The sequence below is a fragment of the Aeromicrobium sp. Leaf291 genome (assembly GCF_001423365.1).
Taxonomy (GTDB): Bacteria; Actinomycetota; Actinomycetes; order Propionibacteriales; family Nocardioidaceae; genus Aeromicrobium.
This window is the reverse complement of record NZ_LMNM01000002.1, coordinates 282022-338479: the sequence shown is the minus strand read 5'-3', so window position 1 is coordinate 338479 and position 56458 is coordinate 282022. Positions and strand designations below refer to the sequence as shown.

The following is a 56458-nucleotide window of genomic DNA, read 5'->3' as shown; positions in this document are numbered from 1 at the left end:
CTTGAAGAAGCCGTTGACGCGACCCTCGGTGATCTTCTCGATCGCCTGCTCGGGCTTGCCCTCCTCGCGGGCCGTGGCCTCGGCGATCTCGCGCTCCTTGGCGACGATGTCGGCGGGCACGTCCTCACGGGTGAGGTAGCGCGGGCGCATGGCCGCGATCTGCATGGCGGCGCCGCGGGCGGCGTCGAGGTCGTCGCCGGTGTACTCGACGAGCACGCCGACGGCCGGCGGGAGGTCGCTGGCACGACGGTGGAGGTAGACGGCGACCTGGCCGTCGAACGCGGCCACGCGGCCGAGCTCGATCTTCTCGCCGATGACGGCGGCGAGGGCGCTGACGGTCTCCTCGACGGTCTTGCCGTCGTCGAGGGTCGTCTTGGCGAAGGCCTCGGCGCTCTCGGGCTTGCTGGCGTCGGCCGCGGCGGCCAGGCGCTCGGCGAGCTCGATGAACTGCTCGTTCTTGGCGACGAAGTCGGTCTCGGAGTTGAGCTCGACGATGGCGGTGCCGGTGTTGGCGACGAGGCCGGACGAGGCCTCGCGCTCGGCGCCGCGCTTGGCGGCCTTGGCCGCACCGGAGATCCGCAGGATCTCGACGGCCTTGTCGAAGTCGCCGTCGGCCTCGGTGAGGGCCTTCTTGGCGTCCATCATCCCGGCGCCCGTGGCGTCGCGGAGCTTCTTCACGTCTGCGGCAGCAATGGCCATGTGCGTGGTCTCTTCCCTGATCGTGGTGGTGGCAGGTGGTGGGGTCGGGTGCCGGGGATGGCCCGGCACCCGACCAGGGATCACTTGTCGGCGGGAGCCTCGGTGGCCTCGGCAGCGGGGGCCTCGGCAGCCGGAGCCTCGGTCGTCTCGGCAGCCGGAGCCTCGGCGGCGGGCGCCTCGGTGGACTCGGCAGCCGGGGCCTCGGCGGCGGGGGCAGCGGACTCGTCCTTCTTCTCGAGCAGCTCGCGCTCCCACTCGGCCAGGGGCTCGTCGCCACCGAGCTCGGCGCCGGCCTCCTCGTTGCCCGTCTTGGCGCCGCCGCGCTGCAGCAGGCCCTCGGCGACGGCGTCGGCGACCACGCGGGTCAGCACGCTGACCGAGCGGATGGCGTCGTCGTTGCCCGGGATCGGGTAGTTGACGTCGTCGGGGTCGCAGTTGGTGTCGAGGATCGCGACGATCGGGATGCCGAGCTTCTTGCACTCGTCGACCGCGAGGTGCTCCTTCTTGGTGTCGACGATCCAGACCGCGGACGGGGTGCGGGCCATGTCGCGGACGCCGCCGAGGGTGCGGTTCAGCTTGTCGTACTCGCGACGCATCTGGAGGAGCTCCTTCTTCGTGCGACCCGAACCGGCCACGTCGTCGAAGTCGATCTCCTCGAGCTCCTTCATGCGCTGGAGCCGCTGGTGCATCGTCTGGAAGTTGGTGAGCATGCCGCCGAGCCAGCGCTGGTTGACGAAGGGCATGCCGACGCGCTTGGCCTGCTCCTCGACCGGCTCCTGCGCCTGGCGCTTGGTGCCGACGAACAGGATCGTGCCGCCGCGGGCGACGGTGTTCTTGACGAACTCGTAGCCGGCATCGATGTAGGCCAGCGACTGCTGCAGGTCGATGATGTAGATGCCGTTGCGCTCGGTGAAGATGAAGCGCTTCATCTTCGGGTTCCAACGACGGGTCTGGTGCCCGAAGTGGACGCCGCTCTCGAGCAGCTCTCGCATGGTGACGACCGCCATGGTCGATTCCTCCTCTGGACGCACCGGCCCTGCGGCGGGTGGTCCGTTCCTGGTTGATGCACCGCCGGTCGGCGGTGCCCTGACTCCCGTGCCACGCGAACCAACCTGCGAGCAGGACCAGGATCGCGCCCGGCGTTCGGTCGACGAGCGACGTCACGACGGAGACGGGCGTGCGAATTTCACGTCCGAGGACGTGATGGGGTCAGTCTAGGACACCGGGCGGGAGAACGAGAAATCCACAGACCCGGCGCCGTGGGCACCTGCGGACGTCCCGTGTCCACAGGTCGCGACGAGGGCCTGCCGCGACGAGCGCCGACGGGGTTCGCTCGAGTCATGCCGGCCCGCTCCCCCCACCCTCGCCTCCTCCTCGCCCTCGGCGCTGCCGCCGCGATCCTGCTGTCGACGGCGACCGGTGTGGCGCGGGCCTCGGACGACGGCCCGTCGTGGTCGTGGCCGCTCGGCCAGCGGGTGGTGGGCACCGACTTCGACCCGCCCGACACCCCCTACGGCGCAGGGCATCGCGGGATCGACCTGCCCGGCTCCCCGGGCGAGCCCGTGCGTGCCGTGGCGGCCGGCCGGGTCAGCTTCTCGGGGACGGTGGCCGGCGTGGGCGTGGTGACCGTCGACCACGGGGGCGAGCGCTCCACCTACCAACCGGTGGAGCGGCGCACGGTCGAGCGTGGCGACGCGGTCGAGCCCGGCGAGGTCCTGGGTCGACTCGCGCCGGGTGGGACGCACTGCGCGAGCGCGTGCCTGCACCTCGGGCGACTGCAGGGCGAGCGCTACCTCGACCCGCGCGATCGGCTCACCGGCGAGTCGCGGTTCGTGCTCGTGGACCCTGACGCCCGACTCCCCCGGCCCCCGGCCGGCGCCCTCGGCTCGCTCGGCGACCTCGCCCGGCCCGTCGGTGGGCCGGTCACGTCGGCGTTCGGGATGCGTGTCCACCCGGTGACCGGCATCCGCAAGCTGCACGACGGCGTCGACCTCGGCGCCTCCTGCGGCACGCCCGTCCGAGCGGCGAAGGCCGGTACCGTCCGGTCCGCGGGGCGCGACGGTGCCTATGGACTCCGGGTCGTGCTGGACCACGGCGGCGGCGTGCGCACCGCCTACGCCCACCTGTCCTCGGCCTCGGTCTCGCGCGGCGACCGGGTCGATCCGCGCACCGTCGTCGGCCGCGTGGGCTCGACCGGGATGTCGACCGGCTGTCACCTGCACTTCATGGTGGTGCGGGGCGGGAAGCCGGTCGATCCGATGGGGTGAGGGGCTCTGCGGCTGCGTCGCTGTGGGTGGGTCTTCTCCTGTGGCTGCGCTCCCGCGGGTGGGTCTTCTCCTGCGGCTGCGTCGCTGTGGGTGCGAGTCGACCTGCTCTCCGATAGGGCCTCGACCGGCGGACGGGGCCGGGCTCGGGTGGGCTCTCGGAGCGCGACCCCGGGGGACGCAAGATTCTGCGTTCGTGCGTGAGGGGGCGAAGGATGCTGCGTTCGCTACGGGATCCCGTCACCAACGCAGCATCGTTGGGGCTTCCGCACGCGAAGGCAGAATCCTGCGTCCGCCGGGGCCTCTCTCCCGCCGGGCGGCGGAGATTCTTCCTTTGCGCGGGACGGTCCACGAGAAGGGAGAATCCCTGCCCGTACGGACCCCTTTTCGTCGCCACGATGCTTCCTTCGCGTGGCACGGTCCACGCGAAGGAAGAAACGTGGCCGCGCCCCGCAGACCCAGCCGAGCGCAGACCCCCTGCTCCGGTCGAGGCCTTTCGGAGACCACGCCCACTCGAAGCCACAGCGACGCAGCCGCACGCGAGTACCCAGCTGCACCCCGCAGACCCACCCGAGCCCAGACCCCCTGCTCCGGTCGAGGCCCTTTCGGAGACCGACCCGCCTGGGAGCCACAGCGACGCAGCCGCAGGTCGACGGCCGGAGGCGACGAGGCGGCCGCAGGACGCGTCGTCCTTCGCCCGCGTCCTACGCCCGTGGGTGCGCCAACCGGTATGCGGCGCGCAGCCGCTCGGTGCTCACGTGGGTGTAGATCTGGGTGGTGCCGAGGGAGGCGTGGCCCAGCACCTCCTGCACGCTGCGCAGGTCGGCGCCGCCCTCGAGCAGGTGAGTGGCGGCGGTGTGCCGCAGGCCGTGGGGGCCGAGGTCGGGGGCGCCCTCGACCACTGCGAGCCGGTCGTGCACGATCTTGCGGGCCGCGCGAGGGTCGAGTCGACCGCCGCGGACGCCCAGCAGGAGCGCCGGCCCGCTCTCCGGGCCGACCAGCGTCGGCCGCCCGATGGTGACCCAGGCGTCGACCGCATCGGCTGCCGGAAGCCCGTAGGGCACCGAGCGCTCCTTGCGACCCTTGCCGAGGACGCGCAGCAGGCGACGGCCGCGGTCGATGTCGTCGATGTCGAGACCGCACAGCTCACCCACCCGCACGCCGGTCGCGTAGAGCAGCTCGAGGATGGCCAGGTCCCGCAGGCCCACGGGACCATCGGTCTCGATCGCGGCCGACGTGGCGTCGAGGAGCGCTCGGACCTCGGTCTGGCTGAGCACGTCGGGCAGGGCGCGCTGCGAGCGAGGACTGGCGAGCAGTGCTCCGGGATCGTTCGTCGCGCGGCCGGTGCGCACCAGCCAGGCCGTGAACGAGCGGATCGACGTCGCGCGCCGGGCCAGCGTGGCCCGCGACCGGCCGAGGGTCTGCTGGTTGGCCAGGAAGCTGCGCAGCGCCCGCGTGGTGAGCCCCGACGGCTCGCCCGCCCCGAGGGCCCGGGCGTGGTCGGCCAGGTGGCCGAGGTCGACGAGGTAGCCGCGGACGGAGTGCTCGGAGAGGTCGCGCTCGTGGCGCAGGTGCTCGGTGAACGCCTCGAGCGCGTCGTCCCAGGCTCCACTCATGGTCCCAGCGTGACGGGTCGGCGGGCCGCGATCGAGGCACCACGCGGGAGCACCAGCCACCGGTCCCCCACGCGGGCGCACCATCCCTGCCGCTCGAGACCCGCCAGCAGGTCCGCCACGTCGGCCCTGCTGCCTCGCGCGGCGACCGCGACGTCGGCGGTGCTGCGCGCCTCGGTGAAGGAGAGGGCGTCGAGCACCCGCCGAGCCAGCCCGCCCAACCGGTCGTGGTCGGTGTCGGACGGCCGGACCGGCTCGGGCACGTCGGCCGACACGCCGGCCACGGCGTCGAGGACCTCGCGGCCGTTCGTCACCAGGACCGCCCGCCCGTCGCGCAGCGCCTGGTGCACCCCGGCGGACTGCTGCGACGTGACCGGACCGGGCACGGCCATCGTCACCCGCCCCAGGGCGTCGGCCCAGTTCAACGTGTTGAGCGATCCGCTGCGGCGGGCCGCCTCGACGACCACCGTGCCCACCGTGAGCCCGGCGATGATGCGGTTGCGGGTGAGGAAGCGTGACCGCATCGCGACCTGCCCGGGGGCCTGCTCGGAGACCACGAGACCGTCCTGGGCGATGCGCTGCAGCAGCGCGGCGTGGGTGCGTGGGTACTCGACGTCGGCACCGCAGGCGAGCACCGCCACGGTCGGTCGGTCCTGCACGAGGGCGCCGCGGTGGGCCGCGGCGTCGATGCCGAACGCCGCCCCACTCACGACCGTGCCGCCCTGGTCGGCCACGTCGGCCGCGATCTCGGAGGCGCAGTCGCTCCCGTAGGCCGTGCACGAGCGGGCGCCCACCACGGCGATGCCGTGCTCCACGAGCGACGCGAGGTCGCCGGGGCCGCGCACCCACAGCCCGAGCGGCGCACCGGTGCTCCCGCCGAGGGGCTCCACGTGGTCGAGGTCGTCGAGCGCCGCGGGCCAGGCCGCGTCGCCGGGCACGACCCAGCGGAGTCCGTGCGCCTCGGACCTCGCGCGCGCACTGCTCACGGCTCGGTCCAGACGCGCGGCCCCCTCCAGCCAGGCGTGCGGGACCTCCAGCCGGGAGCGTCGGGAGCCATCACGGACCACCTCGAGGAGGCCCGCCGGGTCGTGCTCGCGCACCCACTGCACGAGGCGCGGGTCGCCGGGCTCGACGAGCAGACTCAACGCCATCCGCGCATCGGCGTCCGTGGCGTGCGTGCCCCGCCGTGCGGGACGGTTCGCGGAGGTCATGGCGCCACCACCACGTCCCGCAGCAGGGGTCCGAGCGGGGTACCTCGGCGCAGGGCGAGCGCCAGCTCGACCTCCTCGACGTCGGGCCGCTCCCCCTCGCGCAGGTCGCAGACGCTCCAGGCGACGCGGAGCACCCGGTCCGCGGAACGGGCGGAGAGTCGTTGACCGCGCAGCTGGGAGTCCACGAGCCGCCTGGCCGCGTCCGTCGCCGGCCAGTGCTTGCGCAGGTCGACGCCGGGCACGTCCGCGTTGACCTGCCAGGGCGTGCCGGCCAGCCGTTCGGCCTGGCGGGACCGGGCCCGCGCGACGAGCGGCGCGAGGTCCCGCGTCGACCGGGCGTCTGAGACGCCGTGGACGAGCTCCGGCCGGGTCGGCGCGACGAGGGTGCGATGGATGTCGATGCGGTCGCGCACCGGTCCGGAGATCCGGTCGCGGTAGCGCCGCTGCATCAGCGGGGTGCACTCGCAGGGCTCGCTCACCGACCCGCCCTGTCCGCACGGACACGGGTTGGCCGCCAGGAGCAGCTGGAAGCGGGCCGGGAACGTCGCGGTCTGGGCGGACCGCGAGACCACCACGTGCCCGCTCTCCAAGGGCTGGCGCAGCGCGTCGAGCACGTTCGAGGCGAACTCCGGCGCCTCGTCGAGGAACAGCACCCCGCGGTGAGCGAGCGACAGCGCACCGGGCCGGATGACCCGTTGGCCTCCACCGACGATCGCGACGGCGCTCGCCGTGTGGTGCGGGTCGACGAACGGAGGACGCCGCACGAGGGGGACGTCGGACGGCAGGACGCCCGCCAGGGAGTGCACCGCGCTGACCTCCAGCGCCTGGGGGCGGGTGAGGTCCGGCAGGAGACCAGGCAGCCGCTGGGCGAGCATGGTCTTGCCGATGCCCGGCGGACCCGTCATCAGCACGTGGTGGCCACCGGCCGCAGCGACCACCACCGCCGTGCGGGTGTCCTCCTGCCCGGCCACGTCGGCGAGGTCGAGACCGGCCACGCGGTCGCTGTAGGCGTGGCCGAGACCGTCGCCACCGTCCAGCGGAGGGACCGGCGGGTCGTCGGGCTCCTCCTGCCCGGTCAGCATGGCCACCACCTGGCGCAACGACCGCACACCGACCACGCCGATGCCGTCGACCAGCTCGGCCTCGCCGACGTTGGACTCGGGCACGAGCACGCGCTCGAACCCGGCCTCGGCGGCGGCGACCGTGGCCGGCAGGACGCCCCGCACCGCGCGGAGGCGACCGTCGAGCGCGAGCTCCCCGATGAACACCGTCCCGACGGTGGCCGCGAGCGGCACGATCTTCTTCTCGACGAACATCGCGAGGGCGATGGCGAGGTCGTAGTGGGACCCGGTCTTCGGCAGCGTGGACGGGGCGAGGTTGATCGTGACCCGCTGGTCGGGCCAGGACGCGCCGGAGTTGACCACCGCCGCGCGCACCCGGTCGCGAGCCTCGTTGACGATCGCGTCGGCAAGACCCACGACGACGGTCGACGGGAAGCCGTTGGCGATGTCGACCTCCACCTCGATCGCGCGCCCGGTGAGGCCGTCCAGGGTCACCGAGTGCAGGGCCGCCATCAGGCCACCCCGCTCACGCGCTCGACGACCGGCCCGCCACGGCGTGGGATGCGCACGGACACGACGTCGATCCGCACGCCCAGCGGCTCTAGCCCGTGCGCCTGCAGCCAGGCCGACGCCGCGCGACGCAGCCGCTGCGCCTTGCGGCTCGAGACCGCCTCGAAGCCCGTGCCGTGCCGCTGGCTGGTGCGGGTCTTGACCTCGCAGAAGACGATCGTCGCACCGTCACGGGCGACGATGTCGAGCTCGCCCCACCGGCACGTCCAGCGGCGGTCGAGGATCGTCATGCCGTGGGACTCCAGGTGTCGCGCAGCCACCTGCTCGCCGTACTGCCCGACGGCGTCGTTGCGTGCGTAGGTCATGCCTCCAGCGTCGGCGGGACGACGGACCGGCGACAGGCCACGGGCGCAGGCTGTGGACGACGGTGCTCGAGCGTGCGACGTCCTGTGGACGGACCGCGAGCGCCGGCTCGGCTCAGCTCGACGGAACCTTGACGTCGGAGTCGGCCAGCTCCTCGACGTTGACGTCCTTGAAGGTGAGCACCTTGACGTTCTTGGCGAACCGCGCCGGACGGTAGATGTCCCACACCCAGGCGTCGTTCATGGAGACCTCGAAGTAGGCGTCGCCCGTCTCGGAGCGCACCTTCACGTCGACGGCGTTGCAGAGGTAGAAGCGCCGATCGGTCTCCACCACGTACTTGAAGATCTTCACGACGTCGCGGTACTCGCGGTACAGCGCGAGCTCGGCCTCGGTCTCGTACCGCTCGAGGTCCTCTGCGCTCATCTGCTCCCCATCGCCTCGTCGCTCGCCCGGACGGCACCGGACTCGATGACCGGAACACTACCGGCCGCCGGCACGCTGCCCGGCAGGCTCCACGAGCGGCGGTGGTGGTGGCTGGGCCCGTGGGTGCGCAGGGCCTCCACGTGCGCCGGCGCCGCGTAGCCCTTGTTCTCGTGCCAGCCGTACTCCGGGTGCTCTCGCGCCAGCTCGACCATGAGTGCATCACGTTCGGTCTTGGCGAGGATGCTCGCCGCGGCCACCGCCGCGCAGCGCAGGTCGGCCTTGATCGCCGTGACCACCGGCGGCAGCGGCACCTCCGCGACGTCGAAGAGCGAGGCCTGGTCCGGGACGCTCAGGTAGTCGTGGTTGCCGTCGAGCAGGACCAGGTCGGGCGGGGTCCCGACCTGCTCCAGCGCTCGTCGCGCGGCCAGGCGCATGGCCGCCATGATGCCGACGTCGTCGATCTCCGCGGGTGACGCGTGGCCGACGCCGTACCCGGCCCCGTGGGTGGCGGCCCAGCGCCGGATGCGGGGCGCGAGTCGGACGCGCGCGTCAGGGGTCAGCAGCTTGCTGTCGCGCACCCCCTGGGGTGCGGTGCGCGTGCTCGCGGTGATGGCCACGACGCCGACGCTCACCGGACCGCTCAGGGCGCCGCGGCCGACCTCGTCGGCGCACGCCAGCACGGTGCAGCGCTCGCGCAGGAGGCTGCGCTCGAGTCGGAGGGTGGGCCGACCGGTCACTGCGACGACGCGGGCTCGGACGGGACCTCGGCGAAGGCCTCGCTGCCCCGGATGAGACCGATCCGCTTCCACGGCCACACGCGGACCCACGCCTTGCCGACGACCGAGTCGACGGGGATGAAGCCGCCACCGGGGTCGCCCTGGTGCACGCGGGAGTCCGCGGAGTTGCCCCGGTTGTCGCCCTGCACCCAGAGGTGGTCCTTGGGCACCACGACGTCGAAGCGCGACTCGGCGTTGGCGCTCGGGTCCCTCAGGTACGGCTCGTCGATCGACACGCCGTTGACCGTCAGACGACCCTCGTCGTCGCAGCACGCCACGCGGTCCCCGCCGACGCCCACGACACGCTTGATGAGGTGGCCGCCCGTGGGGAACAGCCCGATGACCTCGAGCGCCTTCTGCGCCGGGTTGCTGGCACGGGCGGACTCGCTCTGGTCGAGCCATCCACCGGGATCGTCGAAGACGACGATGTCGCCACGCTGCGGATCCCCGGTCCAGTAGGAGACCTTCTGGACGAGGATCTTGTCGTTGACGAGCATCGTCGGCTCCATGGACTCCGACGGGATGTAGAAGGCCTGGAGGAAGAACGCCTTGACCACGACGGCCATCACCATGGCGGTGACGACGAGGAGGATGGACTCCTGCCAGACGGGGAGCTGGCGCTTCGTGGTCTCACTCACGACGTGAGCCTAGACGCAGCATCCTGGGCGGGCTCGACGGCCACGCGGGAGGACGCTCAGTCCTCGCGCTTCTCCTTGATCTTCGCGGCCTTGCCGCGCAGCGAGCGGAGGTAGTAGAGCTTGGCCCGACGGACGTCGCCGCGGGTGGCGACCTCGATCTTCTCGATGACCGGGGTGTGGAGCGGGAACGTGCGCTCGACACCGACGCCGAAGCTGACCTTGCGGACCGTGAAGGTGCGTCCGATGCCCGAGCCCTGCACCTTGATGCAGACGCCCTGGAACACCTGGACGCGCGAGCGGTTGCCCTCGACGACCTTGACGTGGACCTTGAGGGTGTCGCCGGCGCGGAACGCGGGGATGTCGTCGCGTCGCGACTCGGCTGCGACCTGGTCGACCAAGTTGGTCATGTCTACTCCTCGCCGGTGCCACAGGTCACCCACGGAAACGATGGTGAGAAAAGTCTTGGTGTCGTACCGGTGCTCGTCGACGGCTCCCCTGTGGCAGAACCGCGGTGCACCAAGGGACGATTCTGCCACAGCGGCCCGGCCCGAACGAAACTGGCCCCGACGAAGCCGGCCCAGCCGAGACCGGCCCCGACGAAGCCGGCCGGCCGAGACCGGCCCTCGGTGGCCCGGGGGAACCGTGGCGCCCGGGATCGGCCCCCGGACGCCACGAAGGGCCCCTGCCCGAGCAGGAGCCCTCCGTGGGGTTCGGGTGACGACTCAGTCGAGCGCGTAGCCTTCCGAGCCGTGCAGCGCGGTGTCGATGCCGGCGACCTCGTCCTCCTCCGTCACGCGGAAGCCGATCGTCTTCTCGATGCCGAAGCCGATGGCGAAGGCCACGACGAACGAGAACACGATGATCGTGAGCGACGAGAGGATCTGGGCGAACAGCAGGTCGGTCTCGCCACCGAAGAACAGGCTGCCACCGGTCAGGGCCTCCGAGCCGAACAGACCGATGTAGACGCAGCCGATGAAGCCGGCGACGAGGTGGATGCCCACGACGTCGAGCGTGTCGTCGTAGCCGAGCTTGAACTTCAGGTCGACAGCCAGGGCGCAGGCGACACCCGACACGATGCCGAGCACGATCGCCCAGAGGGGCGTGACGAAGGCGCAGGCCGGCGTGATGGCGACGAGCCCGGTCACGATGCCGGACGCCGCACCCACCGCGGTGGCCTTGCCGTCACGGAAGGTCTCGACGACGATCCAGCCGATCAGCGCGGCCGCCGGGGTGATGAGCGTGTTGAAGAAGATCAGCGACGTCTGGCCCTCGTCGGCGCCGTAGACACCGGTGTTGAAGCCGAACCAGCCGAACCACAGGATCGAGGCGCCCAGGAGCACCAGCGGCACGTTGTGCGGCTGGGACTCCTCCTTGGAGAACCCGAGCTTGCGCTTGCCGAGAACGAGGGCGAGAGCGAGGGCCGCAGCACCGGCGGACTGGTGGATGATCGTGCCGCCGGCCCAGTCGAGCGCCGCACCGAAGCCGAAGACGTCGTTGGCCAGCCAGCCGTAGAAGTTGCCGTCGGCGTCCACCCCGAAGAGCCAGCGGAACGTCGGGAAGACGACGAAGGTCGTGAACAGCCCGGCGAAGAGCATCCACGGCCAGAAGCGTGCCCGGTCGGCGACCGCGCCCGAGACGAGGGCGACCGTGATGATGCAGAAGGCGACGAGGAACGCGTGACCGCCGAAGGCGTTGGCCGCGTCACCGCCACCGACCCCCGACATCAGGTCCGACATGCCGAAGTCCTCGAACGGGTTGCCGAAGAGCTTGCTGCCGCCGCTCGTGCCGTTGCCGGCGATGCCCGTGCCGCCGTAGAGGACGTAGAGCACCGTGACCAGGGCGAGCGAGCCGAAGCTCAGCATCATCATCGAGATCGCGGACTTGGACTTGACCAGACCGCCGTAGAAGAACGCAAGACCCGGCGTCATGAAGATGACGAGTGCCGTGCACAGCAGCTGCCATGAAAGATCGACTGACATACCCACCTCGTTGTAGCTGGTTGAGTGAACATCGGCGTCCCACAGCCACGCTGCTGTTCTTGGAGGAGCCGCGTTCATCATGGGGCGGCAAGGTTTCCTCAACCACGCCCGGAATGTTTCACCTGCATGACGCCGGTGGCCCCCGTGTTAAATCCGGCGCACAGGGCCTCGTCGGTGGGTGTTCGACGTCGTCAGTCGGTCAGGAGATCGGGCCGACGTTCCCGCGTGCGGGCGACCGCCTGCTCGTGCCGCCAGGCCGCGATGGCCCCGTGGTGGCCGGACAGCAGCACGTCGGGCACGTCGAGACCGCGCCACGACGCGGGCTTGGTGTAGACCGGGTACTCGAGCAGCCCGTCGTCCCCGTGGGACTCCTCGGCGAGGGAGGCGGGGTTGCCCATGAAGCCGGGGACGAGCCGCACGACGGCCTCGATGACGGCGAGCGCGGCGACCTCTCCCCCGTTGAGCACGAAGTCCCCGAGGGAGACCTCCTCGACGCGCCAGCGCCCGCGGGCGTGGTCGATGACCCGCTGGTCGATTCCCTCGTAGCGGCCACAGGCGAAGACGAGGTGTCGTTCGCGACTCAGGTCGTGGGCGAGGGACTGCCGGAAAGGCGTGCCCGAGGGCGTGGGCACCAGGACGACGGCCTCGTCGCTGGTGACGGCGTCGAGGGCCTCGCCCCAGGGCTCGGGGCGCATCACCATGCCGGCGCCGCCTCCGTAGGGCGTGTCATCGACGGTGCGGTGGCGGTCGTGGGTGAAGTCGCGCAGGTCGTGGGTGCGGATCTCGAGCAGCCCGCTCGCGCGGGCCCGGCCGGCGAGCGAGAGGTCGAGGGCGTCGAGGTAGGCGGGGAAGATCGAGACGACGTCGATGCGCATCGTCGGGGCGACGTGGTCGCCCGGTCCCCCGCTCACGTCCCGTCGCCCACGTCCGGGGTGGCGACGGCCTGGGCGTCGCGGTCCAGCAGGCCCGGGACGTCGGCCAGCGCGACGTGACCGGCGGCGAGGTCGACCTCGGGCACGAGAGCCGTGACGAAGGGGACGAGGACGCCGCGGGCGCCGTCGTCGAGATCGACGGAGAGCAGGTCCTGCTCGGGCAGGTGCAGCACCTCGGTCACGATGCCGACGTCGACTCCGTGGTGGTCGTGCACGCGCAGGCCCACGAGCTGGTGGTCGTAGTAGGCGTCGTCCTCGTCGGGCTCGTCGGCCGGATCGATGTCGACCTCCAGCACACGACCGTGCAGCGCCTCGGCCGCCGTGCGGTCGGCGACCCCCTCCAGACGCAGCAGCAGCCGCCCGGAGTGGTTCCGGGCGGCTGCCACGACGACGGTGCGGTCGCCGGCCACGAGCGCCGTGCCCGGGGCGAACCTTCGCTCGGGCTCGTCGGTGCGGACGTCGACCGTCAGCTCACCCTTGATCCCGTGAGCCCGGCCGATCCGACCGACCACGACGCGCATGGTCAGGACCTCAGCGCTGGCGGTCGACGTCCACGAAGTCGATGCGGGCACCCTTGGTGCCGGCGACCGCTCCGCTGACGGTGCGGATCGCCGACGCGGTGCGACCCTGACGGCCGATCACCTTGCCGAGGTCGGCCGGGTTGACGCGCACCTCGAAGAGGTCGCCGCGCCGCGTCTGCTTCTCGCTCACGTCGACCTCGTCGGGGTGGTCCACGATGCCCGACACGAGGTGCTCGATGACCTCCTGCGTGCGACCGGCCATGCTCAGGCCTCGGTGCTCTCGGCGGCGTCGTCGGCCTTGGGCTCCTCGGCCTTCGGCTCCTCAGCCTTCTCGGCCTTGGGCTCCTCAGCCTTCTCGGCGTCGTCGGCCTTGGCCTCGTCGGCCTTCGGCGCAGCCTTCTTGGCGGCCTTCTTCTTGGTGGTCGCCTCGGTCTTCGGCTCGGCGTGCAGCTCCTTGAGAGCGGCGTCGAACAGCGCAGCCTTGTCGGCCTTCGGCTCCGGCGTCTTGAGGGTGCTGGTGCCACCGATGTCACCGGTGATCTTGAGGATCGCGGCGACGGCCTCGGTCGGCTGGGCGCCGACGCCGAGCCAGTACTGGGCGCGCTCGGACACGACGTGGATCGTGGACGGCTCGGTCTTGGGGTTGTACGTGCCGATCTCCTCGATCACGCGACCGTCGCGCTTGGTGCGCGAGTCGGCGACGACGATGCGGTAGAACGGGGTGCGGATCTTGCCCATCCGCTTCAGGCGAATCTTGACGGCCACGAGTGTGGTGTCTCCTCAGGTCTCTGTGGTGTGGTGACGCGCCGGACCGGGTGGGGTCACGATCCGGGCACGAAGCTGGTGGGCCCATGCGGCCGGGCTGAGAGGGTCCCGTCCGCGTCGGACACAAGCCGACATTCTGCCAGACGGGACCCGGATCGACCACATCGCCTCGCGAGTCGACCGGTCAGGCTCACGGCGGAGTCGTCGGATCGTCGAACGACCCGTGCCGTCCCGCCCCCGAGACGAAGCGCTCGGCACCCGCGACGGCCTCGGAGGCCACCACGGGCAGGCCGCCCGCCCCCTCGGCGCGCAGGGCCTCGCGCAGCGGCAGGTCCCACTGGGCGATCGCCGACGCTCGATCGACGCGCAGGCACTCCTGCGGGAAGCGGGCGAGCTGCTCGGCCAGCTCGTGGGCGACGTCGAGGGCGCGCCCCGCGGGCACGACGCGGTTCACGAGCCCCATCTGCAGCGCCTCGTGCGCCTCGACGGCACGTCCGGTGAGGATGAGGTCCATCGCGCGGCCGTGCCCCACCACACGCGGGAGCCGCACCGTGCCGCCGTCGATCAGGGGAACACCCCAGCGCCGGCAGAACACGCCCAGCACGGCGTCCTCCGCGGCGACCCGCAGGTCCGCCAGCAGCGCCAGCTCGAGCCCGCCGGCCACGGCGTGTCCCTCGATCGCGGCCACCAGCGGCTTGGTGAGCGCCATCCGCGTGGGCCCCATGGGACCAGGACCGTCCGGGTCGAGCACGTGACGACGGTCGGGGTCGCCGACGGACGTCAGGTCGGCTCCGGCGCAGAAGCTGCCGCCCTCGCCGTGCAGCACCGCCACGGCCAGCGCGTCGTCGGCCTCGAACGCCTCGAACGCCGCCAGGAGCTCGGCGGCCATGGGGCCGTCGACGGCGTTGCGCACGTCGGGTCGGTCCAGGGTGATGGTGCAGACGTCGTCGTCGACGTCGAAGCGGACGGCAGCGGAGGACATGGCCCCACGCTAGCGATCCGTCGAGGTCGGCAGGAGGACCTGCGTGGCTAGGCTGCTCGCATGGCCGACGTCACGATCCTGCACAACCCCGCCTGCTCCACCTCGCGGCACGCGCTCGAGTCGGCCGCGGCGGCCGGGGTCGACGTCGAGGAGGTGCGCTACCTCAAGGAGCCGCTCGACCGGGCCGCCCTGCTCGACCTGCTGGACCGCCTCGAGGACGAGCCGTCCGCCCTGGTGCGCAAGGACTCGTTCTTCAAGGACCAGGAGCTCGACCCCGCCGCCTACGTCGTGCCCGAGCAGGTCGCGGACCTGCTCGTGGAGCACCCCCGGCTCATGGAGCGCCCCGTGCTGGTCCGCGGCGACCGGGCGATCATCGGTCGGCCGAAGAGCCGCGCCGAAGCCTTCCTCCGCGAGGGCTGAGTCGTCCCCTAGAGCGGTGTGCCGGCGAACTGCGCCGCGTAGAGCCGCTCGTAGGGTCCGCCGGCGCCCACGAGCGAGTCGTGCGTGCCCTGCTCGACGATGCGACCCGACTCCATCACCACGATGTGGTCGGCGTCGCGGATCGTCGAGAGCCGGTGCGCGATGACGAAGGACGTGCGGCCCGCCCGCAGCTGCTCCATGGCCTTCTGCACCAACGCCTCGGTGCGGGTGTCCACGCTGCTGGTCGCCTCGTCGAGCACCAGGATGGCCGGGTCGGCGAGGAAGGCCCGGGCGATGGTGAGGAGCTGGCGCTGGCCGGCGCTGACGCCGCCGCCCTCGTCCTCGATGACCGTGTCGTAGCCGGCGGGCAGCGTGCGCACGAAGTGGTCGACGTAGGCCGCCTCGGCCGCGGCCTGCACCTGCTCCTCGGTGGCACGGTGCGCACCGTAGGAGATGTTGTCGCGGATGCTCCCCTGGAAGAGCCACGCGTCCTGCAGCACCACGCCGAACGCCTCGCGGAGCCGAGCGCGCTCCATGGCGGCGACGTCGACGTCGTCGAGCGTGATGCGTCCGCCGTCGAGGTCGTAGAAGCGGAGCAGCAGGTTCGTGAGCGTCGTCTTGCCGGCCCCCGTGGGCCCGACGATGGCCACGGTCTGCCCCGGCTCCGCCACCAGGTCGAGGTGCTCGATGAGGGGATCGTCGCCGTAGGAGAAGCTGACGTCCTCGAAGACCACCCGGCCACGCAGCGGGTCCGGGAACGGCGCGTCGGGCGCGTCGGGGGCCTCGTGCGGCTCGTCGAGCAGCGCCAGCACCCGTTCGGCCGAGGCCATGCCGGACTGCAGGAGGTTGATCATGGAGGCCACCTGCGTCAGCGGCTGCGTGAACTGGCGTGAGTACTGGATGAAGGCCTGCACCTCGCCGATGGAGAGCGTCCCCGAGGCGACGCGGAACGCTCCGATCACGGCCACGAGCACGTAGTTCAGGTTCGACACGAACATCATCACCGGCGCGATCACCCCGGAGATGAACTGTGCCTTGAAGGCGGCTCCGAACAGGGCGTCGTTGCGGGAGTCGAACTCCTCGCGCGCCTGCTGCTGCCGGCCGTAGACCTTGACGATCTCGTGGCCGGTGAAGACCTCCTCGATGTGGCCGTTGAGCGCACCGGTCGCCGCCCACTGGGCCACGAACTGGGGCTGGGAGCGCTTCATGATGGCGCGGGTGAGGACCACGGCCACCGGGACCGTCAGCACGGCGACGAGAGCGAGCAGCGGCGAGATCCACAGCATCATGGCCAACGTCCCGACGACCGTCAGGACCGAGGTCAGCAGCTGGCTGATGGTCTGCTGCAGCGACTGCGCGATGTTGTCGATGTCGTTGGTCGTCCGCGACATCAGCTCACCACGCTCGTGGGCGTCGACACTGGCCAGCGGGAGACGGTTGAGGGTGTCCTCGACCTCGCCGCGCAGACCGGCCACCGTGCGCTGCACGACGACGGTCGTGAGGCGTCCCTGCCACCACATGAACACCGATGCCACGACGTAGAGCACCAGCGCGCCGGCCAGGACCCAGGCCAGGGAGGTGAAGTCGATGCCTTCACCCGGTCGGAGGTCCGTGCCGCGCACGAGGTCGGCCATCCGGTCGTCGCCCTGGGCCTCGAGCCCCGCGACCACCTCGGCCTTGTCGGCGCCCGCCGGGAACTGGTCGGACAGGTAGCCGCTGAAGACGATGTCGGTGGCGTGGCCGAGGATCCGCGGTCCGACGACCGAGAGCGCGGTGGCCACCAGGCCGAGCAGCCCGATGGCCTGCACCAGACGACGGTGGAACAGCAGCCGCTGGACCATGCGCCCGAGGGTGCCGCGGAAGTCGCTGGCCTTCTCGTGGTTCATGGCTCCGCCCCACGCGGGACCGCGCCCGCTCACGCGGCCTCCTCCTCGGTCAGCTGCGAGAGGACGATCTCGCGGTACACGTCGCAGTCGGCCATGAGCTCGGCGTGCGTGCCGGTGGACACCACCGTGCCCTGGTCGAGCACCACGATGCGGTCGGCGTCGCGGATGGTGCTGACGCGCTGGGCCACGGTGATGACGGCGGACTCGCGCGTGATGGCACGCAACGCCCGGCGGAGCGCGGCGTCCGTGGCGTAGTCCAGCGCCGAGAACGAGTCGTCGAAGAGGTAGACCAGCGGTCGCTTGACCACGGCACGGGCGATGGCCAGCCGCTGCCGCTGCCCACCGGACACGTTGGTGCCGCCCTGGGTGACCGGGGCCTGCAGCCCGCCGGGCATCGCCTCGACGAACTCACGGGCCTGCGCCACCTCCAGCGCCTGCCAGAGCTCCTCGTCGGTGGCGTCGTCACGGCCGTAGCGCAAGTTGGACGCGACGGTGCCGGAGAACAGGAACGCACGCTGCGGCACCAGCCCGATGGCGGCCCAGACGGCCTGCGGCTCGAGGTCGCGCACGTCGTGACCGTCCAGGAGCACCGCTCCCCCGGTCACGTCGAACAGACGCGGCACGAGACTCATGAGCGTGGTCTTGCCGCTGCCGGTGGAGCCGATGATCGCGGTGGTCTCGCCGGGCCGGGCCACGAGGTCCACGTCGTGCAGGACGTCGACCTCGGCACCGGGATAGGCGTAGGAGGCGCCTCGCAGCTCGACCTCGCCGCGGACGACGTGCGCGGGCGTGGCGTCTGGGTCGACCACGATGCTGGGCTCGGTCTCGAGCACCTCGGTGATGCGCTCGGCCGACACCTCCGCACGCGGCCACAGCATGAGCATGAAGGTGGCCATCATGACCGCCATGAGGATCTGGATCAGGTAGTTCTGGAACGCCGTGAGGGTGCCGACCTGCAGGTCGCCCGAGGCGATCCGGTAGCCGCCGAACCACGTGGCCAGCACCACCGAGACGTTCATGATCAGCATGACGGTGGGGAACATCAGCGACATGAGCCGACCGGTGGCCACGGCGACGTCGAGGTAGGCCTGGTTGGCGTCGTCGAACCGCTGCGTCTCGTGCTTCTCCTTGACGAACGCCCGGATGACGCGGATGCCCTGGATCTGCTCGCGCATGACGCCGTTGAGGCCGTCGACGCGGTCCTGCATCTGGCGGAAGAGCGGCCGCATCCGACGGATGATCAGGCCCACGCTGATCAGCAGCGCCGGCAGCGCCACGAGGAGGAGTGCCGAGAGCTCGACGTCCTGGCGCAGCGCCATGACCACGCCCCCGACGGCCATGATCGGCGCGGTCACCAGCAACGTCAGGCCCATGAAGGCCAGCATCTGCACCTGCTGGACGTCGTTCGTGCTCCGCGTGATCAGGGTCGGCGCGCCGAGCTGGGCCATCTCGCGCGCGGCGAAGGTCTCGACGCGGTCGAAGACGGCGGCGCGCAGGTCTCGACCGAGGGCCATCGCCACCCGCGCTCCGACGTAGACCGCCACCACCGTCGCGCCGACCTGGAGGACCGTGACCAGCAGCATCGTGGCGCCCGTGCGCCAGATGAAGGGCACGTCCCCGGTGACGATGCCGCGGTCGATGATGTCGGCGTTCAGACCGGGGAGGTAGAGGTTGGCCACGGTCTGTGCCAGCTGGAAGACGAGCACGACCGCGATCGCTCCCCGGTAGGGCGCCAGGTACCGGCGCAGCAGGGGGATCAGCACCGTTGCAGGCTACAACCAGCCTCCACGTCCCCGAGCGTCGTGACGCGGGCGGCCAGCATGGGCCAGACTGTGGCTCCACGACGACCCCGGGGGGAACGATGAGGCGCACCACCGTCATGGTCCTGACCGCCCTGGTCGCGCTCGCAGGCTGCGGTCCCAGCCAGGAGGAGCAGGCCGAGGAACGCCGCGCCGCCGCCGAGAAGGCCGAGACGAAGCGGTTGCAGACCGACCTGGCCACCGCCGTGGACGCCGTGGCGAAGGACAAGGACGCCAAGGGGCGCATGCCGCTCCCCGACGCGGTCGCCGCCCTCGAGGCGAAGGGCTACACGGCAGGATCGGTGCCGAGCCGGCCACTCGCGGGCACACCCGCGTACTGCGTCTGGCTCGTGGACCCCGACAGTGGTCGGTCGTTCGTCCACCAGAGCGCCGACGACGCCAGCGCCGAGGTGGACGAGGAGCCGACGTACTGCGAGCCGACGGTCTACCCGACCGAGGAGGCGCCCGCACCGACCTTCGGCAGCTCCCCCGCCGACCAGGAGGCGAAGCTGAGGAGCGAGCAGATCGGCGACTTCCTGCGAACGAATGCGACCGCCATCGCCGACCTGGTGGACGCGGTCTACATCGACGGGCCCGTCGGCGACGGCGCCGTCACCGCGGAGCAGAAGAAGGTCAGGAAGAAGAAGCTCGACGCGGTCGTCGAGGGGCTGGAGGACTTCGAGGCGGTCGGGGAGGAGCCGTCCGCGGGCTTCGGGTACGGGGTCGCGTTCGGCGACGAGGAGTTCTGCGTCTACACCTACCACCAGGTGAAGGACGGTCAGGCCTTCGTCCACCAGAGCCTCACGGACGAGACCACGCGCGCCGAGCCCGGCTCCACCACCTGCGACACGGTCACCGCCCTGCGCTGAGGCCGGTCTCCCACCGCTCGCCGTCCGTGCCCGGCCGCGCGCCGAGGTCGGCCAGGCGTCGCACCAGCTCGTCCTCCGGGGGGTTGTGGTGGCTGAGGTGCAAGGCCACGACGTCGGTCGACGTCGTCACGGCGCCGACCTCGCGCAGCCGCTCGAGCAGCGACCCGAGCGTGCCGAGGTGCAGGTGCCCCGACCCGAGGTCGGCGCGGTCGCCGAAGGTCTCCTCCACCAGCACGGCGTCGTAGGCGGCGTCGCGGACCGTCTCGAACCACGACGCCTCCCACGGTCCGGTGTCGCAGGCCCACAGCACCCGAGCACAGTCGGAGCCCGTGACGTCGTAGAGGACGGCGTCGCCCGAGGCCATCACCGTGTGAGCCGCGGACAGCACCTGCACGCGGATCGGCTCCCCTCCCCCGTGCGGGGCCGCGCCGAGGTCCAGCACGTCACCCGCGTCCACCGCGTGGAACCGCACGGTCGAGTCCGGCGCCACCCACCGGCGCGCCTCGTCGACGACGGTGGCCGGACCCACGACGTCGAGGGGCTCGTCGTTCACCCAGGACCGGAACAGCAGCAGCTGCGGCCCGAAGTGGTCGGCGTGGGCGTGGGTCACGAGGACGACACGCACGTCGGCGAGCGACTCACCGCAGCGCGTCGCGGCAGCGAGCACCTCGGGCCCGGGATCGAGCAGCACGGCGGTGCCGTCGACCCGGAGCAGCGCGCTGGTCTGACCACGCAGCACGCCTGCGGCACGCTGGGCCTCGCACGAGTCGCAGCGGCAGAACGCGTTCGGCCAGCCGTCGGCCGATCCCGTGCCGAGCAGGCGGAGGTGCACCTCGCTGGACCTACAGCAGGTCCCGCAGCTCCTTCGGCAGCTCGAAGTCCTGGTCGCCGCCCTGCTTGCCGAAGCCGAAGGCGTCGGCCCCGGTGGTCGTGGGGGCGTCCTTCGGCTGCGCGGCCTGGGCCCGCTTGGCGGGGTTGCCGGAGACGCGCTTGCCCTTCTTCTTGCCCTTGTTCTGGGGCTTCTGACGCGCACCGGCACGCTTGCCGGGCATGCCCGGCATCCCGGGGACGCCACCCATGCCGGGGACGCCTCCGCCCTTGGCCATCTGCTGCATCATCTTGCGCGCGTCGAAGAAACGGGTGACGAGCTGGTTGACGTCCTGGACCGTGGTGCCCGAGCCCTTGGAGATCCGGGCGCGGCGCGAACCGTCGATGATCTTGGGGTCGTCGCGCTCCTTGGGCGTCATCGACAGGATGATCGCCTTGATCTTGTCGAGCTCGCGGTCGTCGAAGTCGGCCAGCTGGTCCTTGAACTGACCCATGCCGGGCAGCAGGCCCATGAGCTTGGTCATCGACCCCATCTTCGACAGGGCCTCCATCTGCTTGAGGAAGTCCTGCAGCGTGAAGGTGCCGCCGAGCATGCGCTCGGCGTCCTTCTCGGCCTGCTCGGCGTCGTAGACCTTCTCGGCCTGCTCGATGAGCGAGAGCATGTCGCCCATGTCGAGGATGCGCCCGGCCATGCGGTCGGGGTGGAACACGTCGAAGTCGGTGAGCTTCTCGCCCGTCGACGCGAACATGATCGGCCGGCCGGTGACCTGACGCACCGAGAGCGCTGCGCCACCGCGGGCGTCGCCGTCGAGCTTGGTCAGGACCACACCGGTGACGTCGACGCCCTCGTTGAAGGCCTCGGCGGTCTGCACGGCGTCCTGGCCGATCATCGCGTCGATGACGAACAGCACCTCGTCGGGCTGCACGGCGTCGCGGATGTCGCGTGCCTGCTGCATGAGGTCGGCGTCGATGCCCAGGCGTCCGGCGGTGTCGACGACCACCACGTCGTGCAGCGTGCGTCGGGCCTCGGCCACCGCGTCGCGGGCGACCTGGACGGGGTCGCCGTAGGAGCGGGTGCCCTCGGCTCCACCGTCACCTGACCCGGTGTTGCCCGCCTCCGGCGCGTACACCGTGACGCCGGCCTGCTGGCCGACGACCTGCAGCTGGTTGACGGCGTTGGGGCGCTGGAGGTCGCAGGCCACGAGCATCGGGCTGTTGCCCTGCTCCTTCAGCCAGCGACCCAGCTTGCCCGCCAGGGTCGTCTTACCCGCGCCCTGGAGGCCGGCCAGCATGATGACGGTCGGCGGGTTCTTGGCGAACCGGATCCGGCGCGTCTCACCGCCGAGGATGCCGACGAGCTCCTCGTTGACGATCTTGATGACCTGCTGGGCGGGGTTGAGCGCCTTGGACACCTCGGCACCGAGCGCGCGCTCCTTGACGCGGGCGACGAAGTCGCGCACGACGGGCACGGCGACGTCGGCGTCGAGCAGCGCGAGGCGGATCTCGCGTGCCGTGGCGTCGATGTCGGCCTCGGTGAGACGCCCCTTGCCGCGCAGGTTCTTGAACGCGGACTGGAGGCGGTCCTGCAGGGTGTCGAACATGACGGCCAGCCTACCGAGCGGGTCGCGGCACCGACGCAGCCCAGTCCCGCCCGGCGCTCACACGAGGGCGTCGTCGACGGTGGCGCGCAGCTCCTGCGCCACCGGCCCCGACAGGGGGTCCCCCGTCGCGTCGACCACGTAGAAGACGTCTCGGGCCTCGTCGCCGTAGGTGGACAGGTGCGCCGAGCGGATCGAGCACCCACTGCGGGCGATGGCGTCGCACACCGTCCAGACCAGGCCGCGACGGTCGGCGGCGCGCACCTCCAGCAGGGTCGCGGAGTCCGACGAGTCGGGCAGGACCCGCACCCGCGCAGCGACCCCCTCGACGGCGGTGAGGGTCATCCGGTCCTCCAGGGCGACCTCACCCTCGAGCACCGGGACCAGGCGCTCCCGCACCGTGCTGGCGAGCACGCCCGCGCGGGTGACCTCCCAGAGCGAGACGGCCGCATCCCCCTGCGTGACCACGCGGACGGAGCGGATGGCCAGGCCCTGCAGGGCGAGCCCGCCGGCGATGCGCGCCATGACACCCGGCCGGTCCCCGGTGACCACCGTCAGGAGCGACCCGCCCTGGTGGTCCTCGGCCGTCAGCTCCACGACGCCGTCGCCCGTGCGGGCCAGCACCTCGGGCTCGGGCAGGGCCAGGTCGGCGGGCCAGCCCTCGTAGTCGTCGGAGGCCACCGCGGGCACCGCGCCGGCCAGGTGGTCGCGGGTCTTGGCCACGAGCCCCTCCACGAGGCCTCGTCGCCACGCCGTCCAGGCCGTGGGCCCGGTGGAGCCGGCGTCGGCCTGCGTGAGTCCGAGCAGCAGGTCCAGGAAGGCGGTGTCGCCCACGATCTCCGCCACGTTCGCCGCGGTCGCCGGATCCTCGATGTCGCGGCGGGTCGCCACGTTGGTCAGCAGCAGGTGCCAACGCACGAGTCGTCCGACCACGTCGGCGTCCGCGTCGGTGAAGCCCCACCGGAGGGCGACCTGCTCGGCCATCGGGGCACCCACCTCGCTGTGGTCGCCCGGGCGGCCCTTGCCGATGTCGTGCAGCAGGGCGGCGACCGCGAGCAGGTCGGGGCGGTCGACGTCGCGGCGCAGTCCGGCGGCGACGACGCACGTCTCGACGCTGTGCCGGTCGACGGTGAAGCGGTGGACCGGCGAGCTCGAGCCGCGCAGCCGCACGTCGGCCCACTCGGGGAGCCACCGGTCGACGACGCCGGCGATGTCGAGCTCCTCCCACACCTGCACCAGCCCGCGCCCGGCCGTGAGCAGGTCGACGAGCGAGCGCGTCGCGGGCGCCGGCCACGGCTCCGGAAGGTCGCCGAGGTCACGGGCGAGGCGCTGGGCCGTGCCGGCGCCGAGCGGCAGCCCGGCCTTGGCGGCCGCGGCGGCGGCCCTGAGGGCGACCACCGGGTCGGTGCGAGGTGCGGCGTCGGCCGTGAGCACGATCTCGTCGCCGAGCCAGCCCACACCGGTGTCGACCTGGACGACGGCGGGCCCGGCACGACGGACGCCGGGGCGCGGCCGAGGACTGGTGCGCGGCACGAGCACGCCGTCGAGCCGACGCCACGTCACGTCGGCCACGTGCGCGATGCGCCGCCCGAGGTGACGCACGTGCAGGTCGAGCGCCTCGGGGTCCATGCCCACGGACGTGGCGACGGCGGGCACGTCGTCGACCACCAGCCGATCGGTCCGACGGCCGGTGGTGGCGTGCACGGCGTCGCGCACGTCCAGCAGCGCCGACCTCAGCTCCTCGACCTCGGCGTGCGGCACGTCGACGAGCCAGGTGGCCACGAGTGCCCGCAGGTCGACGCCGTCACGCAGTCCCCCACCTGACTCCTTGAGGTCGGGGACGGCGGCGTAGGCCAGCCACCCGAATCGCTCGATCCGCTGCTCCCGGCCTGCGCGGACCTCCTCCACGCGCGTGCGCGCCTCGCGTCGCCAGTCGGCCAGCACGTGGGACCGCAGGCCCAGCACCAGGCCCGCGTCGCCGGCGACGGCGCGGGCGTCGAGCATCCCCATCGCGGCGCGGTGGTCGTCGCGGGCCGTGGCCCGCATCTGCTCGGCGTCGCGCACGGAGTGGTCCAGCGGGATCTTCGCGTCCCACAGCGGGTACCAGAGCGCCTCGGCCACCTCGCGCACGCGACTCTCCGGCACCGCCGGGTCGTGGAGCAGCACGACGTCGAGGTCGCTCGACGGCGACAGCTCGCGCCGGCCGTACCCGCCCACCGCCACCGCGGCGAGACCGGAGGGGTCGGGACCGACAGCCGTAGCGAAGACGTCGGCGAGCAGCCGGTCTGCGTCGTCGGCCCGACGTCGCCGCTGCGTCGCCGTGCTCGGGGGGTGGCTCACGGGATCAGTCTCCCCGCCTCGGCGGGCGGCACGACGCAGCCCCCGACCGGGCGGGTCGGGGGCTGCGTGCGCACCGCTGCGGGCCCCGGGTCAGAGCACTGGGTCAGAGCGCGGCCTCGTCGGTCTCGCCGGTGCGGACCCGCACCACCGAGTCGACCGGGACGACCCAGACCTTGCCGTCGCCGATCTTGCCGGTCTGCGCGGCACCGGTGATCGTGCTGACCACGCTCTCGACGTCGGCCGCGTCGACCACGACCTCGAGCCGGATCTTCGGCACGAGCGTCACGTCGTACTCGGCGCCACGATAGACCTCGGTGTGGCCCTTCTGCTGGCCGTAGCCGCTGGCCTCGGTGACGGTCATGCCGGCGACGCCGGCGGCGGCGAGGGCCTCGCGGACCTCTTCCCACTTGTGCGGCTTGATGACCGCGGTCACGAGCTTCATCTCAGACTCCCGTCTTGAAGGGCGAACCACCGGATCCACCGGTGTAGTCGTACGCGGACTCGAGGTGCTCGACCTGGTCGATGCCGGCGACCTCGTCGTCCGGGTCGATCCGGAAGCCGATGGTCACGTCGATCAACTTACCGATGATGTAGGTGAGCACGAACGAGAAGACCAGGACGACGACCGCTGCGAGGACCTGCTTGCCGAGCAGCGCGGCGTCGCCGCCGTAGAAGAGTCCGTCGACCGGCGCACCGCCTCCGGTGGAGGTGGTGGCCAGGAAGCCGATGAGGACCGTGCCGATGAGGCCACCGACGAGGTGCACGCCGACGACGTCGAGCGAGTCGTCGATCCCGAGCTTCCACTTGAGGCTCACGGCGGCCGCACAGGCGATGCCGGCGATCAGGCCGAGCACGATGGAGCCGAACGGCGACAGCGCGCCCGCGGCCGGCGTGATGGCCACGAGACCGGCGACCGCGCCGGACGCGGCACCGAGGCTGGTGCCCTTCTTCTCCTTGACGAGCTCGTAGGCGAGCCACCCGGCGATCGCCGCGCCCGTGGCCACGGCGGTGTTCACGAAGGCGAGACCGGCCAGGCCGTTGGCACCGACGGCGGAGCCGGCGTTGAAGCCGAACCAGCCGAACCACAGCAGGCCGGCGCCGAGGAGCACGAACGGCAGGTTGTGCGGACGCATCGGGTCCCGCTTCCAGCCGGTGCGCTTGCCGAGGACGAGGGCCAGTGCGAGTCCGGCCGCACCGGCGTTGATGTGCACGGCGGTGCCGCCCGCGAAGTCCACCGCCTCCAGCTGCGTGGCGATCCAGCCGCCGTCGTCACCGAAGTCGAAGACCCAGTGCGCGACCGGGAAGTAGACGATCGTGACCCACACGACCACGAAGACGACCCAGCCGGAGAACTTGGCGCGGTCGGCGATCGCACCGCTGATCAGGGCGACCGTGATGATCGCGAACATGAGCTGGAAGCCGGCGAAGACGAACTCGGGGATGGTGCCGTAGGCGGTCTCGACGCCGATGTTGGTGAAGCCCAGGCGGTCGAACCCGCCCAGCCAGCCGTTGCCTCCGGGGCTGAACGCGAACGAGTAGCCGTAGAGCACCCACAGGACGGGGACGATCGCGAGAGCGGCGAAGCTCATCATCATCATGTTGAGCACGCTCTTGGCCCGGGTCATGCCGCCGTAGAAGAAGGCGAGTCCGGGTGTCATGAGCAGGACCAGCGCCGAGCTGGCCAAGATCCAGGCGGTGTCGCCGGTATCCATGGAACCTCCGAGTGGCTGAGGGGTGACGTGGTGGGACGGCACGCCGTGCGGCAGCGCCTGCGTCACACTGTGGAACGCCCCGATTACCTCCACGGCAGCGCCACGTTTCGCTCAGGTCACGAGATCGGCGGTCACGTTACGGGCGTGTTACCCGATCAGCCGAGCAGGGCGTCGACGAACTCGGCGGCGTCGAACGGGGCGAGGTCGTCGGCACCCTCGCCGAGACCGACGAACTTGACCGGGACGCCGAGCTCGCGCTGGACGGCCACGACGATGCCGCCCTTGGCCGTGCCGTCGAGCTTGGTGAGGACCACGCCGGTGACGTCGACGACCTCGCCGAACACCTGGGCCTGACGCAGGCCGTTCTGGCCGGTGGTGGCATCGATGACGAGCAGCACCTCGGTGACCGGCGCCTGCTTCTCGGCCACGCGCTTGACCTTGCCGAGCTCGTCCATGAGACCGGACTTGGTGTGCAGACGCCCCGCGGTGTCGATGACCACGACGTCGGCGCCGAGCTCGATGCCACGCTTGACGGTGTCGAAGCCGACGCTGGCCGGGTCGCCGCCCTCAGGGCCACGCACGACCTCGACCCCGACCCGCTGGCCCCACGTGCTCAGCTGGTCGGCGGCGGCGGCACGGAAGGTGTCGGCGGCGCCCAGCACCACGGTGCGGTCCTCGGCCACGAGCACGCGCGCGAGCCGCCCGACAGTGGTGGTCTTCCCGGTGCCGTTGACGCCGACCACGAGCACGACGCCGGGCTTGCCGTCGGCACCCGTGGTGGCGACGGCACGGCCGAGGGACGGGTCGACGAGGGCGATGAGCTCCTCGCGCAGCGCGGTGCGAGCGCCCTCGGGGTCGGTGATGCCCTCCACGCGGACGCGGGTGCGCAGACGGTCCACGAGCTCGGTGGTCGGGCCCACGCCAACGTCGGCGGCCAGCAGCGTGTCCTCGAGCTCCTCCCAGGCGGCGTCGTCGAGGTCGGCCCGGCCGAGCACCGAGAGCAGTCCGCGCCCGAGCGAGCTGTTGGAGCGGGCGAGCCGTGCGCGCAGCCGCACGAGCCGACCCTGCGCGGGCTCGGGACGCTCGACCGTGGTGGTCGGGGACGCCGATGCCTTCTCGTCGGCGGGCACCTCCTCGAACGGCGGCTCCTCGTCCTCGGACGGCAGGTGCGGCTCCGGGTGCTCCGGGTGGTCGATGACCTCCTCGGTGATCGCGTCGAGGTCGCGCGGTGGCGGCAGCTCGGAACGTCCGCGGCGGACGAGGAGGGCGGCACCACCGCCGAGGACGACGACGGCGACGGCGATGAGGGCGACGAGGAGCTCGGTGGTCACCCACCCACCCTAGAGGCGCCCCCCACCGGCGCGAGCGACGCGCCGAGGTCGAGCCGGTGGTCGTACCGGGCGACGACCTCCGGGGCGTGGGACACGATCACGAGGGTGTGCTCGGGAGCGAGGGCGTCGACGTCGTCGAGCAGGGCCCGGGCGGTGGGCGCGTCGAGGTGCTCGGTGGGCTCGTCGAGCACGAGGACCCGGTGCCCGGCGAGGAGCATGCGGGCGAGGGCGATGCGCTGGCGCTCGCCGCCCGAGAGCACGGCCCCGCCCTCACCGAGGACGGTGTCGAGACCGTCGGGCCAGGACGCGACGGTGTCGGCGAGCCGCACCCGACCGAGGGTGCGCCAGACGAGGTCGTCGCCGGCGGCGGGGTCGGCGACGCGCAGGTTCTCGCGCACGGTCGTGTCGAACAGCACGGCGTCCTGCTGCATCCAGCCGACGGCGCCGCGCACCTGCTCCCGCGTGAGGTCGAGCAGGTCCGCACCGCCCAGACGCACCGTCCCGGCACGAGGCTCGACGAGGCGCGAGAGCGTGGCCGCGAGCGTGCTCTTGCCGACCCCGCTCGGTCCGGTGACCACCAGCACCCTGCCCTCCCCGACGTGGGTCGTGACCCCGCGGACGAGGTCACGGTCCCAGCCGAGCGTCACGTCCTGCAGCTCGAGGTCGAAGCCCACGGGCGCCGCGTCCGCGACGGGAGCCGGCATCGGGTCCGTGGCGCCCTCGAGCGCGGCGAGGCGTGCGCGAGCGGCGGCGACGCGCGGGCGGAGGCGCTCGGCCTCGGCCACGGCGTCGAGCACGTCGACCAGCCCGATGGGTGCGAGCACCAGCACGCCGACGAGGGGTCCGGCGAGGCCGGCGTCGGCCGTGACCAGCGCCGTGGCGAGAACGCACGCAGCGCCGCCGAGCAGCACCACCAGCGAGCCCACACCACCGGCCCAGGCACGTCGACGGTCCTGCAGGGCGAGCGCGTCGACCGCCGCGTGCACGGTGGCGTCGCGTCCCCGCGCGGACCCGTAGGCGACCAGGTCCGGTGCGGCCAGCACCAGCTCGGTGACGTTCCCGGCCACCGACGTCGCTGCGTCCGACCCCGACCCCGACCCCGTGCCGCCGTCGGCGAGCCGAGGGACGAGGACCCGCGCGACGAGCAGCACCCCACCGGCGTACAGAGCCAGCGCCAGCCCGGCGGCCGGGAGGACGACGGACACCACCCCCACGGTCACCGCCGATGCCACCACGGCCGAGATCCACGGCAGCCGCAGGCGCAGCAGGCCGTCCTGCACGGTCTCGACGTCGGAGACGACGGTGCGCACGACGTCGCCTCGGCGCATCGCACCGGCGGCGGGCATCGTGCGTGCCAGGGCACGGTAGGCCTGCACCCGGTCGTCGATCCCGCGGGCGAGGGCAGCGTCGTGCGTGAGGAGCCGCTCGGCGTAGCGCAGCGCCGCCCGGGCCACGCCGAACATGCGCACCGACGTGATGGCGACGATGAGGTAGAGGACCGGCGGCTGCTCGGCGGCCCGCACCACGAGCCACCCGGAGGTGAGCAGCAGGCCAAGGGAGCTCAGCTGTGCCGCCACGCCGAGGCTCGCCCCGAGACCCAGGTGCCCCCGGGGCGAGGCGATGAGCCTGCGCACCACGTTCACGAGGGGACCACCGTCGCGGACTCGGCGCTCGCCACGGTGACCCGCAGCTCGCGCGAGGCGGCGGCCACGGTCTCGGCGCGGTGCGCGACCACGACGACGGTGACGTCGCCGGTCTCCTGGAGCCGGCAGAGCGTGCCGAGCACGGTGCTCTCTCGGTGGGCGTCGAGGCCCGCGGTCGGCTCGTCCATGAGCAGGAGCCACGCGTCGCCCGCCCGGATGCGCAGCAGGGCCCGGGCCACCGCCACGCGACGCCGCTCACCGGCGGACAGGGACTGTCCCTGCTCCCCCACGTGGCGCTCGGCGGGAAGGTCGTCGGCGCCCGCGTCGTCGAGGGCCGCGCGCACCTGCGCGTCGTCGGCGTCGGGGTCACCGAGCCGGACGTTGTCGGCGACGCTGCCGGCGAGCAGGTGGGGGTCCTGCGGGACCCAGGCGACACGACGGCGCCACGCCTCGGGGTCGAGCTCGTCGAGCCGGTGCCGCCCCACCCGCACGGCCCCGGCGGTGGGAGCGGCGAAGCCCAGCAGCACCGACAGCAGCGTCGACTTGCCGGAACCGGACGGTCCGGTGACCGCGACGAAGTCGCCGGGCAGGAGGGTGAAGGCCGGCAGCACGAGGGCCGGTTGCTCACGTCCGGGATGGACGACCTCGAGGGCCTGCACCGTGACCGGCGCCGGACCGTCCACCACGAAGTGGCCGGTCGCCCGGTCGGGCTGGGGGCCGTCGAGCAGCGTGAGCGCCTCGTCGGCCGCGGCCAGCCCCTGGGTGCTGTCGTGGAACTGGGTGCCGAGCCGGCGCAGCGGGAGGTAGGCCTCGGGAGCGAGGACGATGACCAGCAGACCGGTCCCCAGGTCGAGCCCCCCGCCGACGAGTCGCAGCCCGGCGGCGACGGCGACGAGAGCCACCGACAGGGTGCTGAACAGCTCGAGGACGAGTGAGGACAGGAACGCGGTGCGCAGCGACTCCATCGTGGCTCGACGGTGCCGCTCCCCCACGTCGCGCAGCCCACGGGCCGAGTCGCGACCGAACCCGGTCAGCACCGTCAGGCCGGCGAGCACGTCGGAGAAGTGCCGCCCGAGACGCTGCAGCTCACCCCACCGGTGGTCGAGCCGGTCGCGCGTCACGAGGCCCACGAGCACCAGGAACGTGACCACGAGCGGGAGCGTGAGCACGACGATGAGCGCCGAGAGGGGGTCGACCACCGCGAGCGTCAGGAGCACGGCCACGGGCACGACGGCCGTGAGCACCACCTGGGGCAGGAAGCGCGCCACGTAGCCGTCGAGCGCGTCGAGCCCGGTCTCGAGCAACGTGGCGACGCGCGCGCTCGACGGCGCGGCGCCCACCCGACGCTGGTCGAGCACGGCCTCGACGAGGTCGTGCCGGAGCCCGGCCTTCACGGAGGCGGCGGCGCGGGTGCCGGCCGTGGCCTGCGCCCAGGCGAGCACGCCGCGCGCGGCCACGACCGCGGCGAGCAGAGCGGCCCCGGCGGCGATCGCACGGGTCGACTCGCCCTCGACGAGACCGACCACGACGTCGGAGACCAGCCAGGCCTGGGCCACCACCGCGACGGCGGCGACGGACCCGAGCACGACGGTGGCGACGAGGAAGCGCCGCGCCGGCCGCGACCGGCGCAGGAGGCGGGGATCGACGGGACCCACGGCCGCTCAGCGCTCCCGGCTGGGCTCGAGGTCAGGCGTGGGTGCGAGCACGTCGTCAGGGATGTGGTGCGTGCCGATGCGACGGCGGAACACCCAGTACGACCACGCCTGGTAGCCGATGACGATCGGCGTGAAGGCCGCCGCCACCCAGGTCATGATCCTGAGCGTGTACGGCGTCGACGACGCGTTGGTGGTGGTGAGGTTCCACGCGGGGTCGAGCGACGACGGCATGACGTCGGGGAAGAGCGCCGTGAAGAGCATGACCGTGACCGCCGCGATCGACAGCGCCGTGCCGATGAACGCCCACCCCTCGCGCCGCGCCGACGTGGCGGCCAGGGCCGCGACGAAGGCCAGGGCAGCCACGCCACCGGCGATCCAGACCGCGAGGTCGCCGTCGCGGGCGGCCGTCCAGACGATGAACACGACGGCCAGCGCCGCGGCGACCACGCCGACGCGCAGGGCGAGCAGCCGGGCGCGGTCGCGGATGTCGCCGACGGTCTTGAGGCCGACGAAGACCGCGCCGTGGACCAGGAAGACCGTGAGGGTCACCAGCCCGCCGAGCAGCGCGTACGGGTTGAGCAGGTCGAAGAAGGAGCCGACGAACTCCTTGTCGGCGTCGATGGGCACGCCGCGCACGATGTTGGCGAGGGCCACGCCCCACAGCAGCGCCGGCACGACGGACCCGATGAGGATGCCGAGGTCGCAGCGACGCTTCCAGATCATCGCGGGCCGCTTGCTGCGGTACTCGAGGGCCACGATGCGCAGGATGAGCGCGACGAGGATGAGGAACAGCGGCAGGTAGAAGCCGCTGAACAAGGTGGCGTACCACTCGGGGAACGCCGCGAAGGTCGCGCCACCGGCGACCAGCAGCCACACCTCGTTGCCGTCCCACACCGGACCGATGGTGTTCAGCAGGACGCGGCGCTCCTTCTCGTCACGAGCGAGCACGGCGGTGAGCATGCCGACGCCGAAGTCGAACCCCTCGAGCACGAGGTAGCCGATCCACAGCACGGCGATGAGCACGAACCAGACGGCGGTGAGCTCCATGGTCGTCTCCTCCGGTTCCTGGTGGTCAGTAGGCGAACGCGAGCGGCGCGTCCGGGTCGTCGACGTACTGGGGCGGGTCGGCGTCGGGCAGGCCCTTGCGGATGTAGGTGAGCAGGAGCTTCACCTCGACGACGGCCAGGGCGCCGTACAGGGCGGTGAAGCCGATAAGCGTCGTGAGCACCTCGGCCGTGGTGGTGCCGGGCGAGACCCCGGCCGACGTCGGCATGAGGCCGAAGACCACCCACGGCTGGCGGCCCATCTCCGTGAAGATCCAGCCGAATGAGTTGGCGAGCAGCGGCAGGAACGGCAGGACCACGGCGGTGCGCAGGAGCCATCGGCCCTCGCTCGTCCCGACGCTGGGCATGCGGCGTCGACGGGTGGCCCAGAGCATCCAGGCACCGCCGGCCATCGCGAGCGCACCGGAGGTGATCATCGCGCGGAAGGTCCAGTAGGTCACCGGGATGTTCGGCGAGTAGTCGCCGGGGCCGTAGAGCTCCTCGTACTCCGCCTGCAGGGAGTTGATGCCGCGGATCTCCCCGTTCCACGACCCGGTGCCGAGGTACGACAGCAGGTGCGGCAGCTTGAGCTCGAGGACGGGCTCGCTGCCGTCGAGGGTGCCGACGGTGAGCAGCGAGAAGGAGGCGGGCGCCTCGTCCTCGTAGAGGCCCTCGGCGGCGGCCATCTTCATGGGCTGGACCTCGGTCATGACCTTGCCCTGGAAGTCGCCGGAGATCATGGTGCCGGCGCCGGAGACGAGGAGCACCACGGCGCCGAGCCGCAGGGCGGTGCGCCAGGTCTCGCGCTCGTCCTCGCGGTCCTTGCGGAACATCTGCCAGAGGGCGATGCCGGCCACGAAGGCACCGCCGACCATGAAGCACGCGAAGATCGTGTGCGGGAAGGTGACGAGCACGACCTTGTTGGTCAGCACGGCCCAGAAGTCGATGAGCTCGGCCCGCCCGACCTCCTCGTTCATCCGGAAGCCGACGGGGTTCTGCATGAACGAGTTCGCGGCGAGGATGAAGTAGGCCGACAGCACCGTGCCGATGGCGGCGAGCCACAGGCAGGCCAGGTGGAGCCCCGGCTTGAGCCGGTCCCAGCCGAAAATCCAGAGGCCGAGGAACGTGGACTCCAGGAAGAAGGCCAGCAGACCCTCGATCGCGAGCGGTGCGCCGAAGATGTCGCCGACGAAGCGGGAGTAGTCGCTCCAGTTCATGCCGAACTGGAACTCCTGGACGATCCCGGTCGCGATGCCCATCGCGAAGTTGATGAGGAAGAGCTTGCCGTAGAACCGGGTGAGCCTGAGGTACTTCTCCTTGCCGGTGCGGTGCCACGCGGTCTGCAGCATGGCCACGAGGAAGATGAGCCCGATCGTGATCGGCACGAAGAAGAAGTGGTAGACGGTCGTGATGCCGAACTGCCACCGCGCGATGTCGAGCGCTTCCATGGTCGCCTCCGCTCGCTGATCTACTACATCCTGTAGTAACTACTACCGAGCGTAGGACCTCGAGGGGTCCACCGGCAAGCCGAACTCCTACCGGGCGTAGTAGATTAGGTCACATGCCGCAGTCATCCCGTTCCCTCGGCTCCCTCGAGCGCTCCGTCATGGACGTGCTGTGGGGGGCCACGTCCCCGCTCACCGTCCGCGAGGTGCAGGACGGACTGGAGGCCTCGGGCACGCACGACCTCGCCTACACGACCGTGATGACGGTGCTCGACCGGCTCGGCACCAAGGAGATGGTGAGCCGCGAGCGCGACGGGCGCGCCTTCCGCTACACGGCGGCCCTCTCCCGCGAGGCGGCCACGGCCGAGGCGCTGAACGCCACGCTCGACAGCTCCGGCGACCGCACCGCGGCCCTGCTCCACTTCGCTCGCACCGTCGACCCCGCGGAGGCCGCGGCGCTACGGGCCGCGCTCGACGAGATCGACGCGGGCCGCTGACCGTGCACCCGCGACCCTGAACCCGCCTCCATGACCCCGCGACCATGACTCCGCTGCTCCTCGGCGCGATCGGCCTCGCGCTCGCCCTGCCGGTGCCCGCCCTCCTGTCGCGCGCCGCGTGGCCGCGACTCGCGCCGGCCGCAGGGATCGTGCTCTGGCAGTCGTTGGCGCTCGCCGCCGTGCTCGCCATCTCGGGGGCCGCGCTCTCCACGGCGCTGTGGCTCGTCACCGACGACGAGCCGACCTGGTGGCGGATCGCCCTCCACGCGACGCTCATGGGCATCGGCGTCCTGGTGTGGGCGCGCTTCTGGTGGGCGGCCTGGCAGGTCTGGCGCGAGACGTCGACCCGGCGCGCCCGCCACCGCGCGCTGGTGGACCTCCTCGGCGAGCCCCACGGCGCACTCCCCGCCGTGCGGGTCCTGACCGAGCAGACACCCGTGGCCTACTGCATCCCTCGCCTGCGCGACGCCCGCGTCGTGATCTCCAGCGGAGCCGTGGAGTCCCTCGACGACGACGCCCTCCAGGCCGTGCTCGAGCACGAGCGCTCGCACGTGCGCACCCGTCACGACCTCGTGCTCGAGGCCTTCGGCGTGCTGCACCGCGCGTTCCCCCGACCCCTGCGCACCGACGCTCCCCTGCGTCAGAGCCAGGTGATGGTCGAGCTCATGGCCGACGACGCGGCACGCAAGGTCACGGGCGACCCGCCCCTAGCCCGCGCGATCGTCGCCCTCGCCGGAGGCCCCACCCCGGCCGGCGCCCTCGGCGCGAGCAGCGACGCGCTCCTGCGTCTCGAGCGACTGCGCGACCCCGCCCCGACCCGGGCACGCCGAGCGTCGGCCATCGCGTCGATCGCGATCTCGGCGGTGGTGCTGGTCGTCCCGACCGTCTTCATCGCGGTGCCGTGGATGTACCACGCGGTCGAGGTGCTGCTCGAGCGGTGACCACGCGGTGCGACCGTCAGCGGCCCGGACCTTTCGAGCACGGTGTCGGAAGGCGCTTCTAGGGTCGAGGACATGGACGAGCTGGACTTCACCTTCGACGACACCGAGCTGGACGTGCCCTTCCGCACGGCCGGCGCGGAGACGGTCGACCGGGTGACGGTGCGTCGGCGAGCCCTCCACGTGCTCGAGGCCGAGCAGCTGGTCGACATGCTCGACTACGTGGAGTCCGCGCGGGCCGAGGGCGAGCAGTACTCGCGGTCCGCCGCACGCACGGCCGCCCAGGCAGCGGCGCACGACCTCTCGCTCGCCCTGGGAGTCGCACCCGGCACCGTGGTCGCCCGCCTGGCCATGGCCCGACGGATCCGAGGCCGCCTGCCCGCGGTGTGGAAGGCGTTCCTGGGCGGGTCCGTCAGCCAGCACCACGTAGGCATCGTCGACGTCCAGCTGCAGCGGCTCACCGAGCCGGACTCCCCTGCCGTCCTCGACGAGCGCATCGCCCGGTACGCGGCCGACCACACGGTGCCCCAGACGCGACGCTGGCTCTCCCGCCAGGTCGAGCGACTCGAGGCCGACGCCGCTCGGGAGCGGCACCGTCGTGCGCGCGCCGACCGCCACGTGCGGCTCAGCCCGGCCGGGGACGGCATGGCCTGGCTCTCCGCCCTGGTGCCCGAGGTCGACGGACACGCCGCCCTCCAACGCCTCGACACCGAGGCCCGTGGCATGAGCGCCGATCCCCGCACCCACGACCAGTGCTGCGCCGACCTGTTCACCGGGCTGCTGCTCGGCTCGCCGGACCCGGAGGCCGAGTTCGTCGGCTCGAACCGGGGCGGCGTCAGCACGGTCATCGGCATCACCGTCCCCGTCACGTCCCTCATGGGTCTCACCGACGCACCCGGCGAGCTGGCCGACCGCTCGGCCTCCGTGCCCGCCGCGCTCGTGCGCGAGAAGGCGGTGGAGCCGGGCACCGTGTTCTACCGCTTGCTCACCGACGACCACGGTCACCTGCTCGACGCCGCCCACCTCGGCCGGTTCGCGCCGGAGAAGATCCGTACCGCCCTGTGGTTCCGCGACGGCACGACGAGCTTCCCGACCTCCGACGTCCCCGCCTCCCGCAGCGACATCGACCACACCGACGCCTGGCCCGCACCCACGCGCGGCACGAACCTCGGCCCGATCCACCGCCGGGCCCATCGACTCAAGACCGCCGGCCTGTACCGACTCAGACGTCGCGGACGATCCTGGGAGTGGACCACCCGCACCGGACACGTCTATCGCCACGACCCCGACCCGTTGCCCGTCGAGCAGTGGCCCGAGCTGCTGCCCGCCGCCTGAGTCAGGCCACGCCTCATTCCGGCAGGTCCGCCGGAAGCCACACCTCCAAGCACGACCCGTCGGCGCTGCCCTCGGCCGGCTCGAGCCGCAACGTCCCGCCGACACCGTGCACCTCGTGCGCGAGCAGGCGGAGTCCCAACCCGTGGCGCACCTCGGCGGGAAGCCCCACGCCGTCGTCGGTCACGGTCACGCGCACGCCGGGCACCGAGGAGTCGACGACCTGCGTCACCTCGACGGACGCCGATCGCGCCTCTGCGTGCCGCACCACGTTGCGCAGACCCTCCCGCACGACGCGGTACACGAGGAACGAGGCGTCGGCGTCGAGCCCCAGGCCCCCCTCCACCCGCACCGCCACGTCGAGTCCGACCTCGCCCGAGCCGCGCCCCAGCTCGTCGACCGCTGCCCGCAGACCCTCGGCGGACACGGCATCGGGAAACAGGTCGTCACCCACCGAACGCAGCTCACCGACGCCGTCGCGCAGCACCCGGGTGGCCCGATCCAGCGCGGCTGCGTCCGACGCCGAGAGCCCCCCACGATCGACGCTGTCCAGCACGAGCGCCGCACCCGACAGCTCCTGCACCGGGCCGTCGTGCAGGCGCTGCGCCATCCGGCGTCGGTCGGACAGGGCGTCGCGCAGCCCTCGCTGCGCGAGGCGCCGGCGGTCGGACTCCGCCGCACCCGCCCGTCGCGCCAGACCGACCGCCAACGGCAACGTCGCCACCGCGAACAGCAGCAGGGAACCCACGACCACCGGCAGCCACTGCCGCAGCAGCTCGCTCCGGCTCAACGCCATGGCCGGCGTCGGCAGGTACGCCTCGAACAGGAACGGGGTGCCGCGGCCGTCGCGGAACCCCACGGACACCTCGTAGGTCCCCTCCGGGTAGGGCTGTGGTCCTTCGGCCGCCGGCTCCACGCGACGCGCCACCGCCCGTCCCGACGCGAACAGGGCGTACTCCTCGCCCAGCTCGACCTCGGCACCCTGGTACAGGCGGTTGTCGGAGTAGACGATCCGTCCACGACCGTCACCGAGGTCGGCCCAGATCTTGACCTGCCGCAGCGCACCCTGGTCGACCCGGCCGAGGAAGGCGTCGTCGAGCCGGCCACGCTCGCCCACCGGGTCGAGGGCGTCGACACCCAAGGGTGCGACGTACTGCTCGGCCAGCGTGCGGGCGTCCAGCTCCGCATGGTCGAGTGCCTCCCGCGTGGCGATCCGGCCCGCGACCACGACGGCCACCGTCACCACGAGCACCAGCACGATCGACGCGCCCGCCACGTAGCGGACCACCGCTCCGCGCACGGGGCTCCCCTCCGCACCGAACGGGACCCGGGCCGTCCGCCCTCGCCGCCGCACCGTGCCGCCGAGCACCACTACGGCGCGCCGATCCTCAGGATGCCGCTGCGCGCCGCCATCACCACGGCGTCGAGCTGCGTGCGCGCTCCCAGCTTGGCGAGCACGTTCTTCACGTGGTCACGCGTCGTGTGCGGACTGATGCCGAGCGTACGGGCGATGGCTCGCACGTCCGATCCCTCGCCGAGCAGCTCCAGCACCTCGAGCTCACGACGGGTCAGGCCGTGCTGCGGCTCCTGCAGCTGCACGAGCACCGGGGCGTCGGGGCGCGCGTCGCGCAACGCGGCCAGGAGCTCGGTCAAGGACAGCTCCTTGGCCAGCAGCGCGGCCACGCCCACCGCTCGGGCCCGCTCCACCAGGTCCGCACGCGGGTAGGCGGTGAGCACGACCACGCGCAGCTCCGGTCGGGCGGCCAGCAGCTCGGCCGCGAGGTCGAGTCCGTCGCCGTCGGGCAGGCGCACGTCCACGAGCGCCAGGTCCGGGCGGAGCTCCGCGGCCAGCCGTCGGGCGTCCTCGACCGACGCGGCCGATCCGACGCAGCGCATCGTGGGGTCGCTCTCGAGCGCCACGGACACGAGGTCGGCGAAGACCTGGTGGTCGTCGACCACCAGCACCCGCTCGATGCCACCCATGCCGCCTCCTGACCCCCGGCCGATCAGACCCCCCTAGGTTAGGGAGTGACGGGCAGGCTCACCTTACTTAGGCTCACCTTGCTTCATCACTCCGACCAAGGACACCTGCATGCGCACCCCCCTCCCTCGTTCGCGGCACCGCGGCGCGCGCGTCGCGCTCCCCCTCACGGTCCTCGTGCTCGTGCTCTCCGCCTGCGGCGGCTCGAGCGACGACGGGGCCGACGACGACGGACCGCTCGTGGTCTACGTCGGCCGCGACGAGGCACTCGTCTCGCCGCTCGTCGAGCAGTTCACGAAGGACACCGGGATCGAGGTCGAGGCGCGCTACGCAGAGACCCCGGAGCTCACGGCCACCCTCCTCGAGGAGGGTGACGCCACCCCCGCCGACGTGTTCCTGTCCCAGGACGCCGGCGCCCTCGGCGCACTCTCCGAGGCGGGCCTGCTGAGCGACCTCGACGCGGACCTGACCGACAAGGTCCCGGCGTCCCTCACCTCCACCGACGGGTCGTGGGTGGGCGTGACCGGTCGCGCCCGTGTCATCGCGTACGACAGCGAGAAGCTGGACGAGGCCGACGTCCCCGACGAGGTCGCCGACCTCACGGACGAGGAGTGGAAGGGCCGCGTGGGCTTCCCGCCCGGCAACGCGTCGTTCCAGGCCTTCGTCACGGGCTTCCGCGTCTCCCGGGGCGACGACGCGGCCCAGGCATGGCTGGAGGGCATGGCCGCCAACGACTACCAGTCGTACGAGAAGAACGGCGCCGTGCTCGAGGCCGTCAACACCGGCCAGCTCGACCTCGGCCTGATCAACCACTACTACTGGTTCCAGACGGCCGCCGAGGTGGGTGCCGACCAGATGCGCGCGCAGCTGACGTTCCCGAAGGCCGGCGACCCGGGCGCACTCGTCAACGTCACCGGTGCGGGCATCCTGTCCGACCACGACGATGCCGCAGCGTTCGTCGAGTACCTCCTGTCCGACGCCGGCCAGACGTACTTCGTCGAGAACACCTACGAGTACCCGCTCGTGGAGGGCATCGACGCGCCGGAGGGCCTGCCTGCCCTGGCCGACCTCCAGGGTCCGGACATCGACCTCTCCGACCTGGCCGACCTCGAGGCCACGGTGCGCATGATCCAGGACGCCGGACTGTCCTGACCGTGACCTCGGACCGGACCCGCCCGGCGCACCGACCCCGCCCGCTCCTGCTCGTCGCAGCAGGAGCCGGCGGGGCCGTCGCCGCGCTCCCGCTCGGCTACCTCCTGGTCCGAGGAGCACAGATCGGGCCCGACGTCTTCGCCGAGACCCTGGGACGGGCCCGGACGTTCTCCCTGCTCGGCTCGAGCGTGGGCCTTGCCGCGGCGGTGTGCGTCACGACCCTGCTGGTCGGCCTCGCCACGGCGGCGGCCACCTCGACGGTGAGGTTGCCCGGCGGTCGCGTGTGGTGGGTGCTCGCGGCCATCCCGCTCGCGATGCCGTCGTACGTCGCGGCCTTCGGCTGGCTCACCACGGTTCCGGGCTGGACCGGCTTCTGGCCCTCGTGGCTCGTGCTGTCGCTCGTGTGCACGCCGTACGTCACGCTCCCCGTGGCCGCCGCGCTGCGTCGTGTCGACCCCGATGGCGCCGCCGTCGCGCGCACCCTCGGCCGACCTCCGTTCCGCGCCTGGACGGGCACCGTTCTCCCCCAGGTGCTGCCCGCGGCGGCAGCGGGCACGCTCCTGGTGGCGCTCTACGTCCTGTCCGACTTCGGGGCCGTCGCCATGCTGCGCTTCGACGTGTTCACCTTCGCCATCTCGCGCGAGTACGGCTCGTTCGTCGGCAGGGAGCAGGCCGTCGTCCTCGCGCTGCTCCTCGTGCTCCTCGCCCTCGGGACCGTCGTGCTCGAGCGGTCGGTGCGTGGTCGCGGTGAGCGATGGCGCACCGGACGGGGAACCGCCGCTCCACCGCGCCCGGTCCGTCTGGGGCCGGCGCCCACCGCCCTCGTGGCGGGCAGCCTGCTCGTCGTCCCCCTGCTGGCCGTCGGGGTCCCGATCCTGGCTCTCTTCAGGCGTCTCGCCGCCGGGACCGCGCGCGCCCTCGACGTCGGCGAGCTGCTCTCGGCGATCCTCACCACCACCCTGCTCGGCATGGTCGCCGCGCTGGCCGTCGTGATCCTCGCCGTGCCGGTCGGCGTGCTGGCGGCCCGGCACCGCGGCCGGCTCGTGGCCCTCGTCGAGAGCCTCGCCTTCGCCGGGCACGCGCTGCCGGGCATCGTGGTGGCCCTGTCGCTCGTGTACTTCTCGCTGCGCGTGGTTCCCGGGCTCTACCAGGGCGTCGTGGTGCTGGTGCTCGCCTACGTGGTGCTGTTCCTGCCCAAGGCCGTCGGCGCCACGCGCACCAGCGTGGCGCTCGTCCCACCGGTGCTGTCGGAGGTGGCCCGCAGCCTCGGTCGGCACCCCCTGCCGGCCCAGGCCCGCACCACCGGTGTCCTTGCCGCTCCGGGAGTCGCCGCAGGTGCGCTGCTCGTCATGCTGACCGTCATGAAGGAGCTCCCGGCCACGCTCCTGCTGCGCCCCACCGGTCTCGACACCCTCGCCACCGAGGTCTGGAGCCGCACGAGCTCGGCAGCGTACGGGGCCGCTGCTCCCTACGCGCTCGCCGTCGTGGCGCTCGCCGCGATCCCCGCGTTCCTGCTGTCCCGACCGACGTCCTGGGAGGCCCGCCGATGGGAATGAACGACATGGACCCCGTGGCACGCGGGCTCGTCGTCTCCGGCCTCGTCGCCGGGTACGACGACGCAGCCGTGCTGCAGGGCGTCGACCTCCGGGTGCCCGCGGGGACCCTCGTCGCGCTCGTCGGGCCGAGCGGCTGCGGCAAGACCACCCTGCTGCGCTGCGTCGCCGGTCTGCACCCCACCCTCTCGGGGAGCACCACCCTGCTCGGACGACCGCTCGACGCACCCGGAGCGTCGGTGCCCACGCATCACCGGTCGATCACCCTCGTCCCGCAGGAGGCGGCGCTGTTCCCCCACCTCGACGTCGCGGCCAACGTCGGCTTCGGACTGCCCCGCGGGTCGCGCGACAGGATCTTGCACCTCCTCGACCTCGTCGGTCTCACCGAGCTGGCGCACCGTCGCCCGCACGAGCTGTCCGGCGGCCAGCAGCACCGGGTCGCCGTGGCGCGCGCCCTGGCACCGAGCCCTGCCCTCGTGCTGCTCGACGAACCGTTCTCCGCTCTCGACGCCCGTCTGCGCGACGACCTGCGCCACGAGGTGCGCGAGCTGCTCGTGGCCGAGAGGGCGACGGCCCTGCTCGTCACGCACGACCAGGCCGAGGCGCTCACCCTTGCCGACGAGGTGGCCGTCATGCACGACGGGACGGTCCTGCAGCAGGCCGAGCCCGAGGTGCTCTACCGCGAGCCCGAGCACGCGTGGACCGCGACCTTCCTCGGTGAGGCCACCGTGCTCGCCCAGGACGACCCACTGGTCGCGGCCGCGACGATCGACGGCGACGACGGCACCCGGCTGGTCGTACGGCCCGAGCACGTGGTGGTCGACGAGGCTGCGACGCCGGCGGTCGTCGCGCGCCGCTCGTACCGCGGTCACGAGTGGCTCGTGGAGCTCGACCTGCCGGGCCGCCGGGTCCTCATGCGCACCGACGCCGCGCCGCCCCCGGTCGGTGCGACGCTGCCGGTACGGGCCACCCGCGCCCGTCGCGTCAGGTGAGCGGCTCGAGGACCGCGCGGACGACGTCGGGCACTGGGGTGACCGCGCGCTCGGAGCCGGTCACGTACACGTGGACGAACCGTCCGATCGCGGCCGGCTCGGGTGCCGCGCCCTGGAACAGGCCGATCTCGTAGACCACGCTCGACGTCCCCAGCCGGACCACCCGCAGGCCCACCTCGACGTCGCCGGGGAAGCGCAGCTCGCGCAGGAACCGACACCCCGTCTCGGCCACCACCCCGTACGCGTCCAGGGTGCGGATGTCGGTGCCACTCGCGTCGATGAGGTAGCCGTTCACCGCCGTGTCGAAGAACGAGTAGTAGACGACGTTGTTGACGTGCCCGTAGACGTCCTCGTCCTCCCACCGGGTGGAGATGCGACGCACGACGGGAAAATCATCGCGCCGTCGGGACCCGTCGTCGGCCGGTGCTCGATCTTTCTCGCTCACGCCATCTCGTCCTCACGCAGTCGCTGGCTGATCACCGTCGTCACGCCGTCACCCCGCATGGACACGCCGTAGAGGGCGTCGCCGACCTCCATCGTGCGCTTCTGGTGGGTGATGACGATGAGCTGGGAGTTGGCGCGCAGCTCCTCGTAGATCTCCAGCAGACGCCCGAGGTTGGTGTCGTCGAGCGCCGCCTCGACCTCGTCGAGGATGTAGAACGGGCTGGGCCTGGCCTTGAACAGCGCCACGAGGAACGCGACGGCCACGAGCGACCGCTCGCCACCGGAGAGCAGCGACAGCCTCTTGACTTTTTTTCCGGGCGGGCGCGCCTCGACGTCGATGCCGGTCGTGAGCAGGTCGTCGGGGTCGGTGAGCAGCAGACGGCCCTCGCCGCCGGGGAAGAGTCGGGAGAAAACCCCCTCGAACTCGCGCGACACGTCCGTCCAGGCCTCGCTGAAGACCTGCTGCACCCGCTCGTCGACGTCGGCCACGATGTCGAGCAGGTCCTGCCGGGTGCGCTTGAGGTCGTCGAGCTGCTCGGACAGGAACTGGTGACGCTCCTCGAGGGCCGAGAACTCCTCGAGCGCCAAGGGGTTGACCTTGCCGAGCATGGCCATGGCCCGCTCGGCGGCCCGCAACCGCTTGGTCTGCTCGGCCCGGTCGAAGGGCCGACCTTCCGGCTCGGCCTGCGGGTCGTCCGCGTCACCGGTGGTCGCGACGGCGTCGTCGGTGGCCTCGACCACCTCCGGGGCGGGGGGCGGCACCAGCTGGTCGGGACCGTACTCGGCCACGAGCGCCTCGACCTCGACGCCGAGCTCCTCCAGCGCGCGCGCCTCGAGCGCCTCGAGGCGGAGCCGCTGCTCGGCCCGAGCCATCTCGTCGCGGTGCACGGAGGTGGTGAGACCGTCGAGCTCCTCGGCCAGCGTCCGCAGCCGCGCGCGCACGTCGCGCAGCTCCGTCTCACGGCCCGAGCGCGACTGCTCGATCTCGGTCCGCAGCGCCGCCGCCTCGGCGATCGTGGTCTCGAGCCGGGCGAGCGCGACGTCGCTCACCGCCAGCACCGCGCGCGCCGTCTCGGCCTCGCGCAGCTGCTGCTCACGCCGCAACCGGGCCTGGATGCGCGCCTCGCGCTCGGCAGCCGCCGACGCCACCAGCGCACTGGCCTGGCCCTCGAGCGCGCGGGCCCGTTCCTCGTTCGTGCGCAGCGCCAGTCGCGCCTCCGTCTCGGTGCGACGCGCGGTCGACGCGACCTCGGCGAGCTCCTCCAGCGCCGAGGTGTCGGGTTCCTCCTCCGGCGCCTCCTCGGCCTGCGTGAGGCGCTCCTCGAGCTCGGCCAGGCCGCCCAGGTCGCGCTCGTGCGCCTCCTGGGCCGACGCGATCGCCGCCGTCAGCCGCTCGGCCTCGCCCTTGGCCGCGCGCGCCGTCGACCCGAGCTGGCCGAGGGACTCCGCGACGGCCGACATCTCCGCGTCGGACTCGTGCAGCTTCTCCATCGCCGCATCGACCCGCTCCTGCGCCGCTGCACGTTCCTGCGCGATGCGCTGCGCATCGAAGCGGAGCGTCTCCAGCTGTCGGTCGGCCTCGCCCAGCTCCTCGCGCGCCTGGTCGATGGCGGCCTGGACCTCGAGCAGGCTCTGCTGCGACGACGACCCACCGGAGGCGTAGTGCGCCCCGAGGATGTCCCCGTCGCGCGTCACCGCCGTGAGGTCGGGCGCCTGGGCGACCAGCACCTTGGCGGCCGCGAGGTCGTCGACGACCGCGACCTTGAACAGCAGCCGACGCAGCGCCGCGTGCAGGGTGGCGGGCGGGTCGACGACGTCGACGGCGTAGGTGGCACCGTCCGGCAGACCCGGCCACCCGGTGTCGTCCAGCTCGGTGTCACCGCCGAGCAGCAGCCCGGCACGACCGAGGTCCTCCGTCTTGAGCAGCTCCATCGCCGTGACGGCGGTGTCGAGGTGGTCGACGGCCACGGCGTCGGCGGCGGACCCGAGCGCGGAGGCGATGGCGGCCTCGAAGCCGGGGCGCACGGTGATGAGCGCGGCCACCGAGCCGAGCAGCCCGCTGATCTCGTCGGAGACCGCCAGCAGGGCACCCGCACCGTCCTTGCGCGCCAGGCCCACCTCCAGCGCCTCGACACGAGCGGCCAGACCTGCCTGCCGGCGGCTGGCCTCCTGCTCCACCGTCGTGACCTCGCGGGCCTTCGCCTCGGCCTCGGCCAGCGCGGCCTCGGCCGACTCGAGCGCCTCGTCGAGCCCGGACTCGCCCTGGCTCAGCCCGGCGATCTCGCTCTCGCGCATGGCGAACGCCTTCTGCGCCTCCTCGGACCGCTGGAGCGCCTCGTCGCGCGCCGAGCGCAGGCGGGCCACCTCCGCGTCGGCGGCCTCGGCGCGGCTCTTGAGCGCGTTGACCTGCCCGTGCAGGCGCGCGAGACCCTCACGACGGTCGGCGGCGGCCCGCAGCAGACCCGCGACCCGTCGCTCCTCCTCGCCGTAGGACGTCTCGGCCTCGCCCCGCGCCGCCACGGCGGTCTCGAGCGCGGCCCGCGCCTCGGCGACCGACGTCGTCATGGCCTGGTGCTGCTCCTCGACCCGTCGGGCCTCCGCCTCGAGCTCCTCGGGGTCACGACCGGAGGGCCGGTCGTCGGACTCCACGGCGGCCAGTCGGATCCGCTCGTTGGCGAGCCCGGCGGTGCCGCGCATGCGCTCGCGCAGCCCCGACAGCGCGTACCAGGTCTCCTGGGCGGCCGACAGCGCCGGCGAGTCCTCGCGCAGCCGGTCCTCGAGCTCGGTCTCCTGCTGGCGCGCGACGGACACCGCGTGCTCGACGGCCGACCGTCGCTGCTTGAGCGCGGCCTCGTCGGCCATCTCCTCGGCGATCGTGGACCGCGCGGTGACGATGTCGTCGGCGAGCAGGCGGGACCGCGCGTCGCGCACGTCGGCCTGGATGGTCACGGCACGCCGCGCCACCTCGGCCTGCCGGCCGAGCGGCTTGAGCTGGCGCCGCAGCTCGGTGAGCACGTCCTGCAGACGCGTCAGGTTCCCCTGCGTCGCGTCGAGCTTGCGCAGCGCCTTCTCCTTGCGCTTGCGGTGCTTGAGCACACCGGCGGCCTCCTCGACGAAGCCGCGACGCTCCTCGGGGGTGGCCCGCAGCACCGAGTCGAGCTGCCCCTGTCCGACGATCACGTGCATCTCGCGGCCGATGCCGGAGTCGCTCAGCAGCTCCTGCACGTCGAGCAGACGGCAGCTGGTGCCGTTGATCGCGTACTCCGAACCGCCGTTGCGGAACATGGTCCGCGAGATCGTGACCTCGCTGTACTCGATGGGCAGTGCACCGTCAGTGTTGTCGATCGTGAGGACCACCTCGGCGCGGCCGAGCGGCGGGCGGCCGGAGGTGCCGGCGAAGATGACGTCCTCCATCTTGCCGCCGCGCAGCGACTTGGCACCCTGCTCGCCCATGACCCAGGCGAGGGCGTCCACGACGTTCGACTTGCCGGAGCCGTTCGGCCCCACCACGCACGTGATGCCGGGCTCGAGCTCCAGGGTGGTGCTCGACGCGAACGACTTGAAACCGCGCAGCGTGAGGCTCTTCAGGTACACGCGACCACCCTAGTGCGTCGTCGTGTCCCGCCCTCGGAGGCGAGCGAGGGTACTGGGATCAGCGCGAGAGCGGCTCGAGCAGGTCGCCCGCGGTCACCTGGTCGACCCGCTCGGACAGGGTCTTGAGCAGACCGTCGTTCTCGGTGTTCAGTCGCAGCACCTCGGCCTCGAGGTCGGCGACACGTCGGCGCAGCCGCGCGACCTCGTTCAGCTGGTCGAGCGTCGGTCCACCGACGAATCCGACGAGAGCCTTGGCCATGAGTGATCCTCCGCAGGAAGGTCGCGGCTCCGGCTCGAGTGCCGGGCGGCGGGACTGGGGTACAGCGGCGGCTGCGTCTGCCAGTGTCCCACCGCGACCGGGCCCGGGTCAAACCTCGGGCGTCCACCGGGACCCGCCCCGCGTGCACCTAGGCTGCAGGACGTGGACGCATCTCTCTTCCGGCCCGTCGCCGAGACCTGGCGTCCCGTCTCCCCTGCCCTCACGACGCGTCGCCGCATCGTGCTCGTCATCCCGCTCGTCGTCCTCGCCGTCCTGCTGGCCGCGGGTGCCGCGACGGCCACCGCCGTCGACGCGCACGTCCTCGTGAGCGTCGGGCTCGGGGCCCTGGCGGCGTGCGCCGCCGCGGCCGCCGCGACGACCTGGTGGTGGGCCGAGCGGAACCGTCGGTCCTGGGGCTGGGCGGAGGCCGAGGACGACCTGCTCGTCACCTCGGGCGTCATGTTCCGCCGACTCGTGGTGGTGCCCTACGGCCGCGTCCAGTTCGTCGACGTCGAGGGCGGGCCGGTCGAGCGACGGCTGGGCATCGCCCGCGTCTCCCTGCACACGGCCAGCACCGAGACCGCGGCCGTCGTGCCCGGCATCCCGGCCGACGAGGCGCGCCTGCTCCGCGACCGGCTCACCGAGCTCGGGCAGGCGCGCGATGGCGGGGTCTGAGCCCGTCGAGGCTGCCACCTCCGGCGACCCGGGCACCGCCCTGCCGACCGTCGGCAGCCGCACCCACCCCCTGACCGGTGCGGTGCAGGGCGGGCTGTGGGCCGGTGCCGCGGTGATCGCGATCGGCACCTCCTACCTCCAGGGGGACCGCTGGGACGGCGTGCCGTGGTGGGCCGCCCTGCTCGGCGTCCTCGGCGGAGGCCTCCTGCTCGGCCAGGCCGCAGGCTTCGTCTCCTGGTGGTTCACCCGCTACGTCGTCGACGACGACGAGGTGCGCATCGACAGCGGTGTCCTGAACCGTCGGTCGCGCCGTGCCGCGTTCGAGCGCATCCAGGCCGTCGACGTCGCCGAACCGCTCCTGGCCCGGGTCGTGGGCCTCGCCGAGGTGCGGATCGAGCTGGCCGGAGGGGACGAGTCCCGGCTCGTCGTCAGGTTCCTCCCGCTCGACCAGGCCCACGACGTCCGTCGACTGCTCCTGAGGCGGGCGCACGGTGGCGCTGCCGACGATGCCGACCCGGTCGAGGCGCTGGACGACCGCGACCTCATCACCCGGGTCACGCCGGAGCGCACGATGCTCGGCGCCCTCCTGAGCCTGGACCTGCTCACCGCGCTGGCGGCCGTCGCCGCGGTGGTCCTGGCCGCCATCGGCTTCGGCGCGCCGCTCGTGCTCCTCGGTGGCGTGCTCCCGGCGCTCTCCTGGGCGGTCCAGCTGATCTCGCGGCGCGTGGTGGCGGAGTGGGGCTTCACCCTCTGGCGCACGCCACACGGTCTGCGGATCGAGCGAGGTCTGCTGTCCCTGACCTCGCAGACCATCCCGTTCGCCCGGGTGCAGGGCATCGCCGTGGTCGAGCCGATCCTCTGGCGATCTCTCGGCTGGTGCCGTCTCGAGGTCGACGTCGCCGGAAGCGGCACCGGCGACGAGGCAGCCCGCGAGACCACCCTGCTGCCCATCGCGGACCGCGCCCTGGCCGCCGCTCTGGTCGACGAGCTCGTTCCCGAGACGGTCGTCGGCGAGGTCGACCGGACGGGGCCGGTCCGAGCGAGCCGGCGGTCGTGGCCCTTCGCACCGATCGGCTGGCGCTACCGCTGGATCGACCTGGGCCTGCGGCGCGCGACGTCGTCGACGGGGTGGTTGGCACGACGGACCAGCAGTGCCCCCCACGCCAAGGTGCAGTCGATCGCGCTGCGCCAGGGACCGCTGCAGCGGCGTCTCGGCGTCGCCACGGTCGAGCTGCACACGCCCGACGGACCCGTGGACGTCGACGCCCACCACCTGGCGGGACCCGTCGCCCGGGACGTCGCGCTCCGGGCGGTCGGTGCAGCCCGGTCGGCCCGGGCCGACGTCGGGTCAGCCGCCGCTCGTGGCGTCCTCGGCCGCGGGGTCGACGGCACCCACGACCTCGCGTGAACCGAGCCACCCGTCGGGCAGGGCCACCTTGCGGGGACTGCCCTGACGACCGCGCGGCGTCCCGAGCTCGGAGACCGGGTAGGGCTCGTCGGGGTCCAGGTCGCCGAGCAGCCGGTCGAGCGAGGAGTACGACGAGACGCCGCCGAGCTCCGTCCGGATCCGCGAGCCCGCTGCGAAGCCCTTGAGGTACCAGGCGACGTGCTTGCGGAACTCGATGCAGCCGCGCTCCTCCCCCAGCCAGTCGCCCAGGAGCTCAGCGTGCCGCCGCATGACGGCAGCCACCTCGCCGAGCCTCGGCAGGGTCGGCGTGGGTGCTCCACCCCCGGGGTCGGCGCCGAGGGTGGCGGCGAGGTCGCGGAACAGCCACGGCCGACCCAGGCATCCGCGACCCACGACGACGCCGTCGCAGCCCGTCTCGGCCATCATCCTCGCGGCGTCGGTGGCCTCCCAGATGTCGCCGTTGCCGAGCACCGGGATGCCGACCGCGGCCTTGAGCTCGCCGATCGCCTCCCACCGTGCCCGCCCGGAGTAGTGCTGCGCCGCGGTGCGACCGTGCAGGGCGATGGCGGCGCAGCCCGCGTCCTCGGCGATCCGGCCGGCGTCCAGGTACGTCAGGTGGTCCTCGTCGATGCCCAGGCGGGTCTTCATGGTGACCGGCACGCCGTACGGCTGCGCCGCACGCACCGTCTCCTCCAGGATCCGTCCGAGCAGCCCGGCCTTCCACGGCAGCGCGGCCCCGCCACCCTTGCGGGTGATCTTGGGGACGGGGCAGCCGAAGTTCAGGTCCACGTGCTCCACGCCGTGGTCCGCACAGAGGATCTCGACGGCCCGGCCCATCACCACCGGGTCGACGCCGTACAGCTGCACCGACCGCACGGTCTCGTTGTCGGCGAACGTCAGCATCGACAGGCTGGTGGCGTCACCCTCGACGAGCCCGCGTGACGTGATCATCTCGCACACGTAGAGACCGGCGCCCTGCTCGGCGCACAGCCGCCGGAACGCCACGTTGGTGACGCCCGCCATCGGCGCCAAGACCACCGGGACGTCGACCTCGAGGCCCCCCAGGCGCAGCGCGGCGGGCTCGCGGAGTCCGGGCGCGGCGCTCGGGTCGGTGACGGTCATGAGGGTTCCAGTATCCCTGGTCGCCCTCGTCGCTCGTGCACGGGACAGCACTCAGGGTCGGCGTCCGACCGTCGCCGGACGCCGACCCTGGTGGGTTCCTCGTGAGCAGTGGCCCGGTGGGCCCGGAGCGGGAGTGGCTCCGTTCCCGGCGACGAGGGCGGGCGACGTACAGGCCGGGCGAATGGGAGAGTCGTCCGGCGCCGCTCGCCTGCCGTGGGCGTGTCCCACGAGGAGGCTCGAGTGGGGCCCTGCGTTCGACCCCGAGTTCAATTGTGCCAGGGGGCCGGGTGCCGCCACCCGAGGTCTGGGAGCACCGACGAGCTCGCCGCCGGTCCGGGTCGACGAACGTCGTCGATGCTCCCAGCAGATCTGCGTGCCCCTGGTCGACGCGTGATCCTCGTCCATCTTGAGCACACGGCACCCGACAACGGAACACCTCGCCGGAAAGAACTTCCTGAATGACAGAAAGAACATGAAAAAGTCATTCTTCCCACCGGTCGACCGCGACGGGTCCCCGTCAGGACGAGGCCTTCCAGCGCACCGCCGAGGAGGCGTCCGACGGCTGGAGGTCGATCGTCCGAAGGGTCTCCCCCTTCGGCACGAGGTAGATGAAGCACAGCGTGGCGGAGGCGCCGGACAGGAAGCGGCCCGGCAGCGCCGACGACGGGCAGGGCTCGAAGTCACCGACCAGCTCGCTCGCCGGGTACACCGTCTCGGCACTGGAGTGCGCCAGCACCGGCAGGGACGACCCACCCAGACCGGCCGGTCCGTCGTTGCGCACGGTGAGGTCGACGTAGTAGGGCGTCGCGGTCGAGCTCTGCTCGTCGAGGCTGAAGAACCGGAAGTCCTTGAGCGTGCCCTTGCGCACCTCGTCGACGATCACGGTGACCGCGCTCGCGGCACCGTCGCCGAGGTCCAGCACGACCGTCGCGGGCTTGCCGAGGGCGAGGGACGTGCCCGGCTGGGTGAGCGTGACGCCGGCCGGGACGTCGAATCCCTTCGGCGTGGGGACCGGCGGCGCCTCGTCCTCGGACGAGCAGGCAGCGGCCAGCGCCAGGACCAGGACGGAGGCGGCGACGGGACCGGTGCGCGTGCTCACGGGACGATTGTGGCCCTGGCGGGGTTCAGCACCCGGGCAGGCGCGCCGCGAGCCAGTCGCGCACCTGGGTCAGACCCACCCGCTCCTGCTGCATCGTGTCACGGTCACGGATGGTGACGGCCTGGTCGTCGAGGGTGTCGAAGTCGACCGTGATGCAGAACGGCGTGCCGATCTCGTCCTGGCGGCGGTACCGCTTGCCGATCGCGGCGGCGTCGTCGAACTCCACGTTCCAGAAGCCGCGCAGCTCATCGGCCAGCCCGCGGGCCGTGGGCGACAGCTGCTCGTTGCGCGACAGCGGGAGCACCGCAGCCTTGGCCGGGGCGAGCCGCGGGTCGAGGCGCAGCACCGTGCGCTTGTCCACGCCGCCCTTGGTGTTGGGGGCCTCGTCCTCGGCGTAGGCGTCGACGAGGAAGGCCATCATCGAGCGGTTGACGCCGGCCGCGGGCTCGATCACGTACGGCGTGTAGCGCTCGCCCGTGGCCTGGTCGAAGTACGACAGGTCCTTCCCGGAGTGCTCGCTGTGCGTGCGCAGGTCGAAGTCGGTGCGGTTGGCCACACCCTCCAGCTCGCCCCACTCCGAGCCCTGGAAGCGGAACCGGTACTCGATGTCGACGGTGCGCTTGGAGTAGTGCGAGAGCTTCTCGGCGGGGTGCTCGTAGAAGCGAAGGTTCTCCGGATCCACGCCGAGGCCGGTGTACCAGCTCATGCGCGTCTCGAGCCAGCGCTCGTGCCACTCCTCGTCCGTCCCGGGCTCGACGAAGAACTCCATCTCCATCTGCTCGAACTCGCGCGTGCGGAAGATGAAGTTGCCCGGCGTGATCTCGTTGCGGAAGCTCTTGCCGATCTGCCCGATGCCGAACGGCGGCTTCCTGCGCGAGGTGGTCATGACCTGCGCGAAGTTCACGAAGATGCCCTGCGCGGTCTCGGGGCGCAGGTAGTGCAGACCCTCCTCGGACTCCACGGGACCGAGGTAGGTCTTGAGCAGGCCGTTGAACATCCGCGGCTCGGTCCACTGGCCCTTGGTGCCGCAGTTGGCGCACACGAGGTCGCTCATGGACACGGCGTCGGGGTCGGCCAGGCCCTTCTTCTCCGCGTACGCCTCCTGCAGATGGTCCTGGCGGTAGCGACGGTGGCAGGAGAGGCACTCGACGAGCGGGTCGACGAAGGCAGCGAGGTGGCCCGAGGCCTCCCACACGGACGTGGGAAGGATGACCGAGGAGTCGAGTCCGACGACGTCGTCACGCCCCTGCACCATCGAGCGCCACCACTGACGCTTGATGTTCTCCTTGAGCTCGGTGCCGAGCGGCCCGTAGTCCCAGGCCGACTTCGTGCCACCGTAGATCTCGCCGCACTGGTAGACGAATCCCCGGCGCTTGCAGAGGGAGATGACGGTGTCGATGAGGCTCGTGGCCATGGTGAGGCGCTCCGTTCCGGCTGGGTGTCGGCGGGCCGTGCGCGCGTCCGTGGCCGCGCGCGCCCGAGTGGGCCTCAGCGTACCCACGCCGGTTGTGACCGGGTCGACACGGTGGCGATTTGACAATCGTTCCCGTGACTCTTGAGAATCGTTCTCATGACGTTCTCCCTCGTGCGCCCCGCCGTCCTGCTGTCGTCCTGTGCTCTCGTGCTGGCCGGGTGCGGCAGCTCCGGAGGGAGCACCGACGACGTCTCGGTCGTCACGTCGTTCTACCCCGTCCAGTTCGTCACCGAGCGCGTCGCCGGCGACCGCGCCGAGGTCACCAACCTCACGGCCCCCGGCGGGGAGCCGCACGACCTGGAGCTGAGCCCGCGGCAGGTCGCCGCGGTGCAGGACGCCGACCTGGTCGTCTACCAGAGCCAGTTCCAGACGGCCGTCGACGAGGCCGTCGAGCAGGCCGACCGCACCAAGGGCACCACCATCGACTCCGCCGACGGCGTCACGCTCATCGAGGAGTCCGAGGAGGAGGCCGAGGGCGAGGACCATGCCCACGAGGAGGGTGACGAGCACGCGCACGAGGAGGGCGACGAGCACGAGGGTCATGACCACGGCCACGACCACGGCGGGGTCGACCCGCACCTGTGGCTCGACCCGACCAACCTCGTCCCGGTCACCGAGCACGTGCGCGACGCCCTGGTCGAGATCGACCCCGACCACGCCGACGAGTACCGCGCGAACGCCGCCGCGCTCGTCGAGGACCTGACGACCCTCGACGAGGACCTGACGACCGGGCTCGCCGACTGCAAGGTCCGCGACATCGTGACGAGCCACGCAGCCTTCGCCTACCTCGCCCAGGCCTACGACCTGACGCAGATCCCGATCGCCGGCATCGACCCCGGCACGGAGCCGTCCGCCGCCCAGCTCGCCACGATCTCGGACCTGGTCAGGACCGACGGCATCACCACGGTCTTCACGGAGACGCTCGTGAGCCCCGCCGTGGCGAACACCGTGGCCCGCGAGGCCGGGGTCGAGACGGCTACGCTCGACCCGATCGAGGGACTCACCAAGGCGACGTCCGACGAGGACTACCTCTCGATCATGCGCACCAACCTCGCCACCCTGCAGAAGGCCAACGACTGCTCATGACACACCCTCCGCTCCTGATGCGTGGCGTGGACGTCACGCTCGGCGGGGACCCTGTGCTGCGCGACGTCGACCTGGAGGTCGCGCAGGGTGAGTTCGTCACGCTGCTGGGCTCCAACGGCTCGGGCAAGTCCACCCTCGTCCGCGCCGCCGTCGGGCTCGTGCCGTCGACCGGCACCATCGAGCTGTTCGGCGAGCCGCTCGACGGGTTCCACGGCTGGCAGCGCATCGGCTACGTGCCCCAGCGGTCGGCGGCCGTGGCGGGTGTCCCGGCCACCGTCCGTGAGGTCGTCGCGAGCGGTCGGCTGTCGCGCCGGCCCCGGTTCGGGCTGCCCCGTCGTCCCGACCGGGAGGCCGTGACGACGGCGCTCGAGAGCGTCGGGCTCGCCCACCGTGCCGGCTCCCCGCTCGTGGAGCTCTCCGGCGGGCAGCAGCAGCGGGTCTCGATCGCTCGGGCGCTCGCCGGGGAGCCGGACCTCCTGGTCATGGACGAGCCCACCGCAGGCGTCGACGCCCACCACACCCAGGACCTCGCGGGGCTGCTGGCCGATCTCGCCGCCGACGGCACCACCGTGCTGCTGGTGGCCCACGAGCTGGGCCCGATGCTCCCCCTGATCGACCGTGCGGTCGTGCTCGATCGCGGCCGGGTCGTCCACGACGGGCCCGTCGACGACCACGTCGCGGGGGCCCACCAGGAGCACCACGGCGACGCCCACCCGCACTCCGCCCAGCCCGGTCGCCTTCGACCCCTGCCCGAGGAAGGGGTGTGGTGATGCTCCAGATCCTCGACTACGAGTTCATGCGGCTGGCGATCGTCGCCGCCGTCTTCACCGGCCTGGCCGCTCCCGCCATCGGCACCTACATGGTGCAGCGCCGCCTCGCGCTGCTCGGCGACGGTCTGGGCCACGTGGCGCTCACGGGCGTGGCGATCGGCCTGCTCACCGGCACCGCGCCGCTCCTGACCGCCCTCGTCGTGGCGGTGCTGGGAGCCGTGCTCATCGAGGTGCTGCGCACGTTCACCCGCACGAGCGGCGACGTCGCCCTCGCGATGCTGTTCTACGGCGGCATCGCCGGAGGCGTGCTGCTGATCGGTCTCGCCGGCGAGGGTGCCGCCACGCTGAACCGGTACCTCTTCGGCTCCATCACGACCGTCACGCCGTCCGACGTCACCGTCGTCTCGGTGCTGGGTGTCGTCGTGGTCGCCCTGTGCCTGGTGCTCTCGCCCCAGCTGTTCGCGGTCTGCCAGGACGAGGAGCACGCCCGGGTGTGCGGCGTGCCCGTGCGTCTGTACGGCGTGCTCATCGCGGTGCTCGCGGCGGCGACCATCACGGTCGCCATGCGCACCGTCGGGCTGCTCCTGGTCTCGGCCCTGATGGTGGTGCCGGTGGCCGCAGCGCAGCAGGTCAGCCGGAGCTTCCGCTCCACCCACCTGGCTGCGATGGCGATCGGACTGGTCACCGCGGTCTCCGGCGTGGTCGTCAGCTTCGAGGCCGACACCGCGCCCGGCCCGACGATCGTGCTCCTCGCCCTCGTGGCTTTCGCCCTCGCCGCGGTCCTTCGGGGAGTGACCGTCGGGCTCCGGCGCCGGTCGGTACGCTCGCCCTGAGGAGGACCATGGTCGACGTACGCAACACCAGGCAGCGCCGCGCCGTCAGCGCGGTGCTCGACGAGCTGGAGGGCTTCGCCAGCGCCCAGCAGATCCACGGCGAGCTGGGCCAGCGCGGCGAGAAGGTCGGTCTGTCCACCGTGTACCGCAACCTGCAGGCTCTGGTCGACGCCGAGCAGGTCGACGCCCTGCGTGGGAACGACGGCGAGGTGCTCTACCGCCGCTGCGAGGCCGGCGACCACCACCACCACCTGGTCTGCCGCTCGTGCGGTCGCGCCGTCGAGGTGGCCGGCCCCGCGGTCGAGTCGTGGGCCACCAAGGTGGCGTCGGAGAACGGCTTCACCGACGTCGAGCACACGCTGGAGATCTTCGGCACCTGCGCCGACTGCTCCCGGTGACCACGCTCCCCAGCACGACGCTCCCTGCCACGACGCTGCCTCCGGAGCGGTGGAAGCCCCTCGCACTGGCCCATCGCGACCGAGCTCGTCGTTGGACCGCGCCGCACCTGCTGCGACGCGAACGGCGTGAGCCGCACCCCGTGGTGGACTTCCTGTTCGAGTACTACAACCTCTCCCCCGGCCAGCTCGAGCGCTGGCACCCCGGACTCGGCACCGGACTCCTCCACGCCCCGACGCACGCCGCCCTCGGCGCCTACGTCACCCACGAGGGGGTGACGACCGTGGACGCGCAGCGCCTGACGTCGCGCGCGGCCGGCCTGCGCTGGACCCGCGCCCTGCTGGCGGCCACCCTCGACCGGCCGGCCCGGTGGGGCTGCTTCGGGCTCCACGAGTGGGCCATGGTCTACCGCGCCGAGCAACCGCGCCACGACCTCCCGCTGCGCCTCGGACGCTCCGGGACCGACGCGGTCGTGGAGTCCCACCCCCTCGGGTGCACCCACGTCGACGCCTTCCGCTTCTTCACGCCGCAGGCTGCGCCGCTGAACGCCCAGCACCTCGGTCGCGAGCACCAGCTCGACCAGGAGCAGCCGGGCTGCCTCCACGCCAACATGGACCTGTACCGCATCGCCTTCCGACTGCTGCCGTTCGTGGAGTCGACGGTGGTGCTCGACGCCTTCGAGCTGGCCCTCGAGATCCGCGCGGTCGACATGCAGGCCTCTCCCTACGACGTGAGCGCCTTCGGGCTGGAGCCGATCGCGATCGAGACCCCCGAGGGGAAGGCGGAGTACGTGCGGCGTCAACGGGCGTTCGCCGACCGAGCCGAGCCACTGCGCCGGACCCTCCTCGACCACGTCGACCGGCTCCTCGCCCACCCCGCGCTCGACGCCCCGGACTAGGAGCCGCCACCCCCGCCGTCGAAGCCACCACCGTCGCGGATCGACGGTCCTCGCCGGTACTAGGCTCATCGGGTGGCCGACCTCCCCATCATCCGCGCCGGTGACGCCCTGACCGCCGCGGAGGTCTACGCGATCTGGAAGATCCGCGACGCCGTCTTCGCGGTGGAGCAGCAGTGCGACGAGCCCGACGTCGACGGCATCGACCTGCTCCCGACGTGCACCCACCTCTGGTACGCCGACGAGGCCGGACCCACCAGCTACCTGCGGACCTACGTCACCGACGCGGGCGTGCGCAAGGTCGGCCGCGTGGCCACCCGCTCCGACAGCCGCGGGCAGGGCCTGTCGAGCCGGCTCCTGCGCGAGGTGCTCGACCGGTGGGGCGACGCCGAGATCCGGCTCGGCGCCCAGGCGTACCTGCACGACTGGTACGCCGGCTTCGGCTTCGAACGGTGCGGCGAGAACTTCCTCGAGGCCGGGATCGACCACGTCCCGATGCGCCGCGCGCCGGGTGCGTGACGCTCAGCCCACGACCGTGGAGTCGGCCACGACGGCGTCGAGCGCCTCACGCAGGTCGGCGCGCACGCCGTCGGCGTACTGGCGAACGGCCGCGCGCGCCGCGGTGTACTGCTCGGCGTACTGGAAGCTCCCA

The 56458-nt window shown here is 72.3% G+C and carries 54 protein-coding genes (2 of these 54 running past the window's edge); 17 read left to right on the top strand and 37 right to left on the bottom strand.

What is annotated here, in order from left to right; genetic code table 11:
- Positions 1–699: the 5' portion of a translation elongation factor Ts gene (gene tsf / locus ASF35_RS11400; protein WP_055967346.1), read on the bottom strand. The gene continues 117 nt to the left of window position 1, outside the view; 699 of the gene's 816 nt are visible here — the first part of the coding sequence; the start codon lies at positions 697–699; its stop codon lies beyond the left edge, outside the window.
- 80 nt (positions 700–779) lie between these two features.
- Complete coding sequence (gene rpsB, locus ASF35_RS11395) at positions 780–1706, bottom strand: 30S ribosomal protein S2 (RefSeq protein ID WP_055967343.1); 927 nt, start codon at positions 1704–1706, stop codon at positions 780–782.
- Positions 1707–2039: 333 nt separating this feature from the next.
- On the opposite strand from rpsB, the gene ASF35_RS11390 reads away from it, so the two are divergent.
- A complete protein-coding gene (locus ASF35_RS11390) occupies positions 2040–2966 on the top strand; it encodes a M23 family metallopeptidase (protein WP_055967340.1) in 927 nt (308 codons plus the stop codon).
- Between the two features lie 701 nt (positions 2967–3667).
- Here ASF35_RS11390 and ASF35_RS11385 read toward each other — a convergent pair.
- From ASF35_RS11385 to ASF35_RS11320, 14 genes are all read right to left on the bottom strand, one after another.
- Complete coding sequence (locus ASF35_RS11385; RefSeq protein ID WP_055967338.1) at positions 3668–4579, bottom strand: tyrosine recombinase XerC; 912 nt, start codon at positions 4577–4579, stop codon at positions 3668–3670.
- On the bottom strand, positions 4576–5727 hold the full coding sequence (dprA, locus tag ASF35_RS11380; protein ID WP_162239307.1) for a DNA-processing protein DprA: 1152 nt from the start codon (positions 5725–5727) through the stop codon (positions 4576–4578). The genes ASF35_RS11385 and dprA overlap by 4 nt, the downstream gene beginning before the upstream one ends.
- Positions 5728–5783: 56 nt before the next feature.
- Complete coding sequence (locus tag ASF35_RS11375; protein ID WP_055967332.1) at positions 5784–7361, bottom strand: YifB family Mg chelatase-like AAA ATPase; 1578 nt, start codon at positions 7359–7361, stop codon at positions 5784–5786.
- The gene (locus tag ASF35_RS11370) at positions 7361–7723 is read right to left on the bottom strand and encodes a YraN family protein (RefSeq protein ID WP_055967329.1); all 363 of its coding nucleotides are present in this window, start codon (positions 7721–7723) and stop codon (positions 7361–7363) included. Before ASF35_RS11370 ends, ASF35_RS11375 begins: the two co-directional genes overlap by 1 nt.
- A 112-nt stretch (positions 7724–7835) precedes the next feature.
- Positions 7836–8144 (bottom strand): DUF2469 domain-containing protein, encoded by a 309-nt coding sequence (locus tag ASF35_RS11365; RefSeq protein WP_055967326.1) that lies wholly within the window; start codon positions 8142–8144, stop codon positions 7836–7838.
- Positions 8141–8881, bottom strand: a complete 741-nt coding sequence (locus ASF35_RS11360; protein WP_055967323.1) for a ribonuclease HII — start codon at positions 8879–8881, stop codon at positions 8141–8143. The genes ASF35_RS11365 and ASF35_RS11360 overlap by 4 nt, the downstream gene beginning before the upstream one ends.
- Positions 8878–9558, bottom strand: coding sequence for a signal peptidase I (lepB, locus tag ASF35_RS11355; protein ID WP_235492941.1), 681 nt, complete (start codon positions 9556–9558; stop codon positions 8878–8880). Before lepB ends, ASF35_RS11360 begins: the two co-directional genes overlap by 4 nt.
- A gap of 56 nt (positions 9559–9614) precedes the next feature.
- A complete protein-coding gene (gene rplS / locus ASF35_RS11350) occupies positions 9615–9965 on the bottom strand; it encodes a 50S ribosomal protein L19 (protein ID WP_055967319.1) in 351 nt (116 codons plus the stop codon).
- A gap of 315 nt (positions 9966–10280) precedes the next feature.
- A complete protein-coding gene (locus ASF35_RS11345; protein ID WP_055967317.1) occupies positions 10281–11537 on the bottom strand; it encodes an ammonium transporter in 1257 nt (418 codons plus the stop codon).
- A 191-nt stretch (positions 11538–11728) separates the two neighbouring features.
- Positions 11729–12412: a tRNA (guanosine(37)-N1)-methyltransferase TrmD gene (gene trmD / locus ASF35_RS11340; protein ID WP_055968537.1), complete on the bottom strand. Its 684-nt coding sequence runs from the start codon at positions 12410–12412 to the stop codon at positions 11729–11731.
- Positions 12413–12444: 32 nt separating this feature from the next.
- Positions 12445–12990, bottom strand: a complete 546-nt coding sequence (gene rimM / locus ASF35_RS11335) for a ribosome maturation factor RimM (RefSeq protein ID WP_055967314.1) — start codon at positions 12988–12990, stop codon at positions 12445–12447.
- Positions 12991–13000: 10 nt separating this feature from the next.
- Entirely contained in the window at positions 13001–13252 is a 252-nt protein-coding gene (locus ASF35_RS11330; protein ID WP_055967311.1) for an RNA-binding protein, read from the bottom strand.
- A 2-nt stretch (positions 13253–13254) separates the two neighbouring features.
- Positions 13255–13755: a 30S ribosomal protein S16 gene (gene rpsP / locus ASF35_RS11325; protein WP_055967308.1), complete on the bottom strand. Its 501-nt coding sequence runs from the start codon at positions 13753–13755 to the stop codon at positions 13255–13257.
- 190 nt (positions 13756–13945) lie between these two features.
- The gene (locus tag ASF35_RS11320) at positions 13946–14737 is read right to left on the bottom strand and encodes a crotonase/enoyl-CoA hydratase family protein (protein ID WP_055967305.1); all 792 of its coding nucleotides are present in this window, start codon (positions 14735–14737) and stop codon (positions 13946–13948) included.
- 60 nt (positions 14738–14797) lie between these two features.
- On the opposite strand from ASF35_RS11320, the gene ASF35_RS11315 reads away from it, so the two are divergent.
- Positions 14798–15157: an ArsC/Spx/MgsR family protein gene (locus ASF35_RS11315; protein WP_055967302.1), complete on the top strand. Its 360-nt coding sequence runs from the start codon at positions 14798–14800 to the stop codon at positions 15155–15157.
- An 8-nt stretch (positions 15158–15165) separates the two neighbouring features.
- On the opposite strand, the gene ASF35_RS11310 is transcribed toward ASF35_RS11315, so the two are convergent.
- Together ASF35_RS11310 and ASF35_RS11305 are read right to left on the bottom strand one after the other, a co-directional pair.
- Positions 15166–17076: an ABC transporter ATP-binding protein gene (locus ASF35_RS11310; RefSeq protein WP_235499149.1), complete on the bottom strand. Its 1911-nt coding sequence runs from the start codon at positions 17074–17076 to the stop codon at positions 15166–15168.
- Positions 17073–18806: an ABC transporter ATP-binding protein gene (locus ASF35_RS11305; protein WP_055967296.1), complete on the bottom strand. Its 1734-nt coding sequence runs from the start codon at positions 18804–18806 to the stop codon at positions 17073–17075. The genes ASF35_RS11310 and ASF35_RS11305 overlap by 4 nt, the downstream gene beginning before the upstream one ends.
- A 98-nt stretch (positions 18807–18904) precedes the next feature.
- On the opposite strand from ASF35_RS11305, the gene ASF35_RS11300 reads away from it, so the two are divergent.
- Positions 18905–19711 carry a hypothetical protein gene (locus tag ASF35_RS11300; protein WP_055967294.1) on the top strand — a complete coding sequence of 269 codons (807 nt, stop codon included), beginning with the start codon at positions 18905–18907 and terminating at the stop codon, positions 19709–19711.
- Here ASF35_RS11300 and ASF35_RS11295 read toward each other — a convergent pair.
- The 10 genes from ASF35_RS11295 to ASF35_RS11250 form a co-directional block, all read right to left on the bottom strand.
- Positions 19695–20543: an MBL fold metallo-hydrolase gene (locus ASF35_RS11295; protein WP_055967291.1), complete on the bottom strand. Its 849-nt coding sequence runs from the start codon at positions 20541–20543 to the stop codon at positions 19695–19697. The genes ASF35_RS11300 and ASF35_RS11295 overlap by 17 nt on opposite strands.
- Positions 20544–20553: 10 nt before the next feature.
- On the bottom strand, positions 20554–22140 hold the full coding sequence (gene ffh / locus ASF35_RS11290) for a signal recognition particle protein (protein ID WP_055967288.1): 1587 nt from the start codon (positions 22138–22140) through the stop codon (positions 20554–20556).
- A gap of 57 nt (positions 22141–22197) precedes the next feature.
- Entirely contained in the window at positions 22198–24477 is a 2280-nt protein-coding gene (locus ASF35_RS11285; protein ID WP_055967285.1) for a [protein-PII] uridylyltransferase, read from the bottom strand.
- 103 nt (positions 24478–24580) lie between these two features.
- Positions 24581–24919 carry a P-II family nitrogen regulator gene (locus ASF35_RS11280; protein WP_055967282.1) on the bottom strand — a complete coding sequence of 113 codons (339 nt, stop codon included), beginning with the start codon at positions 24917–24919 and terminating at the stop codon, positions 24581–24583.
- Between the two features lies 1 nt (position 24920).
- On the bottom strand, positions 24921–26189 hold the full coding sequence (locus ASF35_RS11275) for an ammonium transporter (protein WP_082480779.1): 1269 nt from the start codon (positions 26187–26189) through the stop codon (positions 24921–24923).
- A gap of 155 nt (positions 26190–26344) precedes the next feature.
- Positions 26345–27520 (bottom strand): signal recognition particle-docking protein FtsY, encoded by a 1176-nt coding sequence (ftsY, locus tag ASF35_RS11270; protein ID WP_055967280.1) that lies wholly within the window; start codon positions 27518–27520, stop codon positions 26345–26347.
- Positions 27517–29157, bottom strand: coding sequence for a thiol reductant ABC exporter subunit CydC (gene cydC / locus ASF35_RS11265; RefSeq protein WP_162239306.1), 1641 nt, complete (start codon positions 29155–29157; stop codon positions 27517–27519). The genes ftsY and cydC overlap by 4 nt, the downstream gene beginning before the upstream one ends.
- A gap of 2 nt (positions 29158–29159) precedes the next feature.
- Positions 29160–30818 carry a thiol reductant ABC exporter subunit CydD gene (gene cydD / locus ASF35_RS11260; protein WP_055967273.1) on the bottom strand — a complete coding sequence of 553 codons (1659 nt, stop codon included), beginning with the start codon at positions 30816–30818 and terminating at the stop codon, positions 29160–29162.
- Between the two features lie 6 nt (positions 30819–30824).
- Positions 30825–31865: a cytochrome d ubiquinol oxidase subunit II gene (gene cydB, locus ASF35_RS11255; protein ID WP_055967270.1), complete on the bottom strand. Its 1041-nt coding sequence runs from the start codon at positions 31863–31865 to the stop codon at positions 30825–30827.
- Positions 31866–31890: 25 nt separating this feature from the next.
- The gene (locus ASF35_RS11250) at positions 31891–33309 is read right to left on the bottom strand and encodes a cytochrome ubiquinol oxidase subunit I (RefSeq protein ID WP_055967266.1); all 1419 of its coding nucleotides are present in this window, start codon (positions 33307–33309) and stop codon (positions 31891–31893) included.
- 113 nt (positions 33310–33422) lie between these two features.
- Between ASF35_RS11250 and ASF35_RS11245 the strand changes: the two genes are divergently transcribed.
- The 3 genes from ASF35_RS11245 to ASF35_RS11235 all read left to right on the top strand — a co-directional run bounded on the left by ASF35_RS11245 (position 33423) and on the right by ASF35_RS11235 (position 36076).
- The gene (locus ASF35_RS11245) at positions 33423–33803 is read left to right on the top strand and encodes a BlaI/MecI/CopY family transcriptional regulator (protein WP_082481891.1); all 381 of its coding nucleotides are present in this window, start codon (positions 33423–33425) and stop codon (positions 33801–33803) included.
- A gap of 44 nt (positions 33804–33847) precedes the next feature.
- The gene (locus ASF35_RS11240) at positions 33848–34744 is read left to right on the top strand and encodes a M56 family metallopeptidase (RefSeq protein WP_055967260.1); all 897 of its coding nucleotides are present in this window, start codon (positions 33848–33850) and stop codon (positions 34742–34744) included.
- Positions 34745–34816: 72 nt separating this feature from the next.
- Positions 34817–36076 carry an HNH endonuclease signature motif containing protein gene (locus ASF35_RS11235; RefSeq protein ID WP_055967258.1) on the top strand — a complete coding sequence of 420 codons (1260 nt, stop codon included), beginning with the start codon at positions 34817–34819 and terminating at the stop codon, positions 36074–36076.
- A 13-nt stretch (positions 36077–36089) separates the two neighbouring features.
- Here the strand turns inward: ASF35_RS11235 and ASF35_RS11230 are convergent, their stop codons facing one another.
- Positions 36090–37373: a sensor histidine kinase gene (locus ASF35_RS11230; protein ID WP_156366933.1), complete on the bottom strand. Its 1284-nt coding sequence runs from the start codon at positions 37371–37373 to the stop codon at positions 36090–36092.
- 71 nt (positions 37374–37444) lie between these two features.
- Complete coding sequence (locus ASF35_RS11225) at positions 37445–38056, bottom strand: response regulator transcription factor (protein WP_055967252.1); 612 nt, start codon at positions 38054–38056, stop codon at positions 37445–37447.
- A gap of 109 nt (positions 38057–38165) precedes the next feature.
- On the opposite strand from ASF35_RS11225, the gene ASF35_RS11220 reads away from it, so the two are divergent.
- From ASF35_RS11220 to ASF35_RS11210, 3 genes are read left to right on the top strand one after another with little or no spacing between them, the layout of a single operon-like run.
- Positions 38166–39206, top strand: coding sequence for an iron ABC transporter substrate-binding protein (locus ASF35_RS11220; protein ID WP_055967249.1), 1041 nt, complete (start codon positions 38166–38168; stop codon positions 39204–39206).
- A 2-nt stretch (positions 39207–39208) separates the two neighbouring features.
- Entirely contained in the window at positions 39209–40762 is a 1554-nt protein-coding gene (locus ASF35_RS11215; protein ID WP_235499148.1) for an iron ABC transporter permease, read from the top strand.
- Positions 40753–41751, top strand: coding sequence for an ABC transporter ATP-binding protein (locus ASF35_RS11210; protein WP_200931757.1), 999 nt, complete (start codon positions 40753–40755; stop codon positions 41749–41751). The genes ASF35_RS11215 and ASF35_RS11210 overlap by 10 nt, the downstream gene beginning before the upstream one ends.
- On the opposite strand, the gene ASF35_RS11205 is transcribed toward ASF35_RS11210, so the two are convergent.
- From ASF35_RS11205 to ASF35_RS11195, 3 genes are read right to left on the bottom strand one after another with little or no spacing between them, the layout of a single operon-like run.
- The gene (locus ASF35_RS11205; protein WP_082480777.1) at positions 41744–42196 is read right to left on the bottom strand and encodes a thioesterase family protein; all 453 of its coding nucleotides are present in this window, start codon (positions 42194–42196) and stop codon (positions 41744–41746) included. The two genes, ASF35_RS11210 and ASF35_RS11205, sit on opposite strands and share 8 nt — an antisense overlap.
- Positions 42193–45789 (bottom strand): chromosome segregation protein SMC, encoded by a 3597-nt coding sequence (smc, locus tag ASF35_RS11200; RefSeq protein ID WP_055967241.1) that lies wholly within the window; start codon positions 45787–45789, stop codon positions 42193–42195. The genes ASF35_RS11205 and smc overlap by 4 nt, the downstream gene beginning before the upstream one ends.
- 58 nt (positions 45790–45847) lie before the next feature.
- Positions 45848–46048, bottom strand: coding sequence for a hypothetical protein (locus ASF35_RS11195; RefSeq protein WP_055967237.1), 201 nt, complete (start codon positions 46046–46048; stop codon positions 45848–45850).
- Between the two features lie 162 nt (positions 46049–46210).
- Here ASF35_RS11195 and ASF35_RS11190 point away from each other — a divergent pair, with 162 nt between their 5' ends.
- Together ASF35_RS11190 and ASF35_RS11185 are read left to right on the top strand one after the other, a co-directional pair.
- Positions 46211–46723 (top strand): PH domain-containing protein, encoded by a 513-nt coding sequence (locus ASF35_RS11190; RefSeq protein WP_055967234.1) that lies wholly within the window; start codon positions 46211–46213, stop codon positions 46721–46723.
- Entirely contained in the window at positions 46710–48131 is a 1422-nt protein-coding gene (locus tag ASF35_RS11185) for a PH domain-containing protein (protein WP_055967231.1), read from the top strand. Before ASF35_RS11190 ends, ASF35_RS11185 begins: the two co-directional genes overlap by 14 nt.
- Here the strand turns inward: ASF35_RS11185 and dusB are convergent.
- The 3 genes from dusB to ASF35_RS11170 form a co-directional block, all read right to left on the bottom strand.
- Entirely contained in the window at positions 48072–49253 is a 1182-nt protein-coding gene (dusB, locus tag ASF35_RS11180; RefSeq protein ID WP_055967228.1) for a tRNA dihydrouridine synthase DusB, read from the bottom strand. The genes ASF35_RS11185 and dusB overlap by 60 nt on opposite strands.
- Positions 49254–49770: 517 nt before the next feature.
- Positions 49771–50352 carry a hypothetical protein gene (locus ASF35_RS11175; protein WP_055967225.1) on the bottom strand — a complete coding sequence of 194 codons (582 nt, stop codon included), beginning with the start codon at positions 50350–50352 and terminating at the stop codon, positions 49771–49773.
- Between the two features lie 25 nt (positions 50353–50377).
- Complete coding sequence (locus ASF35_RS11170; protein ID WP_055967222.1) at positions 50378–51766, bottom strand: glycine--tRNA ligase; 1389 nt, start codon at positions 51764–51766, stop codon at positions 50378–50380.
- 156 nt (positions 51767–51922) lie between these two features.
- Between ASF35_RS11170 and ASF35_RS11165 the strand changes: the two genes are divergently transcribed.
- The 6 genes from ASF35_RS11165 to ASF35_RS11140 all read left to right on the top strand — a co-directional run bounded on the left by ASF35_RS11165 (position 51923) and on the right by ASF35_RS11140 (position 56325).
- A complete protein-coding gene (locus ASF35_RS11165) occupies positions 51923–52912 on the top strand; it encodes a metal ABC transporter substrate-binding protein (RefSeq protein ID WP_055967217.1) in 990 nt (329 codons plus the stop codon).
- Positions 52909–53682, top strand: coding sequence for a metal ABC transporter ATP-binding protein (locus ASF35_RS11160; RefSeq protein ID WP_055967214.1), 774 nt, complete (start codon positions 52909–52911; stop codon positions 53680–53682). The genes ASF35_RS11165 and ASF35_RS11160 overlap by 4 nt, the downstream gene beginning before the upstream one ends.
- Positions 53682–54515, top strand: a complete 834-nt coding sequence (locus ASF35_RS11155; protein ID WP_055968532.1) for a metal ABC transporter permease — start codon at positions 53682–53684, stop codon at positions 54513–54515. Before ASF35_RS11160 ends, ASF35_RS11155 begins: the two co-directional genes overlap by 1 nt.
- An 8-nt stretch (positions 54516–54523) precedes the next feature.
- Complete coding sequence (locus tag ASF35_RS11150) at positions 54524–54913, top strand: Fur family transcriptional regulator (protein ID WP_055967211.1); 390 nt, start codon at positions 54524–54526, stop codon at positions 54911–54913.
- Positions 54910–55809, top strand: coding sequence for a hypothetical protein (locus tag ASF35_RS11145; protein ID WP_055967208.1), 900 nt, complete (start codon positions 54910–54912; stop codon positions 55807–55809). The genes ASF35_RS11150 and ASF35_RS11145 overlap by 4 nt, the downstream gene beginning before the upstream one ends.
- Before the next feature lie 72 nt (positions 55810–55881).
- The gene (locus ASF35_RS11140) at positions 55882–56325 is read left to right on the top strand and encodes a GNAT family N-acetyltransferase (RefSeq protein WP_055967205.1); all 444 of its coding nucleotides are present in this window, start codon (positions 55882–55884) and stop codon (positions 56323–56325) included.
- A 3-nt stretch (positions 56326–56328) separates the two neighbouring features.
- Here ASF35_RS11140 and ASF35_RS11135 read toward each other — a convergent pair whose 3' ends face one another.
- Positions 56329–56458 carry the 3' portion of a hypothetical protein gene (locus tag ASF35_RS11135; protein ID WP_055967201.1) on the bottom strand. The gene runs 632 nt beyond the window's last position, so the window shows 130 of its 762 coding nt (coding positions 633–762); the start codon falls outside the window, past its right edge — the gene reads right to left on this strand; the stop codon is at positions 56329–56331.

Coding starts and splice junctions, on each gene's coding strand:
- ASF35_RS11375 (WP_055967332.1), bottom strand. CDS start 7,361: ATGGCGGCCCTGCACTCGGTGACCCTGGACGGCCTCACCGGGCGCGCG.
- cydB (WP_055967270.1), bottom strand. CDS start 31,865: ATGGAGCTCACCGCCGTCTGGTTCGTGCTCATCGCCGTGCTGTGGATC.
- ASF35_RS11150 (WP_055967211.1), top strand. CDS start 54,524: ATGGTCGACGTACGCAACACCAGGCAGCGCCGCGCCGTCAGCGCGGTG.
- ASF35_RS11220 (WP_055967249.1), top strand. CDS start 38,166: ATGCGCACCCCCCTCCCTCGTTCGCGGCACCGCGGCGCGCGCGTCGCG.
- trmD (WP_055968537.1), bottom strand. CDS start 12,412: ATGCGCATCGACGTCGTCTCGATCTTCCCCGCCTACCTCGACGCCCTC.
- ASF35_RS11370 (WP_055967329.1), bottom strand. CDS start 7,723: ATGACCTACGCACGCAACGACGCCGTCGGGCAGTACGGCGAGCAGGTG.
- ASF35_RS11155 (WP_055968532.1), top strand. CDS start 53,682: ATGCTCCAGATCCTCGACTACGAGTTCATGCGGCTGGCGATCGTCGCC.
- ASF35_RS11300 (WP_055967294.1), top strand. CDS start 18,905: ATGAGGCGCACCACCGTCATGGTCCTGACCGCCCTGGTCGCGCTCGCA.
- ASF35_RS11210 (WP_200931757.1), top strand. CDS start 40,753: ATGGGAATGAACGACATGGACCCCGTGGCACGCGGGCTCGTCGTCTCC.
- ASF35_RS11345 (WP_055967317.1), bottom strand. CDS start 11,537: ATGTCAGTCGATCTTTCATGGCAGCTGCTGTGCACGGCACTCGTCATC.
- ASF35_RS11160 (WP_055967214.1), top strand. CDS start 52,909: ATGACACACCCTCCGCTCCTGATGCGTGGCGTGGACGTCACGCTCGGC.
- ASF35_RS11385 (WP_055967338.1), bottom strand. CDS start 4,579: ATGAGTGGAGCCTGGGACGACGCGCTCGAGGCGTTCACCGAGCACCTG.
- ASF35_RS11225 (WP_055967252.1), bottom strand. CDS start 38,056: ATGGGTGGCATCGAGCGGGTGCTGGTGGTCGACGACCACCAGGTCTTC.
- ASF35_RS11235 (WP_055967258.1), top strand. CDS start 34,817: ATGGACGAGCTGGACTTCACCTTCGACGACACCGAGCTGGACGTGCCC.
- dusB (WP_055967228.1), bottom strand. CDS start 49,253: ATGACCGTCACCGACCCGAGCGCCGCGCCCGGACTCCGCGAGCCCGCC.
- ASF35_RS11315 (WP_055967302.1), top strand. CDS start 14,798: ATGGCCGACGTCACGATCCTGCACAACCCCGCCTGCTCCACCTCGCGG.
- ASF35_RS11170 (WP_055967222.1), bottom strand. CDS start 51,766: ATGGCCACGAGCCTCATCGACACCGTCATCTCCCTCTGCAAGCGCCGG.
- ASF35_RS11365 (WP_055967326.1), bottom strand. CDS start 8,144: ATGAGCGCAGAGGACCTCGAGCGGTACGAGACCGAGGCCGAGCTCGCG.
- ASF35_RS11330 (WP_055967311.1), bottom strand. CDS start 13,252: ATGGCCGGTCGCACGCAGGAGGTCATCGAGCACCTCGTGTCGGGCATC.
- ffh (WP_055967288.1), bottom strand. CDS start 22,140: ATGTTCGACACCCTGCAGGACCGCCTCCAGTCCGCGTTCAAGAACCTG.
- ASF35_RS11280 (WP_055967282.1), bottom strand. CDS start 24,919: ATGAAGCTCGTGACCGCGGTCATCAAGCCGCACAAGTGGGAAGAGGTC.
- ASF35_RS11165 (WP_055967217.1), top strand. CDS start 51,923: ATGACGTTCTCCCTCGTGCGCCCCGCCGTCCTGCTGTCGTCCTGTGCT.
- ASF35_RS11320 (WP_055967305.1), bottom strand. CDS start 14,737: ATGTCCTCCGCTGCCGTCCGCTTCGACGTCGACGACGACGTCTGCACC.
- rplS (WP_055967319.1), bottom strand. CDS start 9,965: ATGACCAACTTGGTCGACCAGGTCGCAGCCGAGTCGCGACGCGACGAC.
- dprA (WP_162239307.1), bottom strand. CDS start 5,727: ATGGCGTTGAGTCTGCTCGTCGAGCCCGGCGACCCGCGCCTCGTGCAG.
- ASF35_RS11185 (WP_055967231.1), top strand. CDS start 46,710: ATGGCGGGGTCTGAGCCCGTCGAGGCTGCCACCTCCGGCGACCCGGGC.
- rimM (WP_055967314.1), bottom strand. CDS start 12,990: ATGCGCGTCGTGGTCGGTCGGATCGGCCGGGCTCACGGGATCAAGGGT.
- ASF35_RS11275 (WP_082480779.1), bottom strand. CDS start 26,189: ATGGATACCGGCGACACCGCCTGGATCTTGGCCAGCTCGGCGCTGGTC.
- ASF35_RS11195 (WP_055967237.1), bottom strand. CDS start 46,048: ATGGCCAAGGCTCTCGTCGGATTCGTCGGTGGACCGACGCTCGACCAG.
- ASF35_RS11245 (WP_082481891.1), top strand. CDS start 33,423: ATGCCGCAGTCATCCCGTTCCCTCGGCTCCCTCGAGCGCTCCGTCATG.
- ASF35_RS11240 (WP_055967260.1), top strand. CDS start 33,848: ATGACTCCGCTGCTCCTCGGCGCGATCGGCCTCGCGCTCGCCCTGCCG.
- ASF35_RS11390 (WP_055967340.1), top strand. CDS start 2,040: ATGCCGGCCCGCTCCCCCCACCCTCGCCTCCTCCTCGCCCTCGGCGCT.
- rpsB (WP_055967343.1), bottom strand. CDS start 1,706: ATGGCGGTCGTCACCATGCGAGAGCTGCTCGAGAGCGGCGTCCACTTC.
- ASF35_RS11250 (WP_055967266.1), bottom strand. CDS start 33,309: ATGGAAGCGCTCGACATCGCGCGGTGGCAGTTCGGCATCACGACCGTC.